Annotated in this window: 59 protein-coding genes and 2 tRNA genes (1 of these 61 running past the window's edge); 58 read left to right on the forward strand and 3 right to left on the reverse strand. The window is 42.7% G+C overall.

Translation table 11 applies throughout. The features are described 5' to 3' along the window. Window positions 1–534: 534 nt before the first annotated feature. Window positions 535–738: a CsbD family protein gene (locus WKT08_RS09635; protein WP_003010136.1), complete on the reverse strand. Its 204-nt coding sequence runs from the start codon at window positions 736–738 to the stop codon at window positions 535–537. Window positions 739–1,057: 319 nt separating this feature from the next. On the opposite strand from WKT08_RS09635, the gene WKT08_RS09640 reads away from it, so the two are divergent. The 52 genes from WKT08_RS09640 (at window position 1,058) to WKT08_RS09895 (ending at window position 48,050) form a co-directional block, all read left to right on the forward strand. Beyond that, complete coding sequence (locus WKT08_RS09640; RefSeq protein ID WP_070590491.1) at window positions 1,058–1,648, forward strand: rhomboid family intramembrane serine protease; 591 nt, start codon at window positions 1,058–1,060, stop codon at window positions 1,646–1,648. Between the two features lie 144 nt (window positions 1,649–1,792). Next, on the forward strand, window positions 1,793–2,914 hold the full coding sequence (locus tag WKT08_RS09645) for a VanZ family protein (protein ID WP_340281732.1): 1,122 nt from the start codon (window positions 1,793–1,795) through the stop codon (window positions 2,912–2,914). 283 nt (window positions 2,915–3,197) lie between these two features. Then, a complete protein-coding gene (locus WKT08_RS09650) occupies window positions 3,198–3,464 on the forward strand; it encodes an ACT domain-containing protein (protein ID WP_003004214.1) in 267 nt (88 codons plus the stop codon). An 18-nt stretch (window positions 3,465–3,482) separates the two neighbouring features. Further along, the gene (locus WKT08_RS09655) at window positions 3,483–4,820 is read left to right on the forward strand and encodes a PFL family protein (RefSeq protein WP_340281735.1); all 1,338 of its coding nucleotides are present in this window, start codon (window positions 3,483–3,485) and stop codon (window positions 4,818–4,820) included. Between the two features lie 81 nt (window positions 4,821–4,901). Continuing rightward, window positions 4,902–5,591 (forward strand): histidine phosphatase family protein, encoded by a 690-nt coding sequence (locus WKT08_RS09660; RefSeq protein ID WP_003010145.1) that lies wholly within the window; start codon window positions 4,902–4,904, stop codon window positions 5,589–5,591. A gap of 123 nt (window positions 5,592–5,714) precedes the next feature. Next, window positions 5,715–6,416, forward strand: a complete 702-nt coding sequence (locus WKT08_RS09665) for a histidine phosphatase family protein (RefSeq protein ID WP_340281737.1) — start codon at window positions 5,715–5,717, stop codon at window positions 6,414–6,416. After that, the gene (locus WKT08_RS09670; protein WP_173018611.1) at window positions 6,406–7,179 is read left to right on the forward strand and encodes a M15 family metallopeptidase; all 774 of its coding nucleotides are present in this window, start codon (window positions 6,406–6,408) and stop codon (window positions 7,177–7,179) included. The genes WKT08_RS09665 and WKT08_RS09670 overlap by 11 nt, the downstream gene beginning before the upstream one ends. A 168-nt stretch (window positions 7,180–7,347) precedes the next feature. Beyond that, window positions 7,348–8,382: a heat-inducible transcriptional repressor HrcA gene (gene hrcA, locus WKT08_RS09675; RefSeq protein WP_340281740.1), complete on the forward strand. Its 1,035-nt coding sequence runs from the start codon at window positions 7,348–7,350 to the stop codon at window positions 8,380–8,382. Between the two features lie 24 nt (window positions 8,383–8,406). After that, window positions 8,407–8,931 carry a nucleotide exchange factor GrpE gene (grpE, locus tag WKT08_RS09680; protein ID WP_301355021.1) on the forward strand — a complete coding sequence of 175 codons (525 nt, stop codon included), beginning with the start codon at window positions 8,407–8,409 and terminating at the stop codon, window positions 8,929–8,931. A gap of 244 nt (window positions 8,932–9,175) precedes the next feature. Then, window positions 9,176–10,999, forward strand: a complete 1,824-nt coding sequence (gene dnaK / locus WKT08_RS09685; RefSeq protein WP_340281742.1) for a molecular chaperone DnaK — start codon at window positions 9,176–9,178, stop codon at window positions 10,997–10,999. Between the two features lie 186 nt (window positions 11,000–11,185). Continuing rightward, window positions 11,186–11,818, forward strand: coding sequence for a DJ-1/PfpI family protein (locus WKT08_RS09690; protein WP_303470137.1), 633 nt, complete (start codon window positions 11,186–11,188; stop codon window positions 11,816–11,818). 157 nt (window positions 11,819–11,975) lie between these two features. Further along, window positions 11,976–13,109 (forward strand): molecular chaperone DnaJ, encoded by a 1,134-nt coding sequence (gene dnaJ, locus WKT08_RS09695; RefSeq protein ID WP_129299773.1) that lies wholly within the window; start codon window positions 11,976–11,978, stop codon window positions 13,107–13,109. Window positions 13,110–13,270: 161 nt separating this feature from the next. Beyond that, window positions 13,271–16,810 carry a family 20 glycosylhydrolase gene (locus tag WKT08_RS09700; protein ID WP_340281749.1) on the forward strand — a complete coding sequence of 1,180 codons (3,540 nt, stop codon included), beginning with the start codon at window positions 13,271–13,273 and terminating at the stop codon, window positions 16,808–16,810. Between the two features lie 289 nt (window positions 16,811–17,099). Further along, window positions 17,100–17,846, forward strand: coding sequence for a tRNA pseudouridine(38-40) synthase TruA (gene truA, locus WKT08_RS09705; protein WP_021154450.1), 747 nt, complete (start codon window positions 17,100–17,102; stop codon window positions 17,844–17,846). Next, the gene (locus WKT08_RS09710) at window positions 17,839–18,600 is read left to right on the forward strand and encodes a bifunctional hydroxymethylpyrimidine kinase/phosphomethylpyrimidine kinase (protein ID WP_340281752.1); all 762 of its coding nucleotides are present in this window, start codon (window positions 17,839–17,841) and stop codon (window positions 18,598–18,600) included. Before truA ends, WKT08_RS09710 begins: the two co-directional genes overlap by 8 nt. Further along, the gene (locus WKT08_RS09715) at window positions 18,590–19,060 is read left to right on the forward strand and encodes an ECF transporter S component (RefSeq protein WP_003010175.1); all 471 of its coding nucleotides are present in this window, start codon (window positions 18,590–18,592) and stop codon (window positions 19,058–19,060) included. Before WKT08_RS09710 ends, WKT08_RS09715 begins: the two co-directional genes overlap by 11 nt. A gap of 3 nt (window positions 19,061–19,063) precedes the next feature. Next, a complete protein-coding gene (locus WKT08_RS09720; RefSeq protein ID WP_070449805.1) occupies window positions 19,064–19,627 on the forward strand; it encodes a TIGR01440 family protein in 564 nt (187 codons plus the stop codon). A gap of 128 nt (window positions 19,628–19,755) precedes the next feature. Further along, a complete protein-coding gene (tig, locus tag WKT08_RS09725; RefSeq protein WP_003004508.1) occupies window positions 19,756–21,039 on the forward strand; it encodes a trigger factor in 1,284 nt (427 codons plus the stop codon). 225 nt (window positions 21,040–21,264) lie between these two features. Beyond that, complete coding sequence (rpoE, locus tag WKT08_RS09730) at window positions 21,265–21,849, forward strand: DNA-directed RNA polymerase subunit delta (RefSeq protein WP_024054894.1); 585 nt, start codon at window positions 21,265–21,267, stop codon at window positions 21,847–21,849. Window positions 21,850–22,110: 261 nt separating this feature from the next. Beyond that, complete coding sequence (locus WKT08_RS09735) at window positions 22,111–22,806, forward strand: B3/B4 domain-containing protein (RefSeq protein ID WP_024056236.1); 696 nt, start codon at window positions 22,111–22,113, stop codon at window positions 22,804–22,806. Between the two features lie 173 nt (window positions 22,807–22,979). Then, window positions 22,980–24,593 carry a CTP synthase gene (locus WKT08_RS09740; RefSeq protein ID WP_049475109.1) on the forward strand — a complete coding sequence of 538 codons (1,614 nt, stop codon included), beginning with the start codon at window positions 22,980–22,982 and terminating at the stop codon, window positions 24,591–24,593. A 124-nt stretch (window positions 24,594–24,717) separates the two neighbouring features. Next, window positions 24,718–24,803, forward strand: a tRNA-Leu gene (locus WKT08_RS09745). Window positions 24,804–24,883: 80 nt separating this feature from the next. Continuing rightward, window positions 24,884–25,336, forward strand: coding sequence for a hypothetical protein (locus WKT08_RS09750; protein WP_024056238.1), 453 nt, complete (start codon window positions 24,884–24,886; stop codon window positions 25,334–25,336). Between the two features lie 191 nt (window positions 25,337–25,527). Then, window positions 25,528–26,409, forward strand: a complete 882-nt coding sequence (locus WKT08_RS09755; protein WP_003004573.1) for a class II fructose-bisphosphate aldolase — start codon at window positions 25,528–25,530, stop codon at window positions 26,407–26,409. A gap of 84 nt (window positions 26,410–26,493) precedes the next feature. Then, entirely contained in the window at window positions 26,494–27,432 is a 939-nt protein-coding gene (locus tag WKT08_RS09760) for an alpha/beta fold hydrolase (RefSeq protein ID WP_049486083.1), read from the forward strand. A gap of 51 nt (window positions 27,433–27,483) precedes the next feature. Continuing rightward, a complete protein-coding gene (locus WKT08_RS09765) occupies window positions 27,484–28,038 on the forward strand; it encodes a histidine phosphatase family protein (protein ID WP_024055415.1) in 555 nt (184 codons plus the stop codon). A 66-nt stretch (window positions 28,039–28,104) separates the two neighbouring features. Further along, window positions 28,105–28,452 (forward strand): hypothetical protein, encoded by a 348-nt coding sequence (locus WKT08_RS09770; RefSeq protein WP_024055414.1) that lies wholly within the window; start codon window positions 28,105–28,107, stop codon window positions 28,450–28,452. A 37-nt stretch (window positions 28,453–28,489) separates the two neighbouring features. Beyond that, window positions 28,490–28,888, forward strand: coding sequence for a hypothetical protein (locus WKT08_RS09775; RefSeq protein ID WP_021154464.1), 399 nt, complete (start codon window positions 28,490–28,492; stop codon window positions 28,886–28,888). Between the two features lie 53 nt (window positions 28,889–28,941). Then, the gene (locus tag WKT08_RS09780) at window positions 28,942–29,349 is read left to right on the forward strand and encodes a hypothetical protein (protein WP_014712923.1); all 408 of its coding nucleotides are present in this window, start codon (window positions 28,942–28,944) and stop codon (window positions 29,347–29,349) included. 380 nt (window positions 29,350–29,729) lie between these two features. After that, entirely contained in the window at window positions 29,730–30,722 is a 993-nt protein-coding gene (locus WKT08_RS09785; RefSeq protein ID WP_049475105.1) for an ABC transporter ATP-binding protein, read from the forward strand. Between the two features lies 1 nt (window position 30,723). Beyond that, a complete protein-coding gene (locus tag WKT08_RS09790; protein WP_049475104.1) occupies window positions 30,724–31,542 on the forward strand; it encodes an ABC transporter permease in 819 nt (272 codons plus the stop codon). 1 nt (window position 31,543) lies between these two features. Next, entirely contained in the window at window positions 31,544–32,329 is a 786-nt protein-coding gene (locus tag WKT08_RS09795) for an ABC transporter permease (RefSeq protein WP_049475103.1), read from the forward strand. A 38-nt stretch (window positions 32,330–32,367) separates the two neighbouring features. Then, on the forward strand, window positions 32,368–32,829 hold the full coding sequence (locus WKT08_RS09800; RefSeq protein WP_049522771.1) for a GNAT family N-acetyltransferase: 462 nt from the start codon (window positions 32,368–32,370) through the stop codon (window positions 32,827–32,829). Window positions 32,830–32,875: 46 nt separating this feature from the next. Continuing rightward, window positions 32,876–32,948 (forward strand) — tRNA-Thr (locus WKT08_RS09805). Window positions 32,949–33,145: 197 nt separating this feature from the next. Continuing rightward, on the forward strand, window positions 33,146–33,457 hold the full coding sequence (locus tag WKT08_RS09810) for a LiaF transmembrane domain-containing protein (RefSeq protein ID WP_340281817.1): 312 nt from the start codon (window positions 33,146–33,148) through the stop codon (window positions 33,455–33,457). 300 nt (window positions 33,458–33,757) lie between these two features. Continuing rightward, complete coding sequence (locus WKT08_RS09815) at window positions 33,758–34,204, forward strand: LytTR family DNA-binding domain-containing protein (RefSeq protein WP_003004160.1); 447 nt, start codon at window positions 33,758–33,760, stop codon at window positions 34,202–34,204. A gap of 4 nt (window positions 34,205–34,208) precedes the next feature. Next, on the forward strand, window positions 34,209–34,904 hold the full coding sequence (locus tag WKT08_RS09820; protein WP_340281767.1) for a LiaF transmembrane domain-containing protein: 696 nt from the start codon (window positions 34,209–34,211) through the stop codon (window positions 34,902–34,904). A gap of 118 nt (window positions 34,905–35,022) precedes the next feature. After that, a complete protein-coding gene (gene rpmB / locus WKT08_RS09825) occupies window positions 35,023–35,211 on the forward strand; it encodes a 50S ribosomal protein L28 (RefSeq protein ID WP_001140948.1) in 189 nt (62 codons plus the stop codon). Between the two features lie 142 nt (window positions 35,212–35,353). Then, window positions 35,354–35,719, forward strand: coding sequence for an Asp23/Gls24 family envelope stress response protein (locus WKT08_RS09830; RefSeq protein WP_003004393.1), 366 nt, complete (start codon window positions 35,354–35,356; stop codon window positions 35,717–35,719). A gap of 2 nt (window positions 35,720–35,721) precedes the next feature. Continuing rightward, window positions 35,722–37,386 (forward strand): DAK2 domain-containing protein, encoded by a 1,665-nt coding sequence (locus WKT08_RS09835; RefSeq protein WP_014712937.1) that lies wholly within the window; start codon window positions 35,722–35,724, stop codon window positions 37,384–37,386. 284 nt (window positions 37,387–37,670) lie between these two features. Further along, complete coding sequence (locus tag WKT08_RS09840) at window positions 37,671–38,225, forward strand: SP0191 family lipoprotein (RefSeq protein ID WP_023919327.1); 555 nt, start codon at window positions 37,671–37,673, stop codon at window positions 38,223–38,225. 135 nt (window positions 38,226–38,360) lie between these two features. Further along, window positions 38,361–38,552, forward strand: a complete 192-nt coding sequence (locus WKT08_RS09845) for a hypothetical protein (protein ID WP_014712940.1) — start codon at window positions 38,361–38,363, stop codon at window positions 38,550–38,552. A gap of 72 nt (window positions 38,553–38,624) precedes the next feature. Beyond that, window positions 38,625–39,542, forward strand: a complete 918-nt coding sequence (locus WKT08_RS09850) for an ABC transporter ATP-binding protein (protein ID WP_340281780.1) — start codon at window positions 38,625–38,627, stop codon at window positions 39,540–39,542. Next, window positions 39,511–40,251, forward strand: a complete 741-nt coding sequence (locus WKT08_RS09855; protein ID WP_340281782.1) for an ABC transporter permease — start codon at window positions 39,511–39,513, stop codon at window positions 40,249–40,251. The genes WKT08_RS09850 and WKT08_RS09855 overlap by 32 nt, the downstream gene beginning before the upstream one ends. Continuing rightward, window positions 40,248–41,345 carry a sensor histidine kinase gene (locus tag WKT08_RS09860; protein WP_340281784.1) on the forward strand — a complete coding sequence of 366 codons (1,098 nt, stop codon included), beginning with the start codon at window positions 40,248–40,250 and terminating at the stop codon, window positions 41,343–41,345. The genes WKT08_RS09855 and WKT08_RS09860 overlap by 4 nt, the downstream gene beginning before the upstream one ends. A gap of 1 nt (window position 41,346) precedes the next feature. After that, the gene (locus tag WKT08_RS09865; RefSeq protein WP_340281786.1) at window positions 41,347–41,946 is read left to right on the forward strand and encodes a response regulator transcription factor; all 600 of its coding nucleotides are present in this window, start codon (window positions 41,347–41,349) and stop codon (window positions 41,944–41,946) included. A gap of 188 nt (window positions 41,947–42,134) precedes the next feature. Continuing rightward, a complete protein-coding gene (locus tag WKT08_RS09870) occupies window positions 42,135–43,835 on the forward strand; it encodes an acetolactate synthase large subunit (protein WP_340281788.1) in 1,701 nt (566 codons plus the stop codon). Then, on the forward strand, window positions 43,828–44,304 hold the full coding sequence (ilvN, locus tag WKT08_RS09875; protein ID WP_003010242.1) for an acetolactate synthase small subunit: 477 nt from the start codon (window positions 43,828–43,830) through the stop codon (window positions 44,302–44,304). Before WKT08_RS09870 ends, ilvN begins: the two co-directional genes overlap by 8 nt. A 68-nt stretch (window positions 44,305–44,372) precedes the next feature. Next, on the forward strand, window positions 44,373–45,395 hold the full coding sequence (gene ilvC / locus WKT08_RS09880; protein ID WP_003004157.1) for a ketol-acid reductoisomerase: 1,023 nt from the start codon (window positions 44,373–44,375) through the stop codon (window positions 45,393–45,395). 76 nt (window positions 45,396–45,471) lie between these two features. Continuing rightward, window positions 45,472–46,722 carry a threonine ammonia-lyase IlvA gene (ilvA, locus tag WKT08_RS09885; RefSeq protein WP_134974731.1) on the forward strand — a complete coding sequence of 417 codons (1,251 nt, stop codon included), beginning with the start codon at window positions 45,472–45,474 and terminating at the stop codon, window positions 46,720–46,722. Window positions 46,723–46,832: 110 nt separating this feature from the next. After that, complete coding sequence (locus tag WKT08_RS09890; protein ID WP_003010253.1) at window positions 46,833–47,726, forward strand: SPFH domain-containing protein; 894 nt, start codon at window positions 46,833–46,835, stop codon at window positions 47,724–47,726. A 108-nt stretch (window positions 47,727–47,834) separates the two neighbouring features. Next, window positions 47,835–48,050 carry a capsule biosynthesis transcriptional regulator gene (locus WKT08_RS09895; protein ID WP_003004771.1) on the forward strand — a complete coding sequence of 72 codons (216 nt, stop codon included), beginning with the start codon at window positions 47,835–47,837 and terminating at the stop codon, window positions 48,048–48,050. A 120-nt stretch (window positions 48,051–48,170) separates the two neighbouring features. On the opposite strand, the gene WKT08_RS09900 is transcribed toward WKT08_RS09895, so the two are convergent. Beyond that, window positions 48,171–48,911 (reverse strand): amino acid ABC transporter ATP-binding protein, encoded by a 741-nt coding sequence (locus WKT08_RS09900; protein WP_003010256.1) that lies wholly within the window; start codon window positions 48,909–48,911, stop codon window positions 48,171–48,173. Then, window positions 48,911–50,473: an ABC transporter substrate-binding protein/permease gene (locus tag WKT08_RS09905; protein ID WP_070590528.1), complete on the reverse strand. Its 1,563-nt coding sequence runs from the start codon at window positions 50,471–50,473 to the stop codon at window positions 48,911–48,913. The genes WKT08_RS09900 and WKT08_RS09905 overlap by 1 nt, the downstream gene beginning before the upstream one ends. A gap of 117 nt (window positions 50,474–50,590) precedes the next feature. Between WKT08_RS09905 and WKT08_RS09910 the strand changes: the two genes are divergently transcribed. From WKT08_RS09910 to sufD, 6 genes are all read left to right on the forward strand, one after another. Further along, window positions 50,591–52,498: a DUF2207 family protein gene (locus WKT08_RS09910; RefSeq protein WP_340281796.1), complete on the forward strand. Its 1,908-nt coding sequence runs from the start codon at window positions 50,591–50,593 to the stop codon at window positions 52,496–52,498. Between the two features lie 108 nt (window positions 52,499–52,606). After that, window positions 52,607–53,443, forward strand: coding sequence for an undecaprenyl-diphosphate phosphatase (locus WKT08_RS09915; protein ID WP_049485791.1), 837 nt, complete (start codon window positions 52,607–52,609; stop codon window positions 53,441–53,443). A gap of 135 nt (window positions 53,444–53,578) precedes the next feature. Next, the gene (mecA, locus tag WKT08_RS09920; protein ID WP_340281801.1) at window positions 53,579–54,316 is read left to right on the forward strand and encodes an adaptor protein MecA; all 738 of its coding nucleotides are present in this window, start codon (window positions 53,579–53,581) and stop codon (window positions 54,314–54,316) included. Beyond that, complete coding sequence (locus WKT08_RS09925) at window positions 54,313–55,470, forward strand: glycosyltransferase family 4 protein (RefSeq protein ID WP_023919310.1); 1,158 nt, start codon at window positions 54,313–54,315, stop codon at window positions 55,468–55,470. The genes mecA and WKT08_RS09925 overlap by 4 nt, the downstream gene beginning before the upstream one ends. Before the next feature lie 136 nt (window positions 55,471–55,606). Then, window positions 55,607–56,377 carry a Fe-S cluster assembly ATPase SufC gene (gene sufC / locus WKT08_RS09930; protein ID WP_003004238.1) on the forward strand — a complete coding sequence of 257 codons (771 nt, stop codon included), beginning with the start codon at window positions 55,607–55,609 and terminating at the stop codon, window positions 56,375–56,377. 66 nt (window positions 56,378–56,443) lie between these two features. Then, on the forward strand, window positions 56,444–57,326 hold the 5' portion of the coding sequence (gene sufD, locus WKT08_RS09935; protein WP_003004052.1) for a Fe-S cluster assembly protein SufD. It continues 380 nt past the right edge of the window; the window shows 883 of its 1,263 coding nt (coding positions 1–883); the start codon lies at window positions 56,444–56,446; the stop codon falls past the right edge of the window.

Consider the following 57,326-nt stretch of genomic DNA (forward strand, 5'->3'; position numbering starts at 1 on the left):
TCTTAAGAAAGCTCGTAAAGCTTCACAATTTAGTAAACGTTAATTCGAAAGAATTACAATATTTACAAAGAACACCTTTCGAGGTGTTCTTTTTATGTTTTCATACTAAATTGTGGCAGTTGACGTAGTTGTTGTGGCTTTAGCCACTTACAAATACGGCTGCAATTCGACGAAGTCAATTGCCTCTAAACGTTAATTCGTTGCTGGAAAGCAGAATACAAACGAAAACACTTTGCATCTTGCAAGGTGTTTTTTGTATGAGAACTAGCGGTGCGCAATTAGGATAGCTCTAGCGACTTTAGTCGCGTAGAGATATGCTATGCACAGTTGCCCCAAGAAAACAAGCGAAGCGATATTTGAATGGATAGCAACCACTGCACGCAAAATGTTAATTCGAAAGAATTACTATACTTACAAAGAGCACCCTTCGGGGTGTTTTTTCTATACCTAAGATAAATGGAAAATAAAAACCCACCCTATCTTCCACGGTCAAACATGACTGTAGAAAATAGAGTGGGTCTAGGATGTTAAAGACTATTTGTCTTCTTTATGAAAGATATTTTTAACGCCCTTGATAGCTCCTTCAACAGCTTCTTTTGCATCTTCAGCAACTTCTTTTGCTTTTGAAGCAACTTTTTCAGCAGTGCCTTCAGCTTCTGTTTTTTTATCGCCGGTTAATTTACCGAAGCCTTCTTTAACAGAGCCTTTTACTTGGTTCAATTTTTCTTCTAATGACATAGCGTCACCTCCATGAAGTTAGTCGTTTATTTCTCTGAATGCAATACTGTTGATTTAAAAAAATAAAAAATATTTGTCTCAGATTAGAATGAGTATATTCTTTTTAAAATGGAAAGTCAAATTTTTGCTACGGCTAAAAAATAGGATCGCTTTCCGGTCACGAATAATGACCGACTAATAAGTCACGATATTTCGTTTTTACAGCAAAGATTTGAAATGAAAGAAGCAAAAAACTTTTTCTGTCTCCAATGAAATAAATGGTATAATAATCGTGAATGGAAACATCGTAACGCTGTTTTTTGAAAAAGAGAAGATAAATATGAAAAGAATCCTCACAACCTACCCTATTATCAGCACTTTAGCTCTAATCTGTTTGTTGCTTGGTCTATTGACTTCCTTTAATGGGGATGCTATGTATGACCTATTGGCCTTTCATTCGAAGCCGGTCTATGGTTGGCAATATGTCAGTGGGACCCTGATGCACGGTAGTAAAGGCGCACCTATCTGGTTTTTATGGGTCCATTTGTTGTTAAATGGACTCATGATCCTTCCTTTCGGAGGACTGCTAGAAAGAAAAAGAGGCTCCAGACAAGTCTTGATTGTTTTTGTGACGGCGACAGTCCTTTCTTCCATCGTTTTTCACCTCTTAACCCAGGGGCAAGACATTCAGGCAACAGGGATCTCTGCTGTAGGATACGCCTTTGTAACCGGAGGGATTATGCTCCTGCCAAACGTGTGGAAAGAATTTTCACGCACCGTAAAACTGTTTTATCTATTCTTAATTTTTCTATCTGGCCTCATGCTCTTACCAGCAATCACCGGATGGATCTCAACACTATTGCATCTTTCAGGGATTGTGAGTTATCTATTGGTCTTTATCGGAAGTAAAGTCTTGAAGGGGAGAAGCTAACTATTAAGACAGCTCCTCAGTAAGGTTTTCATCGTGCTTCCTTGACTCTTCTATCACCGCGCCGTATAATATTCTATATCAATGAAGAAATCACCTTTTGTCATTGTGCAAAGGGTGATTTTATAACGAAAAAAAGGAGACACAATGGGATACATTTCTACAATTAAAACAGCTGTTCAGCTCTTCCCTTTTTTGGCTTTTTTGCTGACCTTGCCCTACATGATTTTGAATTATCGAAAATATGGTTCGGTCAATAAATTGCGGGTGCTGATTTTCTATTCTTTTATGCTTTACTTGATGACGGTCTATCTCTTGGTGATCTTGCCTCTGCCGGATCCAAGTAAGATTCATACTAGCTACTCGGAAATGGTCAATCTCCATCCCTTTGCTTTTGTGGTGGATTTTTTCAAGGAGAGCCCCTTTGATTTAGCGCAGACTGGTACTTGGATTCAAGCTCTTAAGCATCCAACTTTTTATGTGCCTGCCTTTAATGTCCTGATGTTGATTCCTTTTGGGATGTATCTGCGCTATTATTTCAAGTGTGGTTTTAAGAAAACGATCCTTCTGGCAGCTCTCTTTAGTCTCTTTTTGGAACTGACCCAGTTATCAGGTCTCTACTTTATGTATCCGGGTCCTTACCGCCTGGCAGATGTTGATGATATTATTCAAAATACTACCGGTGGTGGAGTGGGTTATCTGCTCGGTTGGTTCCTGGTTTGGTTATTGCCAACACGAGACGAAATTGACGAGCATTCTTTCCGAGTAGGAACGAAAGTATCTGGTTTTCGGATGGGTCTTGCCTTCTTGATCGACTTTGTAATGCTATCCTTGCTTTACGCGGTAATCGAGCGTTTAGAGACGATTCCTTATGTAGCGATTTTGGCTGTTTATTTTGGTTTGATTCCTTTGTGGCGGGGCAAAACCTTGGGAATGGCTTTATTGAAATTCCGCTTGCATTTTGACAAGCAAAAATGGCTTCGCACCATCTGGCGGGGAATCCTGGTAGTAGGTTATTTCTATCTGATTCCTCAAGGGTTGTTCTATTTGATTTCGCTCTTGAATAGCGATTTGACGGACAATTCCCTCTTAACCCTGTCTATGATTTTATTGCTCTTCTTTATGCTTTTATTGTACCTGATTCTCACTCTTGCCATCGTCTTGCTCAATCGTCGCTTTCCCTTTGACCGTCTAGCTGGGGCTGAGTATGAGAGCACGGTGCGCGTGAAGAAAGAGCTCTTAAAGGATGAAACTGAATCTTCAAAATAGAGAGAGTGGGACAGAAATCGGTAATTCGTTAGAATTCGATTTCGTCGTCTCACCTCCGCATAGTTGAGTAGGGCTGTAAAAGCTGATGAAATCAGCGTAGTAGAGCCCACTCAACTACTGCGTCTTGCTCGACAATCCAAAAACAATAAAGAGGCTAGGACTTTTGTCCCAGCCTCTTTATTGTTTTATACACATAAAAATATCCGAACGTTCCCAGTTGAGAAGGGCCATTTTAAGGGGAATGTGCTACAATGGAAGCAAATAGATAGAATGGAGCAGTGAAATGAAAGCAATTATTACAGTCGTTGGTAAAGACCAAAAAGGAATCGTAGCGGGTGTTGCAACGAAAGTGGCAGAATTAGGACTCAATATCGATGATATCTCTCAAACTGTATTGGATGAGTACTTTACCATGATGGCAGTCGTATCATCGGATGAGAAAAAAGATTTCACACAGCTTCGTTCAGAGTTGGAAGAATTCGGTCAGTCTCTGCATGTGAAAATCAATATCCAAAGCGCAGCGATTTTTGATGCCATGCACAATTTGTAAGATAGGGGTTGAGAATTTATGGACATTAAACAGGTAACAGAAACCATTGCCATGATTGAGGAGCAGAACTTCGATGTTCGGACTATCACCATGGGGATTTCGCTTCTAGATTGTATTGATCCGGATATCGAAAAGGCAGCGGAAAAAGTCTACCATAAGATTGTGACAAAGGCCAAAGACCTAGTGGCTGTTGGGGATGAGATCGCGGCGGAACTCGGCATTCCTATTGTCAACAAGCGGGTTTCAGTCACTCCGATTTCTATTATCGGTGCAGCAACCAATGCGACAGATTATGTCCCCTTTGCCAAAGCGCTGGATCGTGCGGCCAAAGAAGTTGGGGTCAACTTTATCGGTGGCTTCTCGGCCCTTGTTCAAAAAGGCTACCAAAAGGGGGATGAAATCCTTATCAATTCCATTCCTCGCGCCCTTGCAGAGACGGATTTTGTCTGCTCTTCTGTTAATATTGGTTCCACTAAGACAGGGATCAATATGACAGCTGTCCGAGATATGGGTCGTATCATTAAAGAAGCATCCCAAGCAGATCCGATGGGGCCTGGTAAGCTGGTAGTTTTTGCCAATGCAGTAGAAGATAATCCCTTTATGGCGGGTGCCTTCCACGGTGTCGGTGAAGCGGATGTTGTCATTAACGTTGGGGTTTCAGGACCGGGTGTCGTCCAACGGGCCATCGAAAAAGTTCCAGGCGCTAGCTTTGATGTATTGGCTGAAACAGTCAAGAAGACAGCTTTCAAGATTACCCGTGTTGGGCAATTAGTGGGTCAAATGGCTAGTGAACGTCTCGGTGTTGAGTTTGGAATTGTCGACTTGTCTCTCGCGCCAACGCCAGCTGTTGGGGATTCGGTTGCCCGTGTCCTCGAAGCGATGGGGCTTGAAGTGGTCGGAACTCATGGGACAACAGCAGCCCTAGCTCTGCTCAATGACCAAGTGAAAAAAGGCGGCATCATGGCTTGTAACCAAGTTGGTGGTTTGTCAGGTGCCTTCATTCCGGTCTCAGAAGACGAAGGGATGATTGCAGCGGTCCAATCAGGCCATATCAATCTGGAAAAATTGGAAGCCATGACAGCTATCTGTTCCGTCGGTCTGGATATGATTGCCATCCCAGCTGATACTCCAGATACAACCATTGCGGCCATGATCGCCGATGAAGCAGCTATCGGGGTAATCAACCAAAAGACAACAGCGGTTCGGATCATTCCTTATGGGGAAGAGGGCGATATGTTAGAGCTCGGAGGGCTTCTTGGGTCTGCTCCGGTAATGAAGGTCAACAAGGCTTCGTCAGCTGATTTCATTGCCCGTGGTGGCCAAATTCCAGCTCCGGTTCATAGCTTTAAAAACTAAGAGAAATCTAGTATAATAGTAGAAAATAGAAAAGTCTGTGATGATGAAACTCCAGACTTTTTTCTTGCAAAAGGAGACAAGATGGCTAAAACAAGATTATTTGTGATTCGTCATGGGAGAACCATGTTTAATACCATTGGCCGTGCTCAAGGCTGGTCCGATACACCCTTGACAGCAGAAGGAGAACGAGGGATTCAAGCTCTAGGAATCGGCTTGCGTGAGTCCGGTTTGGAGTTTACTCGAGCTTATTCCAGTGATTCAGGCCGTGCCATTCAGACAATGGGGATCATTCTTGATGAATTGGGCTTGAAAGACCAGATTCCTTATCGCTTTGACAAACGGATCCGCGAGTGGTGTTTTGGTAGCTTTGATGGGGCCTACGGTGGGGAGCTCTTTCACGGTGTCGTGCCGCGCGTGCTAGATGTAGAAGACTATAAGACCTTGACCTTGGAAGACTTGGCCAATGGCATCTGCCAAGTGGACACAGCAGATTGGGCTGAACCTTGGGAAGTTTTGAAAGGCCGAATCCTAGAAGGTTTTGAAGCTATTGCCAAAGAAGTGGAAGAAAATGGTGGAGGCAATGCCTTGGTGGTCAGCCATAGTTGGACCATTCAGACCTTGGTCTGCTTGATCGAAGGAAAACCAAATCTTAATCTGCCTCTTTCAAACGGTAGTGTTACCCTTGTAGAATATGAAGATGGAAAATTGACGGTTAAGGGGGTTGGAGATAGCAGTTACCGTGAGGTCGGTGAAAGCTTGCAAGAATCCTAGTCCGTAATGAAAGGCTGACCCTTTGGTCATGGCCTTTTCTTTTTCTCAAAACTTGTAAGAGCTTTCCTACTTTCTTTTTGCAAAAAATGATATAATGAAAGAGATACATACGGAGGTAATACAATGACAAAAACCAGATTATATATTGCTCGTCATGGAAAAACCATGTTTAATACCATTGGGCGAGCACAGGGCTGGTCAGACACTCCGCTGACAGAAGCAGGAGAGCGTGGGATTCGAGAATTAGGACTTGGTCTCAAGGAAGCTGGGCTTTCTTTTGAAGAGGCTGTTTCGAGTGATTCTGGACGCACCATTCAAACCATGGGAATTATTCTTCAAGAACTCGGTCTGACAGGGGAAATCCCTTATCGTTATGACAAACGGATCCGCGAGTGGTGTTTTGGCAGTTTTGACGGTGCTTATGATGGCGATCTCTTCATGGGGGTTTTACCCCGTGTCTTTAAGGTCGATGATTTCCATCAGTTGAGCCTGATGGAGTTAGCAGAAGGGATTGTCGAAGTGGATACCACTGGATGGGCTGAATCCTGGAGTGCCTTGAGTGGCCGGATTAAAGAAGGATTTGAAGCTATTGCAAAAGAGGTAGAAGCAGCTGGCGGTGGCAATGCTATTGTGGTCAGCCATGGTATGACCATTACGACCTTGATTTATCTCATTGATCCAAAAGCGGTCGAAGAATTAGTCTTGGACAACGGAAGTGTAACGGTTTTGGCCTATGAGGATGGCGCCTTTCATATTGAAAAGATTGGGGATCTATCTTATCGTAAGGTTGGAGCAAAACTTCTAGAGGGTGGCCATGACGAATAAGTATAGACGCGCACGAAAAAAACGTAAGAAGTGGTGGCCTTACCTATTGAGTTTCTTTCTTCTTGTGGTCCTTGGATCAGGAATTGGTGTTTACTTAGCGAAGCCAAGCTTGTTTTCAGGGCTTCAGTTTTGGAAGGCCAAAAAAACAGCTGTAACGACTCCCTCTTCTTCTAAGAAAAAGAAAGAAAAATCAGATTTACCAGCCGTTTCGACCAAAGACTGGCAGTTGATCTTGGTCAATCGTGACAATGTGAAGCCTGAACTGAATCCTCAATTGACAGATGTGGATGCTATCAAAGTAGATAGTCGGATTGTAGAGCCAACTCGTCAATTTCTAGAGGCAGCTCGAAAAATTGCCCCAGAAGAAACCTTGATATCGGGTTATCGAAGCGTGGCGGAACAAACAGAGCTCTATAATGAGCGTGTTGCGCAATTAGAGGCCAGTGGTCTTTCACACGAAGAAGCTGAAAAGCAGGTGCAGACCCAGGTACAGGTCCCTGGTGCGAGTGAACACCAGACGGGGCTTGCGATCGATATGAGTGTCGAAGCTGGTCAAAGTGATGAGTTGGGCTTGCAGCTGGCTGCCATCGCACCGCAATATGGCTTTGTGCTTCGCTACCCAGATGGGAAGAGCAACATCACGGGTGTGAATTTTGAGAATTGGCATTTCCGTTATGTTGGCGTAGAAAACGCTCAGTATATGGCCAACCATCAGCTAGTATTAGAAGAATATATTCAACTCTTGAAAAAAGCTGGCAAATAAGAGGAGAGTCACTTCTCTAGGTCTTAAGAATGATTTTTAGCACTCTTGAAAAAAGAGTGCTAATTTTTTGGTTTTTTCTCTTGACTTTCTTTTGGATGGGTGTATAATAGAATCATGGTTTAGCACTTGAGTGTTTAGAGTGCTAAAAAATGAAAGAGAGGTGAGGTCATGGTTACAGAACGTCAAAATGAGATTCTCAATCTTGTTGTCGATATCTTTACCAAGACCCACGAACCAGTCGGTTCAAAAGCGCTACAAGATGTGATTCAATCCAGTAGTGCGACCATTCGAAACGACATGGCTGCCCTCGAAAAACAAGGCTTACTAGAAAAGGCCCACACTTCGAGTGGACGGATGCCTAGCCGAGCTGGTTTCCAATATTTTGTTCAGAACTCGCTTGATCTAGAGCTGATTGATGAGCAAGATGTCTACCAGGTGGTGAAAGCCTTTGATTTCGAAGCCTTTAAATTAGACGATATCTTGGATGCTACAGCTAAGTTACTAGCCCAGATGACGGGTTACACCGCAGTGATTCAGGATGTTGAACCGACACGTCAGCGCTTGACTGGTTTTGAGATTGTTCCATTGTCCAACCACGATGCCTTAGCGGTTCTGACCTTGGATGAATCAAAGCCCGTCACCGTCCAGTTTGCCATTCCAAAGAATTTCTTAACCAGTGATTTGGAAATCTTCCACCAGCTGGTTCAAGAGCGGTTCATTGGAAATACAGTCTTGGATATCCACTACCGCTTGCGGACAGAGATTCCACAGATTGTACAGCGCTATTTCAAGACGACAGACAATGTGCTGGATCTCTTTGATTACGTCTTCTCGCAACTGTTTCAAGAACTGGTCTTTGTAGAAGGAAAGGTTTCATCCTTAACCTACGCCGATCTTCAGACCTATCAGTTCTTAGATAATCCCCAACATGTAGCCTTGGAGTTACGAGGGGGAATGCCAGAAGACCAAATGACCCAGATCCTGGTTGCGGAGTCCCAAGAGAAGGCCTTGAAGAATATGACAGTGATTAGCCACAAGTTCCTAGTTCCTTATCGTGGGATGGCCCTCATGCATGTGATCGGTCCCGTAGAGATGGACTACAGGCGTGTGATTAGCCTGGTCAATGTTATCGGCCGGGTACTGGTTATGAAGTTGACGGATTACTACCGTTACCTCAACAGCAACCATTATGAAGTAAATTAAGATCAAATGAAAGGGGTGTATGCCTTGACAGAAGATATCAAAAAAGAAGACGTGAAAGAAGAGGAAGTTGCCCAAACAACTGAAGAAGTTGTAGAGGAAAGCAACCAACCTTCTGAGTTAGAAGAAGCACAAGCGCGTGCCGAAGAATTTGAAAATAAATACCTTCGTGCTCATGCAGAAATGCAAAACATTCAGCGCCGTGCCAATGAAGAGCGTCAACAATTACAAAAGTACCGTAGCCAAGATTTGGCAAAAGCGATCTTACCATCACTGGACAACCTCGAACGTGCCCTTGCCGTAGAAGGATTGACAGATGATGTGAAGAAGGGCTTGGAAATGGTTCAAGAAAGTTTGGTACATGCTCTGAAAGAAGAAGGAATCGAAGAAATTCCAGCGGACGGAGCCTTTGACCATAACTACCACATGGCCATCCAAACCTTGCCTGCAGATGATGAACATCCAGCAGACACCATCGCACAAGTCTTCCAAAAAGGCTACAAACTCCATGACCGCATCCTGCGTCCAGCCATGGTAGTGGTTTATAACTAGGCTACCTTGTCCGAAACGACACTAAACTATGAAAGAAAGATAAGACGCAAGCCGGAGGCTTGCAAGGAAGATATTTCCCGCCGTGGTGAAAGTTTCAGTAGCTTGTGCTACTGAAACAGGGGATTTTTGAGACAGTAGGCTCAAAAATAAGTGATGAAATCCCGAAGGGAGTTGCTCACGTCCCCACCACTTAAGGGAAATATCAAAAAGAAAAAAAGATAAAAAACAACGAGGAGAAAAACATATGTCTAAAATTATCGGTATTGACTTAGGTACAACAAACTCAGCAGTAGCAGTTCTTGAAGGAACTGAAAGCAAAATCATCGCGAACCCAGAAGGAAACCGTACAACTCCATCTGTAGTGTCATTCAAAAACGGTGAAATCATCGTTGGTGACGCTGCAAAACGTCAAGCAGTCACAAACCCAGATACAGTGATCTCTATCAAATCTAAGATGGGTACTTCTGAAAAAGTTTCTGCAAACGGTAAAGAATACACACCACAAGAAATCTCAGCTATGATTCTTCAATACTTGAAAGGTTACGCTGAAGAATACCTTGGTGAAAAAGTAACCAAGGCTGTTATCACAGTTCCAGCTTACTTTAACGATGCTCAACGTCAAGCAACTAAAGACGCTGGTAAAATCGCTGGTCTTGAAGTAGAACGTATCGTCAACGAACCAACTGCAGCAGCTCTTGCTTACGGTTTAGACAAGACTGACAAAGAAGAAAAAATCTTGGTATTCGACCTTGGTGGTGGTACATTCGACGTATCTATCCTTGAACTCGGTGATGGTGTCTTTGATGTATTGGCAACTGCAGGGGATAACAAACTCGGTGGTGACGACTTTGACCAAAAAATCATCGACCACTTGGTAGCAGAATTCAAGAAAGAAAATGGCATCGACTTGTCAGCTGACAAGATGGCTCTTCAACGTTTGAAAGACGCAGCTGAAAAAGCGAAGAAAGATCTTTCTGGTGTCACTTCAACTCAAATCAGCTTGCCATTTATCACTGCTGGTGAGGCTGGACCTCTTCACTTGGAAATGACCTTGACTCGTGCTAAATTCGACGATTTGACTCGTGACCTTGTAGAACGTACAAAAGTTCCAGTTCGCCAAGCCCTTTCAGATGCAGGTTTGAGCTTGTCAGAAATCGACGAAGTCATCCTTGTCGGTGGTTCAACTCGTATCCCTGCCGTTGTTGAAGCTGTTAAGGCTGAAACTGGTAAAGAACCAAACAAATCAGTGAACCCTGATGAAGTAGTTGCTATGGGAGCTGCGATCCAAGGTGGTGTTATCACTGGTGATGTCAAAGACGTCGTCCTTCTTGACGTAACACCATTGTCACTTGGTATCGAAACAATGGGTGGTGTCTTCACAAAACTCATCGACCGCAACACTACAATTCCAACTTCTAAATCACAAGTCTTCTCAACTGCAGCAGACAACCAACCAGCCGTTGATATCCACGTTCTTCAAGGGGAACGCCCAATGGCAGCAGATAACAAGACTCTTGGACGTTTCCAATTGACTGATATCCCAGCAGCACCTCGTGGTATCCCACAAATCGAAGTAACTTTCGACATCGATAAGAACGGTATCGTATCTGTTAAAGCGAAAGATCTTGGAACTCAAAAAGAACAAACAATTGTTATCCAATCAAACTCAGGTTTGACAGACGAAGAAATCGACCGCATGATGAAAGATGCAGAAGCAAACGCTGAAGCAGATAAGAAACGTAAAGAAGAAGTAGACCTTCGTAACGAAGTAGACCAAGCTATCTTTGCGACTGAAAAGACAATCAAAGAAACTGAAGGCAAAGGATTCGATGCAGAACGTGATGCTGCACAAGCTGCCCTTGATGATCTTAAGAAAGCTCAAGAAGACAACAACTTGGACGAAATGAAAGCAAAACTTGAAGCATTGAACGAAAAAGCTCAAGGACTTGCGGTTAAACTCTACGAACAAGCCGCAGCAGCGCAACAAGCTCAAGCAGGAGCAGAAGGTGCACAAGCAACAGGAAAGGCAGGCGATGACGTCGTAGACGGAGAGTTTACAGAAAAATAAAATAGTCCAGTGGACTATTTTATCCCGAGCTTGAAAATCGGGGAGCGAGGCGTTAAGAATGACTAATCACTAAAGTGATTGTATCGCTATGGCGCCTTTCCTAAACGCCTAACTAGTAAATGATAAAAAGAAATCCAGAGGTTGCAACCCAGCCTCTGTTTTTCGGTAAAATAGAGGATGTTGCCTATGAAAAAAGTACTTTGTATCATTTATCCTAATTTTTCTCTTTATGAGATAACCGCTTTAACAAGTACTTTAGCTCTGTCTTTTGATAGTACGATTGATTATGCCGCTTCAGATCATTCGATGGTGGTCTCTGAGGATGGCTTGCCCTGTCAACCGACCAAAACACTAGATCAAATCTGTATAGAAGAGTATTCTTGTGTGATTTTGCCAGGAATGGTCAATATAGGGCCTGCCCTACAAGATGAGAAATTGATTTCGTTCTTGAGGGACCTTGGTGAGCAAGATATCCTCATTGCAGCCATTTCTTCAGCACCTCTTTTATTAGCGAAAGCAGGTCTGTTGAAGGACACGAAATTTACAGGTGGAATTTGGCAAAACTTCTTTGACTATTTTGAATTTCTTCCACGTGAGAATTTCCAACCGAAAGTGCTTGTGCAAGATAAACAGATCATTACGGCTATCGGTTTTGCCCATCAAGAGTTTGCAAGAAGAGTGATTCTAAGTTTAGGCTTGGAAGAGAATACGGACAACTATTTTAAAGAACAAAACGACTACTCAGAAGAGGATTTGATATTTACTCTATCGGACAAAGAGTTTGATCAAGTAAAGCGAAGCATAGAAAATGCCCTCTAAAGATTACATGAAAATTATAGAAAGGAACAAAGAGTGTTCGTAACTGAACACGGGCTACGGACGGTGCCAAAAAGATAGTTTTTTCTAGGACGCAAGCGTCCGTCGTCAAAACTCCTATTTTGGCTGTGTCCGTTTAACGCCCTTTGTATCTTGAATTATGAACAATACTGAATTTTATGACCGTTTGGGCGTTTCAAAGAATGCATCTCAAGATGAGATCAAGAAAGCCTATCGGAAATTATCTAAAAAATATCACCCAGATATCAACAAGGAGCCTGGTGCTGAGGAAAAGTACAAGGAAGTTCAAGAAGCTTACGAGACTTTGAGTGACGAGCAAAAACGGGCTGCTTATGACCAATATGGTGCTGCGGGTGCCAATGGTGGCTTCGGTGGCGGAGCAGGTGGTTTTGGTGGCTTTGATGGTGCTGGTTTTGGTGGCTTTGAAGATATCTTCTCTAGCTTCTTTGGTGGTGGTGCAAGTCGTAATCCAAATGCACCTCGTCAAGGGGATGACCTCCAATACCGCGTCAATCTCAAGTTTGAAGAAGCGATTTTTGGTGCGGAAAAAGAAGTCAAGTACCATCGGGAAGCAAGCTGTCATACCTGTCATGGTTCTGGGGCTAAGCCAGGGACTAGTCCGGTGACCTGTGGACGCTGTCATGGTTCTGGAGTCATCAATGTGGATACTCAGACCCCTCTTGGGATGATGCGCCGTCAAGTGACCTGTGATGTCTGTCATGGTCGTGGTCAAGAAATCAAAGATCCATGTACGACTTGTCGTGGAACAGGTCATGAAAAACAAGCTCATAGCGTGAATGTCAAGATTCCTGCAGGAGTTGAAACGGGTCAACAAATCCGCTTAGCTGGTCAAGGGGAAGCCGGCTTTAACGGTGGACCTTATGGTGACTTGTATGTTGTTGTCAATGTTGAGCCGAGCGATCGCTTCGAACGAGATGGCTCAACCATCTACTACAAGTTAGACTTGAACTTTGTCCAAGCAGCTCTTGGAGATACGGTCCATGTGCCAACCGTTCATGGAGATGTCGATTTGGTCATTCCTGAAGGAACCCAAACTGGTAAGAAATTCCGCCTTCGCGGAAAAGGTGCTCCAAGCTTACGTGGTGGTGCCATGGGAGATCAATATGTGTCTATCAATGTTGTCACCCCAACTGGTTTAAATGACAAGCAAAAAGAAGCCCTTCAAGCCTTTGCGGAAGCAAGTGATTTGAAGGTCAACCCAAAGAAAAAAGGCTTCTTTGATAAGGTCAAAGATGCTTTAGATGACTTATAAGAATAAACGAGTTTCCTTTTGAGTAAGGGGCTCGTTTTATTTTGGATCGAATCCAAGAACTTCCTCTCCTAATTAAAGAATAATGAGAACCCTCATTGAATTTATTAAGATATCGTGGTAAATTTAAGAAAACGATTACAAAGACAATTTAGGAGGTCCTGATGAAATCACATCAACCACGTTATGCTATTCGTAAGTACGCGGTAGGAGCGGCTTCAGTGCTCATAGGATTTTTTGCTAGCGCTCAGGTTGTAGCTGCTGATACACCAACGACTACTGACAGTCCTGCAACGACAGTACCAACTCAGCCAAGCGAGGGTGAGTCGACTAGTTCCCTAAACGAGGAAGCTTCTCAGCCAGTAGTAGAAAAAACAACGGCTCCTGCCCCAATCGTCGATCAAAGTCAACCGACACTGCCTGATCGTGAACTGCGGGTATCAGATCTTGACCGTTTGATTCGCGAAGAAGCGAGCTCGGTCGCAGAGTCGGATGTGGCAGCTCAACCAACGACAGCAGCGACGGAAACACCTGCCAAAGATCCTGATCAGGAAGAAAAATTAGCCAAGAAAAAGATTGTTTCGATCGATGCTGGTCGCAAGTACTTCTCACCAGACCAGATCAAGGAAATCATTGATGAAGCTAGTAAGACTGGCTATACAGACTTGCATCTCCTAGTTGGAAATGACGGCTTGCGCTTTGTTTTGAATGACATGTCCTTGAAAGTGGGGGAGACTTCTTATTCTAGCCAAGCCGTGACAGATGCGGTTGAAAAAGGGACGAAGGCTTATTACGATGATCCGAACGGAACAGCCTTGACCCAGGCTCAAATGGATGATATTTTGGCCTACGCCAAATCGAAGAAAGTAGGCGTCATCCCAACCATAAATAGTCCAGGTCACATGGATGCGATTCTGACAGCCATGGAACAATTGGGGATCGAAAACCCTCACTTTAATTATTTTGGTACAAAGAAATCAGCTCGGACCGTTGATTTGGACAACCAAAAAGCCTTAGACTTTACCAAGGCTTTGGTAGACAAGTATGCGGCTTATTTCAGCGGCAAGACCGAAATCTTTAACATCGGTTTGGATGAGTATGCCAATGATGCCACAGATGCCCATGGTTGGCAGGTTCTCCAAGCCAGCAAGCATTGGCCGGGTGAAGGGTACCCGGAAAAAGGCTATGAAAAATTCATCCAATATGCCAATGATCTAGCGGCTATTGTGAAAAAACATAAGATGAAACCAATGGCCTTTAATGACGGAATCTACTACAATGGTGATACTTCCTATGGCACTTTTGACAAGGATATCATTGTATCCTACTGGACAGGTGGTTGGAACGGCTATGATGTCGCTTCTTCAAAACTTTTGTCTGAACTAGGTCATCAGATTCTTAATACCAACGATGCTTGGTATTATGTGATTGGACGGAACAAGGCTGGATCTGGTTGGTACAATCTTGATCAAGGTCTCGAAGGAATTTCCAAGTCAGCAATTGATGTGGTTCAAAAAAATGACGGAGCGAAGGTGCCATTCATCGGTGGGATGGTAGCTGCCTGGGCAGATACACCATCCGCAACCTTCAAAAAAGACCTTCTATTTAAGCTGATGCATGCCTTCGCGGACAAGAATGCGGACTATTTTGTAGCAGATCCTGAAGTGGTCGAAAAGGCTCTTACGGAATCCCCAACTGATTTGGATCACTATACACCAGGATCGCTAGTAGCCTTTACGGCAGCTAAAAAAGCTTTGGAAAGGGTAGGGGCAGACACGACTCGAGCAGAGGCTAAAACCTTGATCGATCATCTCAAAGCAGCTCAAGATGCTTTGGTATACACAGAAAGCTATGCGAAAGAAGTTGCTGCAAAAGAAGCGGCAGAAAAACTTGCCATGAAGAAGGTCATCTCGATCGATGCAGGCCGCAAATACTTCTCACTGGATCAGTTGAAACGGATCGTCGATAAGGCCAGTGAGTTGGGTTATTCTGACTTGCACCTCCTGGTCGGAAACGATGGTATGCGCTTCGTACTCGATGATATGACGGTGGAAGCCAATGGCAAGACTTATGCTAGTGACGATGTGAAAAAGGCCATTTTAGAAGGTACCAAGGCCTATTACGATGATCCAAATGGTCAAGCCTTGACCCAAGCGGAAATGGATGAACTCCATGCTTATGCGACTGTGAAAGGAATCGGCTTGATTGCGGCAGTCAATAGTCCTGGACACATGGATGCTTTGTTGGTGGCCATGGAAAAATTGGGCATTGAAAATCCACAAGCCAGCTTTGATACGGTTTCAAAAACAACCATGGATTTGACCAATGAAGCAGCAGTCAACTTTACCAAAGCCTTGATTGGCAAGTACATGGACTACTTCAAAGACAAGTCTAAGATCTTTAACTATGGAACAGATGAATATGCCAATGACGCTACCAGTGCACAAGGTTGGTACTACCTCAAGTGGTATGACCTCTATGGTAAGTTTGCGGAGTATTCCAATAGTCTTGCAGCTATGGCGCGTGAAAAAGGCTTGCAGCCAATGGCCTTTAACGATGGCTTCTATTATGGAGATGAAGATGATGTTGCCTTTGACAAGGACGTCTTGATTTCCTACTGGTCTAAAGGATGGTGGGGCTATAACCTTGCATCTCCACAGTATTTGGCAGATAAGGGGTATAAATTCCTCAATACCAACGGAGACTGGTACTATGTTTTGGGAAGAACACCTGAAACGGGTGGTGGTTATATTGAAAAAGCGATTGCCAATGCAGCTGCTACTCCATTTAGACAACTCCCAAGTACAACATATCCAGAGACATCTTTGCCGATGGTCGGTAGTATGGTAGCTGTTTGGTGTGATACCCCAAGTGAAGAATACATTGAAAAAAATGTCTTTGATCTCATGGAAGCTTTTGCCAACCACAACAAGGATTATTTCAAGGCAGACTTCACTGCTCTTAGAAAAGCAGTTGCTACGGTGCCAACAGATCTAGCCATATACACACCAGAATCTCGCGCAGCACTTGCGAAAGTCTTAGATAGCTTGAATTGGAATGTGAGCCGTGCTCATCAAGATCAGGTGGATCAAGAAGTGGCTGCTCTGACCCAAGCCCTTGCGGGGCTTAAGCCAATTACACAAGTGGGTAGCTTGGCTGAAAATGACGTCAAAGCCCTAGTGGAAGACAAACCAAGTCTTGAAATCGTAGAAAAAGAACTTGATTTTGACCTTGTGGAACGGACCAATCCAGATCTCGCTAAAGGAGAACGCAGAGTGATCCAGGCTGGAGTTAAAGGGCAAGGTCTTGAGTATGTAGAGGTTTCGGCACTTGATCAAAGTCGAAAAGTGATCGCTACAGAAGTTGCCACAGAGCCGGTTGCAGAAATTGTTGAAGTCGGTATCAAAGAAGTCGTGATCCCAACAAGCCCTTCCGTAGAAGCACCAGTGAAATCAGACTTGCTCGTAAACAAAGTGGTTCCAGATCCTTCAACACCTCAAGTGATCGCGAAGGCTCAACCTGTAGCACCAGTAAATACCCCAACGCCAATTCCAGCAGCTGTGGAAGAAGCGGTTCGTCCAGAAACAGTATCTTCTAACAAGCAACTTCCAGAAACAGGAGTGGAATCTGCTCTGGTACTCGCTTTACTAGGAGCGATCTTAGGAGCAGCAGGAATGGACTTGAAAAATAAAAAAAGAGACTGAGACCTAGTTGATTTGTAACAGGTCGAAGTTAGGAGAGTGGGACAGAAATCGGTAATTCGTTAGAATTCGATTTCGTCGTCCCACCTCCGCACAGTTGAGTAGGGCTGTAAAAGCTGATGAAATCAGCATAGTAGAGCCCACTCGACCACTGCGTCTTGCTCGACAATCCAAAAATAATTGAGAGGCTAGGACTTTTGTCCCAGCTTCTTTTTGTGTTTGTAAAACTGTACCCGGACAGTTTGTTTTTTTCACTCTTGTAACCCCTTCTATATCCTGCTAAAATAAAAACATGACACGATACAAAGCAACCATTTCATATGACGGGACCTTGTTTGCAGGGTTTCAACGCCAACCGCATGCCCGTAGTGTGCAAGAAGAAATCGAGAAGACCTTGACGCGCCTCAATCAAGGAACCCCTGTTACCGTTCATGGAGCGGGGCGAACGGATTCAGGTGTCCATGCTCTTGGGCAGGTGATTCATTTTGATCTCCCCCAAGCGCGGGACGAGGAGAAGCTCCGCTTTGCCCTCGATACCCAAACCCCAGAGGATATTGATTTCATCCGAGTAGAGCAAGTAGCAGATGACTTTCACTCACGCTACAAGAAGCACAGCAAGACCTATGAATTTATCGTGGATTATGGTCGTCCCAAGAACCCCATGATGCGCCACTATGCCACCCACTATCCTTATCCTTTGGATGTGGAAAAGATGCAAGCAGCCATCCAAAAGTTGGAGGGAACCCATGATTTCACTGGTTTTACAGCTTCGGGAACCAGTGTGGAAGATAAGGTTCGTACGATTACAGAGGCTCGCTTGGTCGAGGATGCAGAACATCATCGCCTTGTCTTTACCTTTTCGGGCAATGGCTTTCTCTACAAGCAAATCCGCAATATGGTGGGAACTTTGTTGAAGATTGGAAATGATCGGATGCCGATCGAGCAGATCGATCTAATTTTAGAAAAGAAGGACCGCAATCTAGCAGGTCCTACAGCAGCGCCAAATGGCTTATATTTAAAGGAGATCCGTTATGAGTAATGAATTGATTCTAGCTATTTCAGGAAATGATATTTTTAGTGGGGGAGGTCTTCATGCAGACCTTGCAACTTATACGACTAATAAACAGCATGGCTTTGTAGCGGTGACTTGTTTGACGGCTATGACGGAGCACGGTTTCGAAGTGATTCCGGTGGATCCGACGACCTTTGCTCAACAGCTCAACTCTCTCAAGGATGTTCCTTTCTCTGCTATTAAACTCGGCCTCTTGCCAAATGTTGAAGTGGCAGACTTGGCTTTGGACTATGTCAAAGCCCATGCGGAGATTCCTGTGGTACTAGATCCTGTCTTGGTCTGCAAGGAAAGTCATGATGTAGAAGTTTCAGCTCTTCGAGACGAATTGATTAAGTTCTTCCCTTATGTGACCATCATCACGCCAAACTTACCAGAAGCTGAGATCTTGACCCAAAGCAAGATTCAATCGCTCGACGATATGAAGGAGGCAGCGCGCAAGCTCCACGAATTAGGAGCAGCGACTGTCGTGGTCAAAGGAGGCAATCGTCTCAATAAAGAAAAGGCCATCGATGTCTTTTATGATGGGACAGACTTCACCGTCATTGAAGAGCCGGTCTTAGAAAAGAACAATACAGGAGCAGGTTGTACCTTTGCGTCTAGCATTTCCAGCCAGTTGGTAAAAGGGAAATCACCACTTGAAGCTGTTAAAGCCTCTAAAGACTTTGTTTTCCAAGCGATTCAACATTCAGACCAGTATGGAGTAGTACAGTATGACATCTAATCGAACTCAACTCATTGCTCGCCTTTCCATTTTGACAGCCTTGACAGTTGTACTTGGCTACTATACAAAACTTCCAACTCCCACAGGGATCGTCACCCTGCTAGATCTTGGAGTTTATTTCACAGCCTTCTATTTTGGACGCAAGGAAGGTGCGATTGTAGGTGGTGTCGGAGCCTTCTTATTGGATCTGATTTCAGGCTATCCTCAGTGGATGTTCTTTAGCCTCCTCTTTCACGGGGGACAAGGCTATTTCGCTGGCTTCAAGGGCAAAGCTCGTTACCTAGGCTTGCTTCTTGCGACAGTTGTGATGGTAGGCGGTTACGCACTAGCTTCTGCCCTCTTTTTAGGCAATGGCTGGGGAGCTGCTATCTCGGACATTCCAAATAACCTTGCTCAGAATTTTGTTGGAATGGCTTTAGGCTATGTGGTCTATTATGCATTTCAAAAGAAAGGAAGCTAATTCATGGATCTGGAGCAACTGAAGAAGGATACAAAAGAAATCTTGGTAGATGTCTTGGCAAAAAGCCGTCTCCGCCAAGGACAGATTCTAGTCCTCGGGATGTCTTCAAGCGAAGTTGCAGGAGGGCCAATTGGAAAAGCCTCCAACATCGATATTGCTGAAGCTATTGTCCAGACCTTACTAGATGAGTTGAATCCAAGAGGGATTTATCTGGCGGTACAAGGATGTGAGCATCTCAATCGCGCCTTGGTGGTCGAAAGAGAATTGGCAGATAAGAAGGAGCTAGAAATCGTCAATGTCCTTCCGAGTCTCCATGCAGGAGGTGCTGGACAACTCGCAGCTTTCAAGTATTTTAAGGATCCTGTGGAGGTGGAATTTATCACAGCCCAAGCCGGGTTAGACATCGGAGATACCTCAGTAGGGATGCATGTCAAACACGTGCAAGTTCCAATTCGCCCTATCTTGCGTGAACTAGGTGGAGCCCATGTCACAGCGCTCGCCAGTCGGCCAAAATTGATCGGTGGCGCCCGTGCTCTCTACCTCGATGATCCCATCCGAAAATCATAATCAGAACTAGCTTTTAAGGGCTAGTTTTTTTGGATGAAAAGAGAGGCAAAAACGTTTTAAAACTTGCAATTTCAAAGTTTTGTGGTAAAATTATAAGGAATGACTATATTATTTTAAGGAGAGACAGAATGTCTGTATCATTTGAAAACAAAGAAACTAACCACGGTGTATTGACTTTCACAATCAGCCAAGAGCAAATCAAACCTGCTTTGGACCGTGTGTTTGAGTCAGTTAAGAAAACTTTGAACGTACCTGGATTCCGTAAAGGTCATATTCCACGTCCAATCTTCAACCAACGTTTCGGTGAAGAAGCACTTTACCAAGATGCTTTGAACGATCTTCTTCCAGCAGCATACGAAGCAGCTGTTAAAGAAGCTGGAATCGAAGTTGTAGCACAACCAACTTTCGATGTTGTATCTATGGAAAAAGGTCAAGACTGGACATTGACAGCAGCTGTTGTCACAAAACCTGAAGTAAAATTGGGTGCTTACAAAGACCTTGAAGTATCAGTAGAAGTTTCTAAAGAAGTAACAGACGCTGATGTGGATGCTCGTATCGAACGCGAACGCAACAACTTGGCTGAATTGGTTGTTAAAGAAGGTGCTGCAGCAGAAGGTGACACAGTTGTGATCGACTTCGTAGGTTCTATCGACGGTGTTGAATTCGACGGTGGTAAAGGTGACAACTTCTCACTTGGACTTGGTTCAGGACAATTCATCCCAGGTTTCGAAGACCAATTGGTTGGACACTCTGCTGGTGAAACAGTTGATGTGATCGTAACCTTCCCAGAAGACTACCAAGCAGCTGACCTTGCAGGTAAAGAAGCGAAATTCGTGACAACTATCCACGAAGTAAAAGCAAAAGAAGTACCAGCTCTTGACGATGAATTGGCAAAAGACATCGACGAAGAAGTTGAAACTCTTGACGAATTGAAAGAAAAATACCGCAAAGAATTGGCAGCAGCTAAAGAAGAAGCATACAACGATGCAGTAGAAGCAGCAGCAATCGATCTTGCAGTTGAAAACGCTGAAATCGTTGACCTTCCAGAAGAAATGATCCACGAAGAAGTACACCGTTCAATCAACGAGTTCCTTGGAAACATGCAACGTCAAGGTATCTCACCTGAAATGTACTTCCAAATCACTGGAACAACTCAAGAAGATCTTCACAAACAATACGAAGCAGAAGCTGAAAGCCGTACGAAGACAAACCTTGTGGTTGAAGCAGTAGCGAAAGCAGAAGGCTTCGAAGCAACTGAAGAAGAAATCAACGCTGAAATCGAACAATTGGCAGCAGATTACAACATGCCAGTTGAACAAGTTCGCAACCTTCTTTCACCAGAAATGTTGAAACATGACATCACAGTGAAGAAAGCAGTGAACGTGATCACAAGCACAGCAAAAGTAAAATAATTGAGATAAAAAAGAAGAGCCGTGAGGCTCTTCTTTTTTTGATTTCATGGAGAATCCTGGAATTTTCCTTTGACGAAAGGGGAAATTTATCGTACAATAGAGTGTAACGATAAAATGCGTGATAGATTTAGTGGCGAGAAGTTTTCAATCTATCATTGAGGATAGGATGAGGTTTAAGACCGGATCCTTCTCCATTTAGGAAATGAAACATAAGGAGATTTACCCTTGGAATTAGAAGTATTTGCTGGACAAGAAAAAAGTGAACTTTCTATGATTGAAGTGGCGCGTGCGATTTTGGAATTACGCGGACGTGACCATGAAATGTACTTTAGCGATCTTGTAAATGAAATTCAAATTTACCTTGAAAAATCAAACAGCGAGATCCGTGAAGCTCTTCCATTGTTCTACACAGAATTGAATGTAGATGGAAGCTTTATCCCACTTGGAGATAACAAATGGGGTCTTCGTTCATGGTATGCCATCGATGAAGTTGACGAAGAAATCATCGCTCTTGAAGAAACAGACGAAGATGAAACTCCTAAGAAACGGAAGAAAAAACGTGTCAATGCCTTTATGGATGGAGACGAAGATGCGATCGACTACAACGACGACGATCCAGAAGACGAAGAAGTTTACGAAGCAGATCCAGCTCTTTCATATGATGAAGAAAATCCAGACGATGAAAAGAGTGAAGTCGAAGCTTACGATGCTGAAATCAATGAAATCGTACCAGATGATTTGGGTGAGGAAGTTGAATTAAGCGAAGAAGACGACGAAGAAGAGGATTCTGAAGACGAGGAAGAAGAATAAATCATAAGAAGAGGCTGGGACAAAAGTCCTAGCCTCTCAATTGTTTTTGGATTGTCGAGCAAGACGCAGTGCTTGAGTGGGCTCTACTACGCTGATTTCATCAGCTTTTACAGCCCTACTCAACTGTGCGGAGGTGGGACGACGAAATCGAATTCTAACGAATTACCGATTTCTGTCCCACTCTCTTTTTGTTTGCATTGAAAAAAGTGGCGAAATGGAGTATGATAAACGTGTAAGGATTCCCAAATAGGAGGTATTCAGATGGACTTTCATTTAGATCAAAGTTTAGTAGCTCTTGGTATTGATACGGTTGTGGTCGGAATTGCTAGAAATGTGGATCCCCAAGCAGTCCTGCCCCCTTCTTTTCTTGAAAAGAAGCAAGCAGTTGAACAATGGGCGCTCCAGTGTCAAACAGAAGAAGTAGCGGCATCCCCTGTCATCAAAGGCTATACAGACCTCTTGCAAAAAGTAGGGCGTAGCATCAAGAAAAATCCACCAACAGTCCTTGCTCTTATCCGAAACATCCAGCATCGTGGTGCTCTGCCTCAGATCAATAGCATCATCGATATCTATAATGTCGAATCGCTGAAGTCTTTTCTCGCGATCGGAGGACATGACCTAGATAAGATTGAGGGGCCGATTGAATTTACAGTGAGTCAAAGAGAAGATCTCTTCTTCCCCATCCTTTCTAGCGAAAAGCATGTAGCACCGACAGATCCCGTCTATAGAGATCAAAAAGGAGTTCTGGCTTGGTTGGATGTACGCGATAGTGACCATTACAAATTTGAGGAGACTACGCAAAACGCTCTCTTTGTCATCCAAGGAAATACCGAGACGTCAGTCGAGATGCGTTTAGAAGCGCTAGAACGAATCCACAAGGACCTTGCTCTTTGCATGCCTCAGCTTCAATTTGAGAAATTTCTCGTCACACAAAATGGAGTGGAAAAGGTCGTGTAAACAGCGAAAATCATTTTCATGAATTTTTCAATTTGACAAAGTAATCCATTTGCGGTAAGATATTGTTCGGGCACCTCATTTTGAGGTCGGAGCTCCCTAAGGATTAGGGAGCTATTTTTGTTTTTTCTGCAAAGAGGAATGGCCTCTACAACATTAGAAGAAGAGGAAAGCACATGTCAACAAAATATATTTTTGTCACAGGTGGTGTCGTATCATCCATCGGGAAAGGGATTGTCGCAGCAAGTCTTGGTCGCTTGCTTAAAAATCGTGGATTGAAAGTGACCATCCAAAAATTTGACCCTTATATCAATATCGACCCAGGGACGATGAGTCCTTACCAACACGGGGAAGTATTTGTCACAGACGATGGTGCAGAGACAGACTTGGACCTTGGTCACTATGAACGCTTTATTGATATCAATCTGAATAAGTACTCAAATGTAACGACAGGGAAAATTTATAGTGAGGTCCTTCGTAAGGAACGTCGTGGAGAATACTTGGGAGCAACTGTACAGGTCATTCCTCATATCACAGATGCCTTGAAAGAGAAGATCAAACGGGCAGCGACGACGACGGATTCAGATGTCATCATCACAGAAGTCGGGGGAACAGTTGGAGACATTGAGTCCCTTCCATTCCTTGAAGCTCTACGTCAAATGAAGGCAGATGTTGGTGCTGAAAACGTTATGTACATCCACACCACTCTTCTACCTTACTTGAAGGCTGCGGGAGAAATGAAAACCAAGCCGACCCAACACTCTGTGAAAGAATTGCGTGGTCTTGGAATTCAACCAAATATGTTGGTCATCCGTACAGAAAAACCAGCTGGTCAAGGAATTAAGAACAAGTTGGCTCAATTCTGTGATGTGGCACCAGAAGCTGTCATTGAATCACTGGATGTGGAACATTTGTACCAAATCCCATTGAACTTGCAAGCACAAAATATGGACCAAATCGTTTGTGACCATTTGAAATTTGATGTTCCTGCAGCAGATATGACAGAATGGTCTGCAATGGTCGACAAGGTCATGAACCTCAAGAAGCAGGTCAAGATTTCCTTGGTTGGAAAATACGTAGAATTGCAAGATGCCTACATTTCTGTCGTTGAGGCCTTGAAGCACTCAGGGTATGCCAATGATGCAGAGGTCAAGATTAATTGGGTCAATGCCAATGATGTGACTGTTGAGAATGTGGCAGAACTCCTTGGAGATGCGGATGGGATCATTGTCCCAGGTGGTTTTGGTCAACGGGGAACAGAAGGAAAAATTCAAGCCATCAAGTATGCGCGTGAACAGGACGTACCAATGTTGGGTGTCTGCTTGGGTATGCAGTTAACCTGTATCGAATTTGCCCGTCACGTTTTAGGTTTGGAAGGGGCTAATTCATCCGAATTGGATCCAGAAACCAAGTATCCAATTATCGATATCATGCGGGACCAAATCGATGTGGAAGACATGGGTGGAACGCTCCGTCTCGGTCTTTACCCTTCTAAACTCAAACGAGGATCAAAAGCAGCAGCTGCCTATGACAATCAAGAAGTGGTACAACGTCGCCACCGTCACCGTTATGAGTTTAACAATGCTTTCCGTGAACAGTTCGAAGAAGCAGGATTTGTCTTCTCAGGCGTTTCACCAGACAACCGTTTGGTCGAAATCGTTGAAATCCCAGAAAACAAATTCTTTGTTGCTTGCCAATACCACCCAGAATTGTCAAGCCGTCCAAACCGCCCAGAAGGACTTTACACAGCCTTTATCACAGCGGCAGTTGAAAACCACGATAGCAAATAAAAATCAAGGGATCAGGTCGAGAAACCTGATCCCTTTTTGTGAAAAAATGACAAACCCTGAAAAAAGTTTGAAAAAAATCTTGACAAAAAAGTTGTTGATTGATATACTAGTAAAGTACTCAATCGCGGGGATGGCGGAATTGGCAGACGCGCAGGACTAAGGATCCTGTGACCGCTTTAGGTCGTGAGGGTTCAAGTCCCTCTCTCCGCATCGGATCAAGATAGCTTTGGCTATCTTTTTTTGTTTTCAAATTTCTTTGTGGTAGAATAGGTGTGAGATGAGGTGAGAAAATGAAGAAGAAGTATCTGGTTTTGGTCGATGGCCTCTTTGCACTATTGGGAAGTGCCATTAATTTTTTCGGTCCTATCATGATTTTAGCTATGGCGATAGGCGCATACAAGGATACTTTTAGATATTTTATCGCCTTAAACATATGGAATGTCCTCGTTTTTCTAGCAGCGATTGCTTCTAAGTGTTTGCTCAGAAAAGAGAAAAGGATTAAAAAGTGGATTCCCAATCTTTTCTTGATGGCAGGCTTTATTCTACTTGTTGCGATATTTCTTGCTGTACCTGACACCTTTCCTTTTCTTTTTAGATTGGTAAACGGGCTTCTTGGAAAAATGTTCACCGACAGTCAATTATTTGCTGCTTATTTCTATTCTCAATGGGTTGCAGCGGTATTCCTTGTGATTTGCGGGATTGCCTTTCTCCTTTCACTAAAAAATTTTAAAGAAGAGAATTGAAGGGGGTGTAAGCCCTCTTCTTTTACTTATTTGCTAGGATGAAAGTCTTAGGAGTTAGGAGATTCCACCCTATTTATCGTAAGAAAGCGCTTAAAGACACAGGAAAAACTAGCAATTTCATCTAAAAAGTGATAAAATAAACAATGTAAGTGGGATTAACCCCATAAAAATTTATAGGAGGCCTATAACAAATGGCAATCGTTTCAGCAGAAAAATTTGTCCAAGCAGCTCGTGACAATGGTTATGCAGTTGGTGGATTTAACACAAACAACCTTGAGTGGACTCAAGCTATCTTGCGTGCAGCAGAAGCTAAGAAAGCTCCAGTACTTATCCAAACTTCTATGGGTGCTGCTAAATACATGGGTGGTTACAAAGTATGTAAAGCCCTTATTGAAAACCTTGTAGAATCAATGGGTATTACTGTACCAGTTGCTATTCACCTTGACCATGGTCACTACGACGATGCTCTTGAATGTATCGAAGCTGGTTACACTTCAATCATGTTTGACGGTTCACACCTTCCAGTTGAAGAAAACCTTAAATTGGCGAAAGATGTCGTTGAAAAAGCTCATGCTAAAGGTATCTCAGTAGAAGCTGAAGTTGGTACTATCGGTGGTGAAGAAGACGGTATCATCGGTGACGGTGAATTGGCACCAATCGAAGACGCTAAAGCAATGGTTGCTACAGGAATCGACTTCTTGGCGGCAGGTATCGGTAACATCCACGGTCCTTACCCAGCAAACTGGAAAGGTCTTCACCTTGACCACTTGCAAAAATTGACTGAAGCTGTTCCAGGATTCCCAATCGTATTGCACGGTGGATCAGGTATCCCTGATGATCAAATCCAAGCAGCTATCAAACTTGGTGTTGCAAAAGTTAACGTGAACACTGAATGCCAAATCGCATTTGCAAATGCTACTCGTCAATTCGTACGTGAATACGATGCAAACGAAGCAGAATACGACAAGAAGAAACTCTTCGACCCACGTAAATTCTTGAAACCAGGTTTCGAAGCAATTACTGCAGCTGTTGAAGAACGTATCGACGTATTCGGTTCAGAAGGCAAAGCTTAATTAAAAACAGGAAAGCAAGGTCCCATGTGGATCTTGTTTTTTTGTTTGGGAAAGGTTGCTTCCAGGGGTTAATTTTTGTACAATATGCCTATGAAAAAATTCAAACTGTGGAGCTGGATCGTTTGTGGCTTTCTCCTGCTCTTTTTAGGTGCTACATTTGTTTTTCATCAATTTAGTTTACGAAATGAAAGTAAGCTTCTCACACCCATTGGTAAACAAGTTACAGTCAATGGACATCGAATGAATGTCTCTGTTAAAGGAGAAGGACCTCAAACAATCGTTTTTCTTTCCGGTGCAGGTATCGCCTCTCCTATCCTAGACTTTAAGAATCTATCAGATCCCCTATCCAAAAAATACAAGGTTGTTGTCGTGGAGCGAGCAGGATATGGTTTTAGTGAAGATAGTGATCGTTCAAGAGATGTGATGGAGGTCCTTTCTGAGACCCGTCAAGCTTTGGCGCAAGCTCATGTTTCAGGTCCTTATGTGATTATTTCGCATTCTATGGCTAGTTTAGAGAGTCTTGCTTGGCAGGAGAAGTTTCCTGATGAAGTGAAAGCTTTGATTGGTTTAGATTGGGCATTGCCATCAAGTTATGAAGATTTAAAGGAGAATCAGACCTTGCTCACTGTGGCATATTGGAGCAGCAAGATTGGCTTATTACGCTACTTTCCTGAGTCCTTATATATAAAAAATCAAACTCTGATCGAAAGTGAACGAAAACAATATAAACTTCTAGCTTATAAGCAGTTGATGTCACAAGCTATGTTTCATGAATCGCGTTTGGCAAAGGAAAATGCCAAGAAAGTTCCATCTAGCATTAATCCGAAAATTCCAGCCTTACTCCTGGTTTCTAACGGTGAAGGCACGACCTTTAGCCAATCAGAGTGGCAACGTTATGCAGAGAGATTTGCAAGCGACCAGTCTAATGTTCAAGTCGACTATATGGATGCGCCTCACGACCTCTATCATTATCAAAGCGATGCTATTGTTTCTCGCATTAAAGAATTTTTAGAGAATAATTGAGGGCTTAAAAATCCATTGAGACTGATGATAATAATTGAAAGGTAATGACTTATGAATAATTCTTATATTTTACTTAGACATGCTCATTCAAGATTTTCAAGTGATGATTTTAATAGAACTTTGTCAGAAAAAGGATTTTCATCTCTTAATCAGTTAGATTTTTTGAATTCTTTTAATATTGATTATTATTTTTCTAGTCCTTATAAACGAGCATTTGAAACGATTAATAGCTCGCCAATTCAATTTGATAAAATAGTTCTTGATAATCGGTTACGAGAGCGAAAATTATCCTCAAGATTTATTGAAGATACTGAGTTTGAAAAAACAATTCAATATTTATGGCAAAATCCAGATAAATCTCTTATTGGAGGAGAGTCCAATCGAGAAGCATTAAATAGAATTTTAGATTTATTTGAGGACTTGGAAGAAAGGTACTCAGATAAAACCATTTTACTGAGTTCTCATGGAAATTTGCTAGGAATCTTAATCAATCATTTTGATTCAAGTTTTGATTATAAAAAATGGGGACAGATGACTTTTCCAGATTGCTTTCTAGTTGACAAAGATAAGAGTGTGAAAAGAATTATGAAAGTTACATCTAGGTAATCATTTAGTTCAATCTATGTGATTTTATTTTCTGTTATTACAAATAGAATTGAAGGAAAAATAGCCATGATATTCGATCAGTCCTTGCAAGCCTACCTACATGAAGTAGATGATGTTCTTGTAGCTTGGGAAGAAAAACCAAGTGGAAACTTTGAGATGGAAGCTCAGTTGCTTGCAGCCAATTACCATAAAAATCTTTACCGTATTCTTGCATTTATACTGCCTCATTTACAAGAATTTTATGGGTATTTCACAGATGAAGAAGCTACTGAAAAATTGGGTAAACCCATCATCGAGCCAGAAAGACAAACCGTTACTTTCTGCGATCAAACTTTTGATGATATTCATATCTTTTCTTTTGACTATCAGGGGCAGGCATTTGAGAGTCTGGAGAATTTTGCCATTGATGGTTAAGGTCTGTTTTCAGTTTTAAAAAGAAGGAGAGAGACTGATGAGTACTGCTGATTTTGTCTTTATTGAGAGTAAAGACCCCATATTCCTAGATTTACAAGCCTTTTGTACTGCTTTGAGAGAAAAATTTCCAGGTATTTTGATCAGAGAAAGGACGAATCCTGAAAAAGCTTACTCGCTTTCTTGGGATTATCAAAGTCCTCAGCTTACTTTGGAAAGTTCACTGAGTAGCAAGAAAAATGTTTTTGTGATTGATTACTTTGATTCAACGAACAGGTTACAAGATTATGCCTCCTATATCATCTGGCTTCGGAAATGGTTTCCACCTGAAGAGAAAGTTTCCTTTTGTGATGAAGGTTATGAGTATGTGTTTGAACTTCCTAGTGATTTATCCCAAAAGGAGTTGGAAAACTACTTACGAACAAGGTTTGATGAGTGAAGAAGAAGTTCAAAAACGAATAATGATATGGAAAAGTTGAAAAGGAGAATCAGATGCTTACTAAAGATGATATGTTAGTTGCTTTGCATGATGCAATTACTGAAGACCAAGAATTTGAGTTGGCAGACGAGATTGTAGATGCCATGGAGGCTTACCCTCAACCCTTTGATTTGGTTGACCCCGTCTTAGACTTTATTTCCAAGCATCCAGAAGTAGATTTTGGAGCTCCAGGTGAGTTGGTTCACTTTGTGGAGCGATTTTATCATCAAGGCTATGAGGAATTATTGATGGAGTCAGTTCTAAAAAGTCCAACTGTGCATAACATCTGGATGCTTCATCGATGCTATAATGACAATGATCCAAATCTAGTCCGGCAGATTCAGACTTTGGTTGGAGAACTGAAGAAGGATAAGACTCTTGATTCACAAGTAAGAAGCATGATTGAAGACTTAACTTGGTAGAGGGAGGTGATGCAGCATCACCTTTTTATCTTTTCTTAGGGATAAAAATTTTCGATATAAATTAACACTTGTTTTCCGTAGACATTTGCACTATAAAAGGGTGTTATTAGGGCTTTCTTTCCTTATGTTGAAAAAGAAGGCAGTTTTTTTGGTATTTTAAGGAAACGATGAAACCAGAATTTTTGCTTAAAAGTATTATTTTAAGAGAAAAATTTCTCATTTCATAATCAATAAGCAAACGCTTGCATTCCTTTTTTTATTGGATTATAATAGGTTGGTATAAAGCCTTCTGTAATAATATTTAGAAAGTGTAGAAAGTAAGGATTTAGAATATTTGTGGTCAAAAATACAATGTTGCTTCTTACGATAGGGAGATAGATATGGCAATGATAGAAGTGCAACATCTTCGGAAAAATTTTGTGAAGACAGTTAAGGAGCCGGGTTTAAAGGGAGCCTTGCGCTCCTTTATTCATCCTGAAAAGCAGACCTTTGAAGCGGTCAAGGATTTAACTTTTGAAGTTCCAAAAGGGCAGATTTTAGGATTTATCGGGGCAAATGGTGCTGGGAAGTCAACCACCATCAAAATGCTGACAGGGATTTTAAAACCGACATCTGGTTTTTGTCGGATTAACGGCAAGATTCCGCAGGATAATCGCCAAGATTATGTCAAGGATATTGGAGTCGTTTTCGGACAACGCACCCAGTTATGGTGGGATTTGGCTCTGCAAGAGACCTACACGGTTTTGAAAGAGATCTATGATGTACCGGACTCGCTTTTCCATAAGCGTATGGACTTTTTGAATGAAGTTTTGGATTTGAAGGAATTTATCAAGGATCCTGTGCGGACTCTTTCACTAGGTCAACGGATGCGGGCGGATATTGCGGCTTCCTTGCTTCACAATCCCAAAGTTCTCTTTTTAGATGAACCGACTATTGGTTTGGATGTGTCGGTCAAGGACAACATTCGTCGGGCCATTACCCAGATTAATCAGGAGGAAGAGACAACTATTCTCTTGACTACTCATGATTTGAGTGATATTGAGCAACTCTGTGATCGGATTTTTATGATTGATAAGGGGCAAGAGATTTTTGATGGAACGGTTAGCCAGCTCAAGGAGACCTTTGGAAAGATGAAGACTCTCTCCTTTGACCTGACGCCAGGTCAAAATCATCTCGTCTCTCATTATGAGGGCTTGCCTGATATGTCCATTGATAGACAAGGAAATACTCTCAATATTGAATTCGATAGTTCCCGCTACCAGTCGGCCGATATTATCAAGCAAACCTTATCTGATTTTGAGGTCCGTGATTTGAAGATGGTAGATACGAATATTGAAGATATTATCCGTCGCTTCTACCGAAAGGAGCTCTAAGATGGTCAAATTGTGGAGACGTTATAAACCCTTTATCAATGCGGGGATTCAGGAGTTGATTACCTATCGAGTCAACTTTATTCTCTATCGGATTGGTGATGTCATGGGGGCTTTTGTGGCCTTTTATCTCTGGAAGGCAGTCTTTGACTCCTCTCAGGAGCCTTTGATTCAGGGCTTCAGTATGGCAGATATCACTCTCTACATCATCATGAGTTTTGTGACCAATCTGTTGACCAGGTCTGATAGCTCCTTTATGATTGGGGAGGAGGTCAAGGATGGCTCCATTATCATGCGCTTGCTGAGACCAGTGCATTTTGCGGCCTCTTACCTTTTCACCGAACTTGGCTCCAAGTGGTTGATTTTTATCTCTGTTGGTCTGCCATTTTTAAGTGTCATTGTTTTGATAAAAATCTTATCTGGGCAAGGTATTCTAGAGGTGCTGGGATTAACTGTCCTTTATCTCTTTAGCTTAACTCTGGCTTATCTGATTAACTTTTTCTTTAATATCTGCTTTGGATTTTCAGCCTTTGTATTTAAAAATTTATGGGGTTCCAATCTACTCAAGACTTCAATAGTGGCCTTTATGTCTGGAAGTTTAATTCCCTTGGCTTTCTTTCCGAAAATCGTTTCAGATATTCTGTCCTTCTTGCCTTTCTCATCCTTAATTTACACTCCGGTCATGATTATTGTTGGGAAATACGATGCCAGTCAGATTCTTCAAGCACTTTTGCTTCAGCTTTTCTGGCTTATAGTGATGGTGGGCTTGTCTCAGTTGATTTGGAAACGAGTCCAGTCATTTATCACCATTCAGGGAGGTTAGGATGAAAAAATATCAACGCATGCATCTGATTTTTATCAGACAATACATCAAGCAAATCATGGAATACAAGGTGGATTTTGTGGTTGGTGTGTTGGGAGTCTTTCTGACTCAAGGCCTGAACCTCTTGTTTCTTAATGTACTCTTTCAACACATTCCCTCCCTAGAAGGTTGGACCTTTCAAGAAATTGCCTTTATCTATGGATTTTCCTTAATTCCAAAGGGATTAGATCATCTCTTTTTTGACAATCTCTGGGCTTTAGGTCAACGACTAGTTCGAAAAGGGGAGTTTGACAAGTATCTGACTCGTCCTATCAATCCCCTATTTCATATTCTGGTTGAGACCTTTCAGATTGATGCCTTGGGTGAACTCTTGGTCGGTGGCATTCTATTAGGTACAACAGTGACTAGCATCGCTTGGACTCTTCCAAAATTCCTGCTTTTCCTAGTTTGTATTCCTTTTGCGACCTTGATTTATACTTCCTTGAAAATTGCTACAGCCAGCATCGCTTTTTGGACCAAGCAGTCAGGTGCCATGATTTACATTTTTTATATGTTCAATGATTTCGCCAAGTATCCTATTTCTATTTACAATTCGCTCCTTCGTTGGTTAATTAGCTTTATTGTACCTTTCGCCTTTACGGCCTACTATCCTGCCAGCTATTTCTTGCAGGACAAGGATGGACTCTTTAATATTGGTGGTTTGATTCTGATTTCCCTTGTTTTCTTTGTTATTTCCCTCAAACTTTGGGACAGGGGATTGGATGCCTACGAAAGTGCTGGATCGTAAGAGGTAAAGTAAGACTAAAATCAAGAAAGGAACTTATGATGTTTGTAATTAAAGAAGTCAAGGGTGAAGATCAAAAAATGGCAGTTGTCGCTGAGATTTTAAGGGATTTGCCAGAATGGTTTGGAATACCAGAAAGCACGAAAGCCTACATTGAAGGAGCTAAGGATTTACGAGTTTGGGCTGCTTATCAAGAAAGTGATGTAGTAGGGTTTATAAGTTTATCATATTCGAGTGAAGATTGTGCTGAAATTGACTGTCTAGGCGTGAAAAAATCATTCCAAGGTCAAGGAATTGGAAGGGAATTAATTACGACTATAGAAAGAGAAGCAGTCAAACAAGTGGACTACCTACAGGTCAAAACAGTCGCAGAAGGTTCAAATAAAGATTATGACCGAACAAATGTCTTTTATCGCAGTCTTGGATTTAAAAAGTTAGAGATTTTTCCATCTTTATGGGATCCGCAGAATCCATGTCAGATTCTGATAAAAAAGATCAACTAAAAGTGCTTGACATCCGCTATCAGAGTGCTATACTAAGAAGGTAATCGCCGATTTAGCTCAGTTGGTAGAGCAACGCACTCGTAACGCGTAGGTCACAGGTTCGATCCCTGCAATCGGCATAGAAAAAATCTGCTTTGAAGGAGCGAGACGACGAATGATGGTGATCACATATTCGTTCGGTCTCGCTCCTTCTTTTGACCACATAGGCGCCATTTTTGACCACTTAGTCAAAAGTCCTTGTCTCCGTAGGAGCTCTCTGCTATCATAGAATCATCAAAGGAAGAAATACTTCCGAATAATCAAAATGAGGTATATGATGAAAAAACTACTTGGACTTGGATTTATTTTGGTTGCTCTTGCGGTTGTCACAATGGGAATGGTTGGTTTTCCAAAGCTCGATGTGAACATCTGGCCCCTATTTCCTGTTCTCTTATTTGCATTCTTTACACTTGAAAATCTCTTGAAAAAAGATTACAAGGCAAGTGTTATCTGCGCCTTGATCGCCTTTATGATCGCAAATGCGATTTACGATCTCTTGTCGGTCTCAAATGGCCTGGTTATTACAGCAGGTGTGCTCGCTTGTGTAGGTCTTAGTTTTCTTTTACCGAACAAGGAAAGCAATAAATAAAGAAAGGAGGTTGGGATAAAAATCCTAGCCTCTCAATTGTCTTTGGATTGTAGAGCAAGACGCAGTGGTTGAGTGGGCTCTACTACGCTGATTTCATCAGCTTATACAGCCCTACTCAACTGTGCGGAGGTGGGACGACGGAATCGAATTCTAACGAATGACCGATTTCTGTCCCACTCTCTTTTTTACTTCTCAAATACGACCTCTTGATGGGGAAAACGTTCCGCTTACTGAAAAGCCCTTGTTTTGTTTTCAACAGCTGTTATAATGGTACTATCAAAACGTTGGGAAAGGAGTTTTATGAAAGTTAGAATCGAATTGGATCCATCTATGGACGAGCCTGAGATCTTGATTCGAGCTCCGCGCTTGACCCCGGAGTTGACCCAGCTGCAAGAGAGAATCCTCGAACAAAAGGTTGCTCCTTTGGCCTTTTACAAGGATCGAAGTGAGTATTTTCTGGATGTGGCATCGATCCTCTTTTTTGAGACGGACGGGGAGAAGATTTTTGGGCACACCAAGGACGAGGCCTATGAGGTTAAGCAGAAGCTCTATGAGTTGGAGGAGCTGCTTCCCATCGCCTTTTGTCGGATATCCAAATCCACCATTGTCAACGCAAAGCAGATCTACTCTCTGGAAAAGTCTTTTTCAGGGACCAGCACGGTCAATTTCTACCAGACTCATAAGCAGGTTCACGTATCTAGACGCTACTATCAACTCTTAAAAGAAAGACTAAATGAAATGAGGTAATATCATGAGAAAAAAATTAATTGGAGTATTCTTAATCCTTTTAGCAGCCTTAATCCTCTTACAAGGCTATTTTGTAAAATGGGACATCAGCATCTGGACCTTAGCTTGGGTTACCTTGCTTGCCGTCCTGTCCCTCTCTAGTTTCTTAAAACGCCATTTTGGTTGGGGCTTCATCTATGGACTTTTAGCCCTCTTTTGTCTCAATGGGCAATACCATTTCCTCCCAGTTTCAAATTCAGTTGTCATCCTTTCCTCAATTCTCGCGGTGATTGGGCTCAACATTTTGTTTAAACCCTCTAAGAAAACAAAAGCCCGCCTAGCTTCCTATTCTGCTGGATCCATGAATAAGTCGGATGGCAATGACATCGATGTCACTTTTTCAACAGTGACAAAATATCTCAATGATCAACACTTCATCCACGGAAGTGCAGATGTGAGTATGGGAGAAGCATCGGTTTATTTTGACAATTGCCGCATCGAGGGTCCATCTGCTCAGTTTGTTGTCGATGTTTCCCTTGGAAGTTTGAGTCTCTATGTACCAAGTGATTGGCGTGTCCATGTAAATGTGGATAATTCCCTCTCAGCGATCCAACATCAGGAAAATCCAAGTGCTCTGACAAGCAAGGATTTCTACATTACGGGCGATGTTTCCTTAGGAAATCTAGAAATTATCTATGTCGGAGCGAATTCGTTTTCTTAAGTTGGAAATGAAAAACTTTGGCCAAAAGCTTGCCAAGAGAGATTTTTTTTGGTAATATAGTACGGTATGTGGTGCTAGCACATCCGTTATATTAGATCTAATAGGAGGAAACACAGAAATGGCTAAAGTATGTTATTTCACAGGTCGTAAGACTGTATCAGGTAACAACCGTTCACACGCTATGAACCAAACAAAACGTGCCGTAAAACCAAACCTTCAAAAAGTAACTGTCCTTATCGATGGTAAACCTAAAAAAGTTTGGGCTTCAGCTCGTGCATTGAAATCTGGTAAAGTAGAACGCGTTTAATAAAGAATATAGAACCTCATAGAGGTTCTTTTCTTTTTCTCTAGAGACAGCTGTCACAGCGGGAGAAGAATAGTCCCTACCCTTTTACAGTTGATCTCTTTTATGGTAGAATAGAATATAAAATACTTTTGAGGTAGAAATTATGACAGTAAAAATCAATACAAAGGACGGTCAAATTGAATTGACTGATGAGGTTATCGCAACTGTTGTAGGCGGTGCCGCTACTGAGATCTTCGGTGTGGTTGGAATGGCCAGCAAAAATGCGATCAAAGATAATTTCCAAGCCCTCCTAGGGAAAGAAAACTTCTCTAAAGGTGTTGTTGTCAAAACAACGGAAGCAGGAACTATCGCAGTTGATGTTTACACTGTTTTGAGCTATGGAACAAAGATTAGCGAAGTCTCAAAAAATATTCAAGAACGTGTGAAATTTAGTTTGGAAAATCAACTTGGAATCACTACGGATACTGTGAATGTCTATATTCAAAATATCAAGATTGTGGGAGAATAATCGTGGCTAATATTACTACAAGTTTATTTCAAGAAATGGTTCAAGCGGGGGCTACGCGCTTAAATAAACAAGCGGAATATGTAAACTCTTTGAACGTCTTTCCTGTACCAGATGGAGATACAGGAACCAATATGGGAATGACCATCGAAAATGGGGCCAAAGAAGTATCTGACCGTTCTGCTTCAACTGTTGGAGAAGCAGCAGGGATCTTCGCTAAAGGTCTCTTGATGGGTGCGCGTGGGAACTCAGGAGTCATCACTTCTCAATTGTTCCGCGGATTTTCTCAAAGTGTCAAAGACAAAGAAGAATTGGATGGAGCAGCGCTTGCAGCAGCCTTCCAGTCTGGTGTAGAAGTTGCTTATAAAGCCGTTATGAAGCCTGTTGAAGGGACCATTTTGACGGTTTCTCGTGGAGCAGCTATCGGGGCCAAGAAAAAAGCAGAATCTACCAATGATGCAGTAGAAGTCATGCGTGCCGCTCTTGAAGGAGCTAAAACAGCTCTTGCGAAGACTCCAGATATGTTGCCAGTCTTGAAAGAAGTTGGCGTGGTAGACTCTGGTGGTCAAGGGTTGGTCTTCATCTATGAAGGATTCTTGTCAGCCTTGACAGGTGAATTCATCGCTTCTGAAGAGTTCCAAGCAACACCTGCAACCATGTCAGAAATGATCAATGCAGAACACCACAAGTCAGTTGCTGGCCATGTCGCAACTGAAGACATCAAGTTTGGTTACTGTACAGAAATCATGGTCGCTTTGAAACAAGGTCCAACCTATGTCAAAGACTTCGATTACGATGAATTCCGTAACTATTTGAACAACCTTGGGGATTCCCTATTGGTGGTGAATGACGATGAGATTGTCAAAGTTCACGTCCATACAGAAGATCCAGGTCTTGTCATGCAAGAAGGTCTTAAGTACGGAAGCTTGGTCAAGGTCAAAGTCGACAACATGCGCAACCAACACGAAGCGCAAGTTGAAAAAGAAGAGCGCCAAGCCAAACCAGTTGAAGAAAAAGAATATGCCATCATCGCAGTAGTTGCTGGTGACGGATTGGCTGATATCTTTAAAGCGCAAGGAGTTGATTACATCATCTCTGGTGGTCAAACCATGAACCCATCAACAGAAGACTTTGTCAAAGCGGTTGAAGAGTTGAATGCGCGCAACATCATTATCTTGCCAAACAACAAAAATATCTTGATGGCGGCTCAATCTGCAGCAGAAGTGATTGATCAACCTGCAGCAGTTGTTGAGACCAAGACTATCCCTCAAGGATTGACTAGTCTTCTTGCCTTTGATGAAAGCAAATCGATCGAAGAAAACTACGAACGCATGAGCGCTTCATTGGGTGATGTTGCGTCTGGTAGTGTGACAACAGCGGTTCGCGATACCACTATTGATGGGCTTGAAATCCATGAAAATGATAATCTTGGAATGGTCGATGGCAAAATCGTTGTTTCAAATCCAGATATGATGGAAACCTTGGAAGAAACATTCGCTCATATGTTGGACGAAGACAGTGAAATTGTGACCATCTATGTCGGTGAAGACGGCAGTGAGGAGTTGGCAAATGAATTGGCCCAAGCCCTTGCTGAGAAGTATGAAGATGTAGAAGTAGAAATCCACCAAGGTGGCCAACCTGTCTACCCATACTTGTTTAGTGTAGAATAATTGAACAGAAGGTTCCTTTCGGAACCTTTTTTTGTATATAGAAAAACGAGGAGATTCCCTATGAAATCAGCGTGATTCAGAGGAATTGAGATTGAAGTGACCCCTACACGGAAGCTTTATTCGTGAGAAAAAGAGGTTTCTGCAAAAAGTCTCATATTCATCAGATTTTTATTCAAATTGAAGAGCTTGAAAAGAGGGGGAAATGGTTTGAGCAGTGGAGTTTTTAGACAAGAAAGATGCGATATGTTATACTGGTATCAGTATGTGAAAGGAGAGTTATAAAAATGAAGAAATTTTTTGTAACCCTTGGGCTAGCCATTTTGGTATTGACTGGTTGTTCGCAATCCCAAACAAAGAAAACTACAACCGCTAGCTCATCTAGCAGTTCCTCTGTTAAAAAAGAAGTAAAAAATGAAGAAAAAACCACAACCTTAGTAGGAGATATCAATGGAACAAAACACCGGGATATCATCAAATCTAAGGGAGATAAGGTTGAAAACCTTCGTATCGAAGTGACAGCTGATCTGCCCCAACAACTTGGAACTATCGCAGCAGAGAAGTCACCTGAAGAGCTCACAGCAGCCATTCAAGCTTTGCTGGAGCAAAATGAAGACTATAAGAAGCTAAAAACCGTTCCCGGTTTTAGTTTGGAATACACAGTCACACCAGAGAAAAAATTGCTCTCAACCAGTGTGATTGACCTCAACCAAATTGACGCCAAGTCTCTTGAAGAAATTTCTTACTTCAAAGATGCTGGTCTCAATGATTTGAAAAACATGAAGGCAGATGCCTTGGTCAAGGCCTTGAAACTGCATGGCATGAAAGAAGAAGGTCAGTAAGAAGAATAGAAAAAGTCGAGTGAAGTCACTTGGCTTTTTTTAGTGACTTTTGTCATGTGAGCGAGTGACAAAATTATCTAGTGGCTGTTATTTTCTTTCGCTATAATATAGTCAGAAAGTAAGAGGTAAGGAAAAATGAAACAATGGTTCTATAAAGTGTTTACGTTAACAGTGGTGGGGATGGTCGTCTATTTGATCTTTTCAAAGGATGATAGTCTCTATTACCATTTTCCTTGGGAATTATTTGCTGGGATTGGCATCATGAGCTGGGCGGTTCAGGAAGGATTGAAAATGATCAAGGCTGTTAAAAAGGAGATGGAGCAATGAAAACAACGGGAGTAACCCTGGTTGTTTTTGCCATCATTCCGGCCGTTTAAGCCTGGTTGAAAGGAGAGTATCATGAGCGTCATTAGAGTAGAGAACTTGAAAAAAAGTATCAAAGGAAAAGTCATTTTAGAAGATCTTTCTTTTGCAGTTGAACGGGGGGATTGTCTGTCCTTGATCGGGCCAAACGGAGCTGGGAAAACAACCTTGATGAACTGTCTTCTGGGAGATATGAAGGCGACTTCTGGGATTATTGAAGTAGAGGGGAAGGCACCTGGTCATCCTCAGTTAAAGGCTAGTGTGTCCTATCTCCCTCAAGAGAATGCCATCGTTCAAAAGTTAACCGTGCAGGAACTGATCAACTTCTTTCGCTCTATTTATCCCCAACCCTTAACAGGGGAAGAAATCGATGATTTATTACGTTTTAGCTCAGAACAAAAGAAGCAATTGGCTAGTAAGTTGTCTGGTGGTCAAAAGCGTCTCTTATCTTTTGTTCTAACCTTGATTGGTCGTCCTAGCTTACTTTTCTTAGATGAGCCAACTGCGGGGATGGATACGTCCACTCGCCAACGCTTTTGGGAGATCGTCGGGCATTTAAAGGAAGAAGGCGTGACCATTGTCTATTCTTCGCATTACATCGAGGAAGTAGAACATACAGCTGATCGGATCCTGGTCTTGCATCAGGGCCATTTGCTTCGGGATACGACACCTCTCGCTATGAGAAGCGAAGAGGTAGAAAAACATTTCACCCTACCTCTACGCTACCAAGCTCTAGTGGCAGAGATGGAAGGCATTGGTCAAGTGGTCATTAAACCCGATGCTCTTCAGGTTGTGACACGCGACGCCAATCGTTTGTGGACTCGCTTGCAAGAAGAAGGATGTTCGATCCAAGAAATCGAAGTGACCAATCGAAGTTTATTGGATTCTATTTTTGAAAATACAAAGGAAGTAGGTAGAGAAGATGAAACGTATGAAAGCTCTTGGCGTGGTTGAGTGGCATTTGACCAGACGTCAAGCCATTTATTACTTGTTATCCATTGGGATGCCCACGGCTTTTTATCTCTTCTTTTCAGGGATGTACCAGGACACACCAGGGGGACCTGCTCACTTTATGAGGGATTATCTCCTCTCCATGACGGCTTTTTCCATGATGTCTACGGCTCTATTTTCCTTTCCAACAGTTCTTGAAACTGATCGACTCAATAATTGGCAAAAAGTCTTGCGCCATACTCCCGTATCTATGGTAGAATATTATCTAATAAAGGTTGTCGGTCTCTTTGTCGACTTTCTCCTATCCATTGGGGTTGTCTTCACCGTGGGTCATGTAGTGCGGCATGTGAATATGCCCCTGCAGGATTGGATCCTTGCAGCCTTCCTTCTCATTTTAGGAAGCCTGGCTTTTGTAGCTATCGGTCTGGTCTTGACCTTGCTTCCTTCTAGCCAATTGATGTCGGTTGCGGGCAATCTCCTTTACATGGGACTGGCTGTCATGGGTGGACTATGGATGCCGATTAGTCTCTTTCCAGAATGGATGCAAGCCATCGGCAAATGCCTGCCAACCTATCAATTGATGGAACTGATCAAGACCTTTTTAAACAAGGGGCGGGTTAATAGCTTTGCTAGTCTCTATTTAGCATTGTTTACCCTGGTCTTCTTTACCCTTGTCATTGTTTATCGTCGTCATTCTGAGGTTCGTTCATGATTGAAAAACTCAAGCGTATCCATTATATGTTTTACGCTAGCCTAGTCTTTATGGGCTTTCCCTTTATCTCTATTTTATTAGGGGAGGTCCCCTACTGGCACTTCTTTTTAGCCCTCTTGTTTATTGCTTCCTATCTAGGAGTCTTGATTACTGAAAACAAAAAGCTGACCTGGATTTGTTGGCTATACCTCCTAGCCTATGTAGCAGGAAATACTCTTTTTATTAACGCCAACTATTTTTGGTTTTATTTCTTCATCAGTAACCTGTTAGTCTATCACTTTGAGATTTGCAATTTTCGCTCTCCTTATCTTTGGACAGTTTTTCTATCGCAATTCCTACTTTTTGGAGTTATCTTTTTCAAACAGAATGCGATGGAGTATGAATGGGTATTTTTAATCATCATTTTCTTCTTTACCCATGCCATGACTTACGGCATGGTTCGGATTCGGATGATGGAAGAGTTGAAAGCTGACCATGCCAAGCAAAATGCCCAGATCAATCTCTTACTGGCAGAAAACGAGCGCCATCGGATTGGCCGTGATCTGCATGACAGTCTAGGACACACCTTTGCTATGCTCAGTGTCAAGGCGGACCTAGCTGATCAATTCTTGGCATTGGGTCAGGTTGAGAAGGCCCAGGAACAGGTGCAAGAGATTCAAGCCATCAGTCAAGAGTCCATGCACCAAGTCCGAGAGATTGTCGAGAACCTGAAGCAGCGAACCCTGGCAAGAGAGCTAGAAACCGTCAAGCAAATGCTGGAAGTAGCTCAAATCAAAGTGGAGATTCAAAACGAGCTTGATACTGCTAGCATCTCGCCGATTCTAGAATCTGCTCTGGCCATGGTATCTCTGGAATTAGCTACCAATATGATCAAACACGCTAAAGCGACGCAGGCCCTTCTCTCTTATCGCTCCACCGAAACAGGTGTAGAAATGGTCGCAGAAGATAATGGCATCGGCTTTGACAAGGTCTCTGACAAAGACCTGCACTCGATTCGCGAACGGATTGCCTTGTTGGGAGGAGAGCTGGAGATCAGTCATCAACACAAGCCGACCCGGATAGAAATACGGATCCCCTATCAAGAAAGGAAATAAGATGCGTTTATTAGTTGCTGAAGACCAAAGTATGTTGCGCGATGCGCTCTGCCAGCTCTTGCTCCTACAAGAGGATGTGGAAGATGTCTTGCAGGCTGGCGATGGGCAAGAGGCTATTCATTTACTCGAAACACATCCAGTCGATATTGCGATTTTAGATATCGAAATGCCCATCAAAACAGGGTTAGAGGTGTTGGAATGGGCTAAAAGTCAACAACCCCAGCTCAAGGTCGTCATCGTTACCACTTTTAAGCGGCCGGGCTATTTCGAGCGGGCCCTCAAGGCTGGAGTGGATGCCTATGTCTTAAAAGAACGCCGCATTACGGATTTGATGGCGACTCTTCATGCAGTTTTAGCAGGGCAAAAAGAATATTCGCCTGAATTAATGGAAGGGATCTTGACCCATCCCAATCCTCTAAGCACTCAAGAAAAGGCAGTTTTAAAAGAAGTCGCAAAAGGGGCTTCTAACCAAGAAATTGCTGATCGCTTATTCCTCTCAAACGGGACCATCCGCAATTATATGTCAGCCATTCTGACCAAGTTGGATGCGGAAAACCGGACTGAGGCGGCAAAAATTGCCCAAGAAAAGGGTTGGTTATAAGGAAGAAAAGTTTCTAGGGTTTCCTAGAGACTTTTTTTGTGATAGACCTAGCATTTTTAGAAAAACTCTCATTCTTCGGATTTGGATAGAAAATTCAGAAAATTTACTATTTTTCCTTGAAATATTTTCTAAAAATGGTATGATAGTAGCATGCTAATTTGATATACAAAGTACTGGAAAGGAGAGACATGGAGAAAATTACCTTAGAAACTGCAAAAACCGGTTCAGAGCTCGTTCTTGAAACCCTGCGTGATTTGGGCATTGACACGATTTTTGGTTATCCTGGTGGAGCGGTTTTGCCTTTATACGATGCCATCTATAGCTTTGAGGGTATCCAGCATATCTTGGGTCGTCATGAACAAGGATGCTTGCATGAGGCTGAAGGCTACGCCAAATCAACTGGAAAGCTGGGTGTCGCAGTCGTCACTAGTGGACCGGGGGCGACCAATGCCATTACAGGGATTGCAGATGCCATGAGCGATAGCGTTCCCTTATTAGTCTTCACTGGTCAAGTCAATCGTGCTGGGATCGGGAAAGACGCCTTCCAAGAAGCAGATATTGTGGGAATTACCATGCCCATCACCAAGTACAACTATCAAGTACGTGAGACGGCAGATATTCCGCGAATTATCACAGAAGCTGTCCATATTGCGACGACTGGACGCCCTGGCCCTGTGGTAATTGACCTTCCAAAGGATGTGTCTGCTTTAGAGACAGATTTCATCTATGAACCAAGTGTGAAGCTTCCAAGCTACCAGCCTACCATTGAACCCAATGAATTGCAGATCAAAAAGATTTTGAAGCAATTGAGTAAGGCTAAAAAACCAGTTCTTCTTGCTGGTGGTGGGGTGAGTTACGCTGGAGCTGCAAAAGAGTTGATTGCTCTAGCAGAGCGCTATCAGATTCCGGTAGTGACCAGTCTGTTAGGTCAAGGAACGATTGCGACCAGTCATCCTCTTTTCCTAGGGATGGGAGGGATGCATGGATCCTTCGCGGCCAATATCGCTATGACAGAGACGGATTTCATGATCAGTGTTGGTTGTCGATTTGATGACCGTTTGACAGGGAATCCAAAGACTTTCGCTAAAAATGCTAAGATTGCCCATATCGACATTGATCCTGCAGAGATTGGTAAGATCATTGCTGTCGACATTCCTGTGGTTGGCGATGCGAAGAAGGCCTTGCAGCAGTTGCTAGCAGAGCCGACGGTTCATAACAATACAGAAAAATGGATCGAAAAGGTGACCCAAGATAAGAACCGGGTTCGTTCATACGACAAGAAGGAACGGGTTGTACAGCCACAAGCTGTGATTGAACGCATCGGAGAGTTGACCAAGGGGGACGCTATTGTCGTCACAGACGTTGGACAACACCAAATGTGGGCTGCTCAATACTATCCTTACCAAAATGAGCGCCAATTGGTAACATCTGGTGGTCTAGGAACGATGGGATTCGGTGTTCCTGCAGCTATCGGAGCGAAAATTGCCAATCCAGATAAAGAAGTTGTTCTCTTTGTCGGAGATGGTGGTTTCCAAATGACCAACCAAGAATTGGCGATCTTAAATATTTATAAGGTTCCGATCAAGGTCGTTATGCTCAACAACCACTCGCTTGGGATGGTCCGCCAATGGCAAGAAGCCTTCTATGATGGTCGGACGTCAGAGTCAGTCTTTGATAGCCTTCCGGATTTCCAATTGATGGCGCAAGCTTACGGGATCAAGAATTATAAATTTGATAATCCTGAAACTCTTGAGAAGGATTTGGAAGTCATCACAGAAGATGTACCAATGTTCATCGAAGTAGACATTTCTCGGAAAGAGCATGTCTTGCCGATGGTACCAGCTGGTAAGAGTAATCATGAGATGTTGGGGGTGAAGTTTAATGCGTAGAATGTTAACAGCCAAACTTCAAAACCGATCAGGTGTTCTGAACCGCTTTACTGGAGTCTTGTCGAGACGTCAAGTCAATATCGAAAGTATCTCTGTTGGCGCAACAGAAAACCCTAATGTATCGCGGATTACCATTATCATTGATGTTGCTTCGCATGATGAAGTAGAGCAAATCATCAAACAGCTCAACCGCCAAGTGGATGTGATCCGTGTCCGGGATATCACTGATAAACCACACTTGGAGCGCGAAGTGATCCTGGTGAAAGTTTCTGCACCTGCTGAGAAGCGGGCGGAAATCTTGGCCATTATTCAACCTTTCCGTGCGACCGTGGTCGATGTAGCCCCAAGCTCTATCACCGTTCAAATGACGGGAAATGCAGAAAAGAGCGAAGCCCTCATTCGTGTCATTCGGCCGTATGGGATTAAAAACATCGCCCGCACCGGTGCAACTGGATTTACTCGAGATTAATTCTCACCTTAACATTGTTAACTCCGCCTTAAAAAGGCAAATAATAAAATAGAAAAGAGATTTTACTTATGGCAGTTCAAATGGAATACGAAAAAGACGTTAAAGTACCAGCACTTGATGGTAAAAAGATCGCCGTAATCGGTTATGGTTCACAAGGTCATGCACACGCACAAAACTTGCGTGATTCAGGTCATGATGTCATCATCGGTGTGCGTCCTGGTAAATCATTCGATAAAGCAAAAGAAGATGGATTTGAAGCTTACCCAGTTGCAGAAGCAACTAAATTGGCTGATATCATCATGATCTTGGCACCAGACGAAATCCAAAAAGATATCTACAAAGATGAAATCGCTCCAAACTTGAGCGCTGGTAAAGCTCTTGGTTTTGCCCATGGTTTCAATATCCACTTTGGTTACATCAAAGCTCCTGAAGACGTAGATGTCTTCATGGTGGCACCAAAAGGACCAGGTCACTTGGTACGTCGTACGTACACTGAAGGATTTGGTGTACCAGCACTTTACGCTGTCTACCAAGATGCTACTGGTAACGCGAAAGACATCGCAATGGACTGGGCAAAAGGTGTTGGTTCAGCACGTGTTGGTCTCCTTTCAACAACCTTCAAAGAAGAAACAGAAGAAGATTTGTTTGGTGAACAAGCCGTTCTTATGGGTGGTTTGACAAGCTTGATCGAAGCTGGATTTGAAGTTTTGACAGAAGCTGGTTATGCACCTGAATTGGCTTACTTCGAAGTACTTCATGAAATGAAATTGATCGTTGACTTGATCTACGAAGGTGGCTTCAAGAAAATGCGTCAATCATGTTCAAATACTGCAGAATTTGGTGATTTCGTAACTGGTCCACGTGTTATCGGTCCAGAAGTAAAAGAAAACATGAAAGCTGCCCTTGCTGATATCCAATCAGGTAAATTTGCACGTGAATTCGTTGAAGACCACGATGCTGGTTTCCCACGTTTGAAAGCCTTCCGCAAACAAGCTGAAGAACTTGAAATTGAAAAAGTTGGTGCTGAATTGCGTAAAGCAATGCCATTCGTTGGTCAAAACGACGATGACGCCTTCAAAATCTACAACTAATTGTCTGTAGAAGACTAAGCAAGTTGGGACACCCTAGCTTGCTTTTTTGATCAATACACAGCAACAGAGGTATGAAATGATAACAGCAAAAGATGTGGCCAAGGCCCATAAAATATTAAGTGGAGTCGTTGTCAATACGCCCCTTGAATACGACCACTATTTATCTGAAAAATATGGGGCAAAGATTTATTTGAAAAAAGAAAACGCCCAACGTGTTCGTTCTTTTAAGATTCGTGGAGCGTATTTTGCAATTTCTCAACTATCAAAAGAGGAGCGTGAGCGTGGGGTTGTCTGTGCTTCAGCAGGAAACCATGCCCAAGGGGTTGCCTATACTTGTAATGAAATGAAGATTCCTGCGACTATCTTCATGCCGATTACAACACCGCAACAAAAGATTGGACAAGTCCGCTTCTTTGGTGGGGACTATGTAACGATCAAGTTGGTCGGGGATACCTTCGATGCTTCAGCTAAGGCAGCACAAGAATTTACGCTTGCAGAAAAACGAACCTTTATTGACCCATTTGACGATCCACATGTACAGGCAGGTCAAGGGACAGTAGCTTATGAAATCCTTGAGGAAGCTCGAAAAGAGTCGATTGACTTTGATGCTGTCCTCGTTCCTGTTGGTGGAGGAGGGCTCATTTCAGGTGTGTCTACCTACATCAAAGAAACGGATCCTCGGATTGAAGTCATTGGGGTAGAGGCTGAAGGAGCCCGCTCCATGAAGGCTGCTTTTGAAGCAGGTGGTCCCGTCAAATTACCAGAAATCGATAAGTTTGCAGACGGGATTGCTGTGCAAAAAGTGGGACAATTGACTTATGAAGTGACCCGTCAACATGTGGAAACTTTGGTTGGGGTCGATGAAGGCTTGATTTCAGAGACTTTGATTGATCTTTATTCCAAACAAGGGATCGTAGCTGAACCAGCAGGAGCGGCCAGTGTGGCATCCCTTGAAATCTTACGCGAATACATCAAGGGGAAAACCATTTGTTGTATTATCTCAGGTGGGAATAATGATATCAACCGTATGCCTGAGATGGAAGAACGGGCCTTGATCTACGATGGGGTCAAACACTACTTTATCGTCAATTTCCCACAACGTCCAGGGGCCCTTCGTGAATTTGTAAATGATATCTTAGGTCCAAATGATGATATTACACGTTTTGAATACATCAAGCGTGCTAGTAAGGGAACAGGCCCTGTCTTGATTGGGGTTACTTTGGCCAATAAGCATGACTATGCAGGTTTGGTTAACCGTATCGAGCGTTTTGATCCGTCTTTCATTAACTTGAACGGCAATGAAACTCTCTATAATATGCTGGTCTGAGTATCATGCAGAAATAATCGACTATTTAAGCAATATATTTTTATGGAATATATTGCTTTTTTATGAAGACTTGTGATATGATATGCGTAAATTAAAAGGAGGAACTTTTTATGCCTGGATTTTTTATCTTTATTTTATTCTTGCTAATGGTTGCAGGATTCATTGTGATTAGCTCACTATATGTAGTCAAGCAACAATCAGTTGCCATCATCGAGCGTTTCGGACGTTATCAAAAAATTAGCGATAGTGGCATTCATATGCGAGCGCCTTTTGGCATCGATAAAATTGCCGCACGAGTTCAATTGCGCGTCTTGCAGAGTGAGATCGTGGTTGAAACAAAAACTCAGGATAACGTGTTCGTTACCATGAATGTGGCGACGCAATACCGAGTGAACGAAAGCAACGTAAAGGATGCTTACTACAAACTCATGCGTCCAGAATCACAGATTAAATCATACATTGAAGATGCTCTTCGTTCTTCTGTGCCTAAGTTGACCTTGGATGAATTATTTGAGAAAAAAGATGAAATCGCTCTTGAAGTTCAAAAACAAGTAGCAGAAGAAATGTCAACTTATGGATATATTATTGTTAAAACCTTGATCACCAAAGTTGAGCCAGATGCCGAAGTGAAACAATCCATGAACGAGATCAATGCAGCGCAAAGAAAACGCGTGGCAGCTCAGGAATTGGCAGAAGCAGACAAGATTAAGATCGTTACCGCTGCCGAAGCAGAGGCGGAAAAAGACCGTTTGCACGGGGTTGGTATTGCCGAGCAACGGAAGGCCATTGTCGATGGATTGGCAGACTCTATTAAAGAGTTAAAAGGTGCGAATGTAGACTTGACCGAAGAACAAATCATGTCTATTCTCCTAACCAACCAGTACTTAGATACCTTAAATAATTTTGCAGATAAAGAAGGGAATAATACGATTTTCCTACCAGCAAACCCTGATGGCGTCGAAAACATTCGTACACAAATATTATCAGCCCTGAAAGCAAAGTAAACTTTTTCTCATTTTTTAAAAAAGGTTCGTATTTTCAGCGATTTTAGTTGACAAAATGTGCAAAAAAATTTATATTAGTATTGGAAATAATAATATAGGAGAAAGATCATGGCTAAATCGAACTTTGAAAAAGTAGAATCAGTTGTTGGTTGGGTACGCGATAAGAAAATTACGGGATATCGTATCAGTAAAGAAACAAATGCCCGTGAAATGTCTATCATTGCCTTGGCTCAAGGACGTGCAAAAGTGAAGAATATCTCGTTTGAAACTGCACTTGGATTGATTGATTTTTATGACAAAAATCATCAAAAATTCGAAGATTAATTTGTTGTTCCAATTGAAAACCAGAGAGTTTCCTCTCTGGTTTTTTTCTATGCCTCAAAAGCAGAAGCGGTACAAAAAAACAGCTTGCTTCCATACTGGTAAGCAAACTGTTTCAAGAGATTAATGTAAGAAGCGTTGAAGGAATTCCTTGGTCCGTTCTTCTTTTGGATTGCTAAAGATTTCTTTTGGATCTCCTTGCTCAGCGATGACACCCTTGTCCATGAAGATGACCCGACTAGAGACATCGCGGGCAAATTCCATTTCGTGGGTGACAACAATCATGGTCAGGCCTTCTTTTGCAAGGTCCTGCATGATTTTCAAGACTTCCCCAACCATTTCTGGGTCTAGGGCAGAAGTCGGTTCATCGAAGAGAATGGCATCAGGATCCATAGAGAGGGCGCGTGCGATGGCGACCCGTTGCTTTTGACCACCTGAAAGTTGTTTCGGACGGGCAGCCCAATATTGAGATCCCATACCGACTTTTTCAAGGTTTTCTTTGGCAACTTTCTCTGCAGTCTCACGATCACGCTTGAGGACGGTCGTTTGTGCAACGATCGTGTTTTCCAATACGTTTAAATTTTCGAAGAGATTAAAGCTTTGGAAAACCATCCCTAATTTCTCGCGGTAGTGGGTAAGATCATACTCAGGATCAAGAACATTTTGTCCACGATAGAGAATCTCTCCAGCTGTAGGAGTTTCTAGAAGATTGATGGAGCGAAGGAAGGTTGATTTTCCGCTACCAGAGCTCCCGATGATAGAGATTACCTCTCCTTTTTCAACCGTAAGGGAAATATCTTTCAAAACCTCATTTTGACCATAGGATTTTTTTAAATGTTGGATTTCAAGAATTTTTTCTGCCATTATTTCACCTCCTTGACTTGCATTTGATTGGCGCCTGTAGTGTAGGTGTCAGAATCTAAACGACGTTCGATGTAGCGAAGAATTCGTGTGATAGTAAAGGTGAGGACGAAGTAAATCACTGCAATGATCGTAAAGGTTGGGAAGTATTGGTAGTTTTGAGTTGCGACCGTATTTCCTGTAAAGTACAGTTCAACTACAGAGATAACATTCAAAACAGATGTATCCTTGATGTTAATGACAAATTCATTCCCTGTTGCTGGCAAGATATTGCGAACAACCTGTGGAAGGACGACCTTGCGCATGGTTTGTCCATGGGTCATTCCCAGAGCAGTCGCTGCTTCAAACTGACCTGGATCCACTGCTAAGATCCCACCACGAACAATCTCACTCATATAAGCTCCGGTATTGATGGATACGATAAAGATAGCGGCCCAGGTACGATCCAAGGAAATGTTGAAGGCTTGGGCGGAACCGTAGAAAATGACCATGGATTGAACGATCATCGGAGTTCCGCGGAAGATTTCAATGTAGACATTGAGGAACCAACCAAAGGCAGTTTGGCATCCAGCAAGGAATTTATTTTTAGCCTTCGGAGCTGTCCGGAAGACACCGATTAACAAACCGATAATCAACCCAGCGATAGTTCCAGTCATAGAGATTAAGAGGGTCATTCCAGTTCCCCGTAAGAACTGTGGGCCATTATCCTTTAAAATCTTCATCATTTGGCTAAAGAATGTCTGCTTATCATCACTAGCATCACTGGAAGCTGGTTGCTTCTTAATCATATCATCCATGAGTTTGACTTGGTCTTCAGACGAAATCTTAGCTAGTGCGGCATTGACTTGGTCAATTCTAGTGTCACCCTTCTTCATCCCGATAGCGATAGTCGCATCTTCTTCCCCAACTTCAAATCCTTTTTTGAATTGAATCATCTTAAATTTAGAATTAGCGGACTCGGCGGTTAGGGCTTCGGGACGTTCAGAAACATAGGCATCAATAACACCCGATTCTAAAGCTTGACGCATCTGGGCAAAATCACCCATTGCAGTTTCTTGTTTCGCACCCTTGAGTTGGGAAATGAGAGAATAGAGGTAGACCCCTTGTTGAGAGGTGACCTTTGCATCCTTAAAGTCATCTAGACTAGTGGCGTTTGCATAGTTTCCATCTTTACGAACGAGCATGACCGGTTCACTGGTATAGTAGCTCTTGGAGAAGGCGACCTCTTTTTTACGTTCAGCGGTTGGACTCATCCCAGCGATAATCATATCGATTTTACCAGAAGTGAGGGCTGGAATTAAACCGTTCCAAGATGTTTTTACGATCAGAGGTTTTTTACCTAACTCCTCAGCAACTTTTTTGGCGATTTGGACATCGTACCCATTGGCATATTGATTGGTACCGTCAATTTTAACAGCTCCATTTGCATCATCTTCTTGGGTCCAGTTGAAAGGAGCGTAGGCCGCTTCCATTCCGATTCGTAAATAGTCATCTGCATGAGCAACCTGTGTGATCCCCAGGCAAATGAAAAGCCCCGTTAAGAGCGCGAATAATGTTTTTTTCATTTTTTCTCCTCTTCCTTATTTTAACTTCTCCTATTGTACAGTAAAATAGGCTGCATTTCAAACATGGTCCTCTTTTTATTTAAAAAATGCTATAATAATACAAAGGAGCGTGATCAAATGAAAAAGTATTTGTATGTTTTTTTCGCCTTTCTGGCCTGCCTTTTTGTCAGTCAGAATGTCCATGCATCTAGCCCATCTTATGATGTACTTTACTATGGTGGAACCTTGACCTTGGATACCTGGGACGACGCCACCTATGAGGAAGAACTGGTTTATTATTTCAAAGATTCTTATAGAGGGCAGTATGTTAGCCTAGGAACTGCCGGGAACATGCCACAAGGCTTTGCAATTGAGATACCGCCAAAGGTTGAGGTGGAAGGTCGTGATCTTCAAAGAGAACCCGAGATTACGAATCTAGGTGATGGCTACCGAGTGAAAATTTATAACAGTGGTGTAGCGCAAGATACAGTCAAAATAAAAGTCACATGGAAATTAAAAAATCTTCTTTATTCACACAAGGATATCTTGCAGTTGAACTGGAAACCGATCACAGATGGCGATCAGAAGGTGGACGAGGTTCAATTTCGTGTTATTCCTAAGTTCGCGCCCGCAAATGCCCAATCGGAACTGTATATCCATACAGCCTTTATGGGACCGGATGTGACTGTAAAGAAAGAAGATGGAATCTATTCTGCCACCTTCTATAACCTAGGCAAAGGAAAGGCTGTGGAGTTGTATGGTTACTGGTTGAAGTCAGACCTAACTACTTTGTATGATTCTGGTCGAAATACAGGATTGACCAAATTGGATGAATTTCACAAGAACCAAGCTAAAATTGAACAGGAAAAATACTGGACACGCATGTTTTGGAACTGGATCTTGCCAGCCTTCATTATTGCACTCTGGCTTCTTTCTCTCTTGGGTCGCAATCGGTTCAAAAAAATGATTTGGCCTGGTGTGACCTATCCGACCGATACTCGTCTTTATGAAATTCCACAGGATATTGCACCTCTTGTCATGAGCTCGGTTGTTTATTCAGCTGAATTAGACGAGGCCTCCCCGACCAATAAAGAGAAGGCAACTCCGCCAGTGTTTACATTTGAAAAAATGCTTCAAGCTACATTGCTGGATTTGATGGATCGTGGAGTGATTGTCTACGAGCAACAAGGAAATGAAGTCGTTTTGACGAGAAAGTCTCATGGACATGTGGATGATTTTGAACGCTCCTTTATGAATATGGCTTTTGGGGATCAAGTTTCCTGTCCTGTTAACCGTCTCTTTGAGAATTATGAATTTAGTGATGATGTATACAAACATGCTAAAAAAGCAGATCAAGATGCGATTCGTTCACTAGGAAGTAAGGCTCAGGCTCGTTTTGATACGGCTGTCAACCAAGTGGCCCGAGATGTTCATCGCAAGGTGGAAGATCTCCATTTGCCAAGCTACTATCGCCCTTTAGAAGCAAAAGAAGAAGCGCAAGCTAGACGAAGTCTCTTCTTTGGTTGGGCTGCTTGGTTTATCGCCCTTGGAGCAGAAATCTTTGCCATCTTTGGGATGGGTTGGTTCTCTGTTCCTTGTTTGATAGGGATCCTCATACTTTGGTTTATGCCAGTGCGCTTCAATGGTGTCTTTAAGGCCTGCCTACGAGATGGGGTTGTCAATCTTGCGGGAGCTGAGCAACGCTATTACTGGGATAGTTTTGGTCGGATGTTGAAAGAAATTGCCCACCTTAACGATGCAGAGTTGCAGTCTCTGGTCCTATGGAACCGCTTATTGGTTTATGCGGCCTTGTATGGTGTAGCCGATCAGGTTACAAAGGTCATGAAACTTCGGAATATTCATTTAGAAAATCAAGCCTTAAACGCCTTCGTTTACACCCCGTTCTATCATGATGTGACCCACTCAAGTCATGCCATGTCTACTTATGGATCGACAGCATCGACAGCTAGTCATTTCACAGTTTCCTCTGGTAGTGGAGGAGGTTTCTCTGGCGGAGGAGGCGGAGGAGGCTTTGGCGCCTTCTAAGTAGCGCTGAGAATGGTCTTGGTCGCTCTTTCCCTTCTAGTTTAGAGGGCCTGGTCCAGTCCATAGATTTATGATATAATAGAGCAAATGTAAGTTTAGGAGAAAAAGATGTTTCTGATCGAATTAATCAAGGCGGTTCTTTTTGGGATTGTCGAGGGGATTACAGAATGGTTACCGATCTCAAGTACAGGTCACTTGATTCTGTTACAGGATTTTGTGCAGTTTAAAAATCAAGATCCAGCCTTTATGGAGATGTTCAATGTCGTGATCCAATTGGGTGCGATTCTAGCAGTTGTGGTGATTTATTTTGATAAATTGTATCCCTTCAAACCTGGGAAATCTCCACTAGAAGTACGTCGAACTTGGCAATTATGGGCAAAAGTTGCGGTTGCAACCCTCCCGCTTGTCTTTGTTTTTAAATTGGATGATTGGTTTGAGGCGCATTTCCACAATTCGATTTCCGTTGCGATTATGTTGATCACCTACGGGATTGCCTTTATCTATCTGGAAAGACGGGAACAGGTTGAGCCAGCAGTAACGGAATTGCATAAGTTACCTTATCGAACAGCTCTTTATATTGGACTATTCCAAGTTTTATCGCTATTTCCAGGAACAAGCCGTTCAGGTGCTACGATTGTAGGTGGTTTGATCAATGGTGTTAGCCGTCCAGTGGTGACAGAATTTACCTTTTATTTGGGGATTCCAGCTATGTTTGGAGCTAGCCTCTTAAAGGTTGGGAAATTCGTTCTTGGCGGGCATTCACTTGCACTAGGGCAACTTTTTATTCTACTGGTAGCGATGGGAGTAGCCTTTGTGGTCAGCATGTACGCTATCCGCTTCTTGACAGATTATGTGAAAAATCATGATTTCACCGTCTTTGGGAAATACCGGATTGTTCTTGGTTCCATCTTGCTATTGTATGGACTCTTCCGTGTTATTTTCTAAGAGAAGGCTTGAACTTGATCAAATTATTTTTCGAGGTTGGAGACTTTTGTCCCGACCTCTTTTCTATGCATCCTTTTTTTGAATTCTATCCAATTTTTTAGTATAATAGTAAGACTAGAAGTATGAGGTTATGCTATGAAGATGAAGCAAATTAGTGATTCAACAATTAAGATCACGATCCAACTAGAAGACTTAGAAGAACGTGGGATGGAAATTGCTGATTTTCTTGTCCCACAAGAAAAAACAGAAGAATTTTTCTACGCTATTTTGGATGAGCTCGAAATGCCTGAAAGCTTCCTGGATAGCGGGATGCTGAGTTTTCGTGTGACACCAAAACCAGATAAATTGGATGTTTTTGTTACCAAATCAAAAATTGACCAACAATTGGATTTTGAGGATTTGTCAGATCTTCCCGATATGGAAGAGTTGTCGCGCATGACGCCAGATGAATTTATCAAAACCCTGGAAAAAACAATCTCTGATAAGACAAAAGGGGATGCAGAAGCCATTCACCATTTGGAACAAGAAGAGTTGCGGGACAATCAAGAACAAGATCCGACACCTGAAGCACCAGTAAGTCAGTATATTTATTACATTTTGCGTTTTTCAAATATCCAGCAAGCAGTTGCCTTTTCAAAAACGGTAAGCTTCCCAGTGGATACTTCTGAATTATACAAAATGGAGTCAGATTATTATTTAACTGTCTTGATCGATACAGAGGATCAACCAAATCAATATCCAACCTGGTTACTTGCTATCATTCGGGAGTATGCGGATGATTCAGAAGTGACACGGGCCGTTCTACAGGAACATGGTCACTTACTAATGGTGTCTGGTGCGATTGAGAATTTGAAGAAAGTTGCTAGCTTATGATGTCCTTTTCCTTGCAATTTGTTCTGGTGCTGATTGGGACTTTTATGATTGCCTTGGTATTGACGCCCTTGGTTCGCCTATTCTCCTTTAAGATTGATGCAGTAGATTATCCGAATGCACGCCGAATCAATACCAAGCCCATGCCAAGCGCGGGTGGACTGTCTATCGTGATTGCTTTTTCAATTGCGACTCTCGTCTTTATTCCTATGCTGACATCCACTACCGCACCAATCAAAAGTTACCTGTCTTATACCTTGCCGGTCGTAGGAGCGGGATGGATTATCGCTCTTACAGGCTTGATCGATGATGTAAAAGAGTTGTCTGCCAAGAAAAAGATGATCGGCATCCTGCTGGCAGCGAGTCTGGTCTGGTTTTTGACAGATTTTCGGCTGAATGATTTCAAGATTCCATTCGGTGGTCCCTTACTTCATTTTGAACCGTGGCTTTCTTATCTTTTGACAGTGATTTGGATTGTTGCCATTACCAATGCGGTCAATCTGATTGATGGATTAGATGGCTTGGTGAGTGGGGTCTCTATTATTTCCCTAGTAACAATGGGGATTGTGTCCTATTTCTTTCTACCAGTCCCCAATCTCTTTCTGACCATGACGATCTTTGTCTTGGTTGCGTCCATCGCAGGTTTCTTTCCCTTTAACTACCATCCAGCCATTCTCTATCTGGGAGACACCGGTGCCTTGTTTATCGGATTCATGATTTCTGTCTTGTCCTTGCAAGGTTTGAAAAATGCAACGGCAGTTGCGGTAGTCACCCCAATGATTATCCTCGGAGTACCGATTACAGATACCTTTTTAGCGATTATCCGTCGGACTCTTTCTGGTCAAAAATTTTATAAACCGGATCGCAATCACTTGCACCACCGACTTCTGTCTCTGGGCTTGACACATCGGGGAACTGTACTTGTGATCTATGGAATTTCGATGATTTTCTCCTTGATTTCTCTCTTGCTCAACATCTCGAGTCGCATTGGGGGCGTCCTACTTGTGATCGGGCTCTTGTTTGGGGTAGAGCTGTTAGCAGAATTGATAGGGGTTCTGGGGCCACATCATAGTCCTTTGTTAAATGTTCTGCGCTATATAGGGAATTCTTCCTACCGGGAGGAAGTTCGTCAAAAACGAAAAGAAAAAACTAAATAAGAATAGTTCTAATCAAAAGAAAAGCCATTTAGGCTTTTTTTTGATATACTTGAAAGGTAAAAAAAATACTTTGTGATGAAGGAATCTTTGCTTTGAGAAGCCTTCCAGACTTCAAAGTAAAAAGAAAGGGAATGCAATGTCGACATTAGAAATTAAAGACCTTCACGTTGAAATTGAAGGCAAAGAAATTTTAAAAGGTGTAAACCTGACCCTAAAAACTGGTGAGATCGCAGCCATCATGGGACCAAACGGAACAGGGAAATCTACTCTGTCAGCTGCCATTATGGGAAATCCGAATTATGAAGTAACCAAAGGGGAGATTCTCTTTGATGGTGTCAACATCTTGGAATTGGAAGTAGACGAACGAGCACGGATGGGCTTGTTCCTTGCCATGCAATACCCTTCAGAAATCCCAGGAATTACCAATGCAGAATTTTTACGTGCAGCCATGAATGCTGGTAAAGAAGAGGACGAGAAGATCTCTATTCGTGATTTCATCAAAAAATTGGATGAAAAGATGGAATTGCTCAATATGAAAGAAGAAATGGCAGAACGCTATTTGAACGAAGGGTTCTCAGGTGGTGAGAAAAAACGCAATGAAATCCTTCAATTGTTGATGTTGGAACCAACATTTGCCCTTTTGGATGAAATTGACTCTGGTTTGGATATCGATGCTCTTAAGGTCGTATCTAAAGGGGTTAATGCAATGCGGGGTGAAGGTTTTGGAGCGATGATCATCACCCACTACCAACGTTTGTTGAACTATATTACTCCTGACGTCGTTCATGTGATGATGGAAGGCCGTGTCGTGCTTTCAGGTGGGCCAGAATTGGCTGCACGCTTGGAACGGGAAGGCTATGCCCAACTCGCAGAAGAACTCGGTTACGACTATAAAGAAGAACTATAACCTGATGACAAGTGATCTAATGTTGTCATAAAATCAAACAGATAGTATCTTTATTAGGAGAAAAAAATGAGTATTGAAAATATTACCCTCTTTTCGGAACTGCATGCTGAGCCAAGCTGGCTGCAAGATTTACGAAAAAAAGCTTTTGACAAGATCGATCAGTTGGAATTGCCAGCCATTGAACGTGTCAAATTCCACCGCTGGAATCTTGGAGATGGGACGATCACAGAAAGCGAGGCTTCTGCCAATGTTCCCGATTTTACAGCCCTCGATTCAAACTTAAAATTGGTCCAAGTTGGAACTCAAACTGTATTTGAACAGGTGCCACAAGCCTTGGCAGACCAAGGAGTTCTTTTTACAGATTTCCATACTGCCCTAGAAGAAATTCCTCAGGTAGTGGAAGACTACTTTATGTCTTCGGTTAAATACGACGATGATAAACTAGCAGCATACCACACGGCTTATTTTAATAGTGGGGCTGTGCTATATGTTCCAGATAACGTCGAAATTTCAGAACCAATCGAAGGTATTTTCTACCAGGATAGCGACAGTGATGTACCTTTTAATAAGCACATTTTGATTATCGCAGGTAAAAACAGCAAGTTTAGCTATTTGGAACGCCTAGAATCAAAAGGTGAAGGCTCAGCAACAGCAACTGCTAATGTGACGGTTGAGGTGATCGCCCGCTCAGGTGCCCAAGTGAAATTTGCGGCGATTGACCGCCTGGGTGAAAATGTCACAGCCTACATCAGTCGACGTGGGAAACTAGGTCAGGATGCCAGCATTGATTGGGCTATCGGTGTTATGAACGAAGGTAACGTGGTTGCAGATTTTGACAGTGACTTGGTTGGAAACGGAAGCCATGCAGATTTGAAAGTCGTTGCCTTATCAAGCGGTCGTCAGGTGCAAGGAATTGATACCCGTGTGACCAACTTTGGCTGCAACTCGA

Source organism: Streptococcus sp. HCA-5024, from assembly GCF_037890265.1.
Lineage (GTDB): Bacteria > Bacillota > Bacilli > Lactobacillales > Streptococcaceae > Streptococcus > Streptococcus lingualis.

Bases quoted from the DNA above. Each gene is read 5' to 3' on its own strand.
- WKT08_RS09635 (WP_003010136.1), bottom strand. From the start codon at position 738: ATGTCATTAGAAGAAAAATTGAACCAAGTAAAAGGCTCTGTTAAAGAA.
- WKT08_RS09640 (WP_070590491.1), top strand. From the start codon at position 1,058: ATGAAAAGAATCCTCACAACCTACCCTATTATCAGCACTTTAGCTCTA.
- WKT08_RS09645 (WP_340281732.1), top strand. From the start codon at position 1,793: ATGGGATACATTTCTACAATTAAAACAGCTGTTCAGCTCTTCCCTTTT.
- WKT08_RS09650 (WP_003004214.1), top strand. From the start codon at position 3,198: ATGAAAGCAATTATTACAGTCGTTGGTAAAGACCAAAAAGGAATCGTA.
- WKT08_RS09655 (WP_340281735.1), top strand. From the start codon at position 3,483: ATGGACATTAAACAGGTAACAGAAACCATTGCCATGATTGAGGAGCAG.
- WKT08_RS09660 (WP_003010145.1), top strand. From the start codon at position 4,902: ATGGCTAAAACAAGATTATTTGTGATTCGTCATGGGAGAACCATGTTT.
- WKT08_RS09665 (WP_340281737.1), top strand. From the start codon at position 5,715: ATGACAAAAACCAGATTATATATTGCTCGTCATGGAAAAACCATGTTT.
- WKT08_RS09670 (WP_173018611.1), top strand. From the start codon at position 6,406: ATGACGAATAAGTATAGACGCGCACGAAAAAAACGTAAGAAGTGGTGG.
- hrcA (WP_340281740.1), top strand. From the start codon at position 7,348: ATGGTTACAGAACGTCAAAATGAGATTCTCAATCTTGTTGTCGATATC.
- dnaK (WP_340281742.1), top strand. From the start codon at position 9,176: ATGTCTAAAATTATCGGTATTGACTTAGGTACAACAAACTCAGCAGTA.
- WKT08_RS09690 (WP_303470137.1), top strand. From the start codon at position 11,186: ATGAAAAAAGTACTTTGTATCATTTATCCTAATTTTTCTCTTTATGAG.
- dnaJ (WP_129299773.1), top strand. From the start codon at position 11,976: ATGAACAATACTGAATTTTATGACCGTTTGGGCGTTTCAAAGAATGCA.
- WKT08_RS09700 (WP_340281749.1), top strand. From the start codon at position 13,271: ATGAAATCACATCAACCACGTTATGCTATTCGTAAGTACGCGGTAGGA.
- truA (WP_021154450.1), top strand. From the start codon at position 17,100: ATGACACGATACAAAGCAACCATTTCATATGACGGGACCTTGTTTGCA.
- WKT08_RS09710 (WP_340281752.1), top strand. From the start codon at position 17,839: ATGAGTAATGAATTGATTCTAGCTATTTCAGGAAATGATATTTTTAGT.
- WKT08_RS09715 (WP_003010175.1), top strand. From the start codon at position 18,590: ATGACATCTAATCGAACTCAACTCATTGCTCGCCTTTCCATTTTGACA.
- WKT08_RS09720 (WP_070449805.1), top strand. From the start codon at position 19,064: ATGGATCTGGAGCAACTGAAGAAGGATACAAAAGAAATCTTGGTAGAT.
- tig (WP_003004508.1), top strand. From the start codon at position 19,756: ATGTCTGTATCATTTGAAAACAAAGAAACTAACCACGGTGTATTGACT.
- WKT08_RS09735 (WP_024056236.1), top strand. From the start codon at position 22,111: ATGGACTTTCATTTAGATCAAAGTTTAGTAGCTCTTGGTATTGATACG.
- WKT08_RS09740 (WP_049475109.1), top strand. From the start codon at position 22,980: ATGTCAACAAAATATATTTTTGTCACAGGTGGTGTCGTATCATCCATC.
- WKT08_RS09750 (WP_024056238.1), top strand. From the start codon at position 24,884: ATGAAGAAGAAGTATCTGGTTTTGGTCGATGGCCTCTTTGCACTATTG.
- WKT08_RS09755 (WP_003004573.1), top strand. From the start codon at position 25,528: ATGGCAATCGTTTCAGCAGAAAAATTTGTCCAAGCAGCTCGTGACAAT.
- WKT08_RS09760 (WP_049486083.1), top strand. From the start codon at position 26,494: ATGCCTATGAAAAAATTCAAACTGTGGAGCTGGATCGTTTGTGGCTTT.
- WKT08_RS09765 (WP_024055415.1), top strand. From the start codon at position 27,484: ATGAATAATTCTTATATTTTACTTAGACATGCTCATTCAAGATTTTCA.
- WKT08_RS09770 (WP_024055414.1), top strand. From the start codon at position 28,105: ATGATATTCGATCAGTCCTTGCAAGCCTACCTACATGAAGTAGATGAT.
- WKT08_RS09775 (WP_021154464.1), top strand. From the start codon at position 28,490: ATGAGTACTGCTGATTTTGTCTTTATTGAGAGTAAAGACCCCATATTC.
- WKT08_RS09780 (WP_014712923.1), top strand. From the start codon at position 28,942: ATGCTTACTAAAGATGATATGTTAGTTGCTTTGCATGATGCAATTACT.
- WKT08_RS09785 (WP_049475105.1), top strand. From the start codon at position 29,730: ATGGCAATGATAGAAGTGCAACATCTTCGGAAAAATTTTGTGAAGACA.
- WKT08_RS09790 (WP_049475104.1), top strand. From the start codon at position 30,724: ATGGTCAAATTGTGGAGACGTTATAAACCCTTTATCAATGCGGGGATT.
- WKT08_RS09795 (WP_049475103.1), top strand. From the start codon at position 31,544: ATGAAAAAATATCAACGCATGCATCTGATTTTTATCAGACAATACATC.
- WKT08_RS09800 (WP_049522771.1), top strand. From the start codon at position 32,368: ATGTTTGTAATTAAAGAAGTCAAGGGTGAAGATCAAAAAATGGCAGTT.
- WKT08_RS09810 (WP_340281817.1), top strand. From the start codon at position 33,146: ATGAAAAAACTACTTGGACTTGGATTTATTTTGGTTGCTCTTGCGGTT.
- WKT08_RS09815 (WP_003004160.1), top strand. From the start codon at position 33,758: ATGAAAGTTAGAATCGAATTGGATCCATCTATGGACGAGCCTGAGATC.
- WKT08_RS09820 (WP_340281767.1), top strand. From the start codon at position 34,209: ATGAGAAAAAAATTAATTGGAGTATTCTTAATCCTTTTAGCAGCCTTA.
- rpmB (WP_001140948.1), top strand. From the start codon at position 35,023: ATGGCTAAAGTATGTTATTTCACAGGTCGTAAGACTGTATCAGGTAAC.
- WKT08_RS09830 (WP_003004393.1), top strand. From the start codon at position 35,354: ATGACAGTAAAAATCAATACAAAGGACGGTCAAATTGAATTGACTGAT.
- WKT08_RS09840 (WP_023919327.1), top strand. From the start codon at position 37,671: ATGAAGAAATTTTTTGTAACCCTTGGGCTAGCCATTTTGGTATTGACT.
- WKT08_RS09845 (WP_014712940.1), top strand. From the start codon at position 38,361: ATGAAACAATGGTTCTATAAAGTGTTTACGTTAACAGTGGTGGGGATG.
- WKT08_RS09850 (WP_340281780.1), top strand. From the start codon at position 38,625: ATGAGCGTCATTAGAGTAGAGAACTTGAAAAAAAGTATCAAAGGAAAA.
- WKT08_RS09855 (WP_340281782.1), top strand. From the start codon at position 39,511: ATGAAACGTATGAAAGCTCTTGGCGTGGTTGAGTGGCATTTGACCAGA.
- WKT08_RS09860 (WP_340281784.1), top strand. From the start codon at position 40,248: ATGATTGAAAAACTCAAGCGTATCCATTATATGTTTTACGCTAGCCTA.
- WKT08_RS09865 (WP_340281786.1), top strand. From the start codon at position 41,347: ATGCGTTTATTAGTTGCTGAAGACCAAAGTATGTTGCGCGATGCGCTC.
- WKT08_RS09870 (WP_340281788.1), top strand. From the start codon at position 42,135: ATGGAGAAAATTACCTTAGAAACTGCAAAAACCGGTTCAGAGCTCGTT.
- ilvN (WP_003010242.1), top strand. From the start codon at position 43,828: ATGCGTAGAATGTTAACAGCCAAACTTCAAAACCGATCAGGTGTTCTG.
- ilvC (WP_003004157.1), top strand. From the start codon at position 44,373: ATGGCAGTTCAAATGGAATACGAAAAAGACGTTAAAGTACCAGCACTT.
- ilvA (WP_134974731.1), top strand. From the start codon at position 45,472: ATGATAACAGCAAAAGATGTGGCCAAGGCCCATAAAATATTAAGTGGA.
- WKT08_RS09890 (WP_003010253.1), top strand. From the start codon at position 46,833: ATGCCTGGATTTTTTATCTTTATTTTATTCTTGCTAATGGTTGCAGGA.
- WKT08_RS09895 (WP_003004771.1), top strand. From the start codon at position 47,835: ATGGCTAAATCGAACTTTGAAAAAGTAGAATCAGTTGTTGGTTGGGTA.
- WKT08_RS09900 (WP_003010256.1), bottom strand. From the start codon at position 48,911: ATGGCAGAAAAAATTCTTGAAATCCAACATTTAAAAAAATCCTATGGT.
- WKT08_RS09905 (WP_070590528.1), bottom strand. From the start codon at position 50,473: ATGAAAAAAACATTATTCGCGCTCTTAACGGGGCTTTTCATTTGCCTG.
- WKT08_RS09910 (WP_340281796.1), top strand. From the start codon at position 50,591: ATGAAAAAGTATTTGTATGTTTTTTTCGCCTTTCTGGCCTGCCTTTTT.
- WKT08_RS09915 (WP_049485791.1), top strand. From the start codon at position 52,607: ATGTTTCTGATCGAATTAATCAAGGCGGTTCTTTTTGGGATTGTCGAG.
- mecA (WP_340281801.1), top strand. From the start codon at position 53,579: ATGAAGATGAAGCAAATTAGTGATTCAACAATTAAGATCACGATCCAA.
- WKT08_RS09925 (WP_023919310.1), top strand. From the start codon at position 54,313: ATGATGTCCTTTTCCTTGCAATTTGTTCTGGTGCTGATTGGGACTTTT.
- sufC (WP_003004238.1), top strand. From the start codon at position 55,607: ATGTCGACATTAGAAATTAAAGACCTTCACGTTGAAATTGAAGGCAAA.